55 protein-coding genes (2 of these 55 running past the window's edge) are annotated in these 57,671 nt (G+C 46.6%); 31 read left to right on the forward strand and 24 right to left on the reverse strand.

Translation table 11 applies throughout. The annotated features are described in order from the left end of the window. Positions 1 to 72 carry the 5' end (the start) of a hypothetical protein gene (locus tag ACYVD4_RS05345; RefSeq protein WP_460943185.1) on the reverse strand. 720 nt of this gene lie to the left of the window's left edge, so only the first 72 of its 792 coding nucleotides appear in the window; its start codon is at positions 70 to 72; the stop codon falls past the left edge of the window. Positions 73 to 236: 164 nt separating this feature from the next. On the opposite strand from ACYVD4_RS05345, the gene ACYVD4_RS05350 reads away from it, so the two are divergent. After that, a complete protein-coding gene (locus ACYVD4_RS05350; RefSeq protein ID WP_460943187.1) occupies positions 237 to 1,010 on the forward strand; it encodes a methyltransferase domain-containing protein in 774 nt (257 codons plus the stop codon). 2 nt (positions 1,011 to 1,012) lie between these two features. Here ACYVD4_RS05350 and ACYVD4_RS05355 read toward each other — a convergent pair whose 3' ends face one another. The 12 genes from ACYVD4_RS05355 to ACYVD4_RS05410 all read right to left on the reverse strand — a co-directional run bounded on the left by ACYVD4_RS05355 (position 1,013) and on the right by ACYVD4_RS05410 (position 10,880). Further along, entirely contained in the window at positions 1,013 to 1,933 is a 921-nt protein-coding gene (locus ACYVD4_RS05355; RefSeq protein ID WP_460943189.1) for a helix-turn-helix domain-containing protein, read from the reverse strand. A 60-nt stretch (positions 1,934 to 1,993) separates the two neighbouring features. After that, a complete protein-coding gene (locus tag ACYVD4_RS05360; protein WP_460943191.1) occupies positions 1,994 to 3,034 on the reverse strand; it encodes an NAD(P)-dependent alcohol dehydrogenase in 1,041 nt (346 codons plus the stop codon). Between the two features lie 134 nt (positions 3,035 to 3,168). Further along, positions 3,169 to 4,077: a helix-turn-helix domain-containing protein gene (locus ACYVD4_RS05365; RefSeq protein WP_460943193.1), complete on the reverse strand. Its 909-nt coding sequence runs from the start codon at positions 4,075 to 4,077 to the stop codon at positions 3,169 to 3,171. Positions 4,078 to 4,085: 8 nt separating this feature from the next. Then, a complete protein-coding gene (locus ACYVD4_RS05370; RefSeq protein ID WP_460943195.1) occupies positions 4,086 to 4,436 on the reverse strand; it encodes a hypothetical protein in 351 nt (116 codons plus the stop codon). A 12-nt stretch (positions 4,437 to 4,448) separates the two neighbouring features. Further along, on the reverse strand, positions 4,449 to 4,892 hold the full coding sequence (locus ACYVD4_RS05375; protein WP_460943197.1) for a DUF2147 domain-containing protein: 444 nt from the start codon (positions 4,890 to 4,892) through the stop codon (positions 4,449 to 4,451). Beyond that, entirely contained in the window at positions 4,889 to 5,671 is a 783-nt protein-coding gene (locus ACYVD4_RS05380) for an SDR family oxidoreductase (protein ID WP_460943199.1), read from the reverse strand. The genes ACYVD4_RS05375 and ACYVD4_RS05380 overlap by 4 nt, the downstream gene beginning before the upstream one ends. A gap of 114 nt (positions 5,672 to 5,785) precedes the next feature. After that, entirely contained in the window at positions 5,786 to 6,142 is a 357-nt protein-coding gene (locus tag ACYVD4_RS05385; protein WP_460943201.1) for a DUF2200 domain-containing protein, read from the reverse strand. 22 nt (positions 6,143 to 6,164) lie between these two features. After that, complete coding sequence (locus ACYVD4_RS05390) at positions 6,165 to 6,674, reverse strand: hypothetical protein (RefSeq protein ID WP_460943203.1); 510 nt, start codon at positions 6,672 to 6,674, stop codon at positions 6,165 to 6,167. Between the two features lie 50 nt (positions 6,675 to 6,724). Then, a complete protein-coding gene (locus tag ACYVD4_RS05395; RefSeq protein ID WP_460943205.1) occupies positions 6,725 to 7,636 on the reverse strand; it encodes a metallophosphoesterase in 912 nt (303 codons plus the stop codon). Between the two features lie 111 nt (positions 7,637 to 7,747). Continuing rightward, entirely contained in the window at positions 7,748 to 8,245 is a 498-nt protein-coding gene (locus ACYVD4_RS05400) for a hypothetical protein (protein ID WP_460943207.1), read from the reverse strand. A 24-nt stretch (positions 8,246 to 8,269) separates the two neighbouring features. After that, positions 8,270 to 8,446, reverse strand: coding sequence for a hypothetical protein (locus ACYVD4_RS05405; RefSeq protein WP_460943209.1), 177 nt, complete (start codon positions 8,444 to 8,446; stop codon positions 8,270 to 8,272). Between the two features lie 259 nt (positions 8,447 to 8,705). Continuing rightward, the gene (locus ACYVD4_RS05410) at positions 8,706 to 10,880 is read right to left on the reverse strand and encodes an alpha-L-rhamnosidase-related protein (protein WP_460943211.1); all 2,175 of its coding nucleotides are present in this window, start codon (positions 10,878 to 10,880) and stop codon (positions 8,706 to 8,708) included. 353 nt (positions 10,881 to 11,233) lie between these two features. On the opposite strand from ACYVD4_RS05410, the gene ACYVD4_RS05415 reads away from it, so the two are divergent. The 14 genes from ACYVD4_RS05415 to ACYVD4_RS05480 all read left to right on the forward strand — a co-directional run bounded on the left by ACYVD4_RS05415 (position 11,234) and on the right by ACYVD4_RS05480 (position 27,571). Further along, positions 11,234 to 12,646 carry an L-fucose/L-arabinose isomerase family protein gene (locus ACYVD4_RS05415; protein WP_460943213.1) on the forward strand — a complete coding sequence of 471 codons (1,413 nt, stop codon included), beginning with the start codon at positions 11,234 to 11,236 and terminating at the stop codon, positions 12,644 to 12,646. Between the two features lie 70 nt (positions 12,647 to 12,716). After that, a complete protein-coding gene (locus ACYVD4_RS05420; protein WP_460944736.1) occupies positions 12,717 to 13,553 on the forward strand; it encodes a transketolase in 837 nt (278 codons plus the stop codon). Positions 13,554 to 13,584: 31 nt separating this feature from the next. Then, the gene (locus ACYVD4_RS05425; RefSeq protein ID WP_460943215.1) at positions 13,585 to 14,568 is read left to right on the forward strand and encodes a transketolase family protein; all 984 of its coding nucleotides are present in this window, start codon (positions 13,585 to 13,587) and stop codon (positions 14,566 to 14,568) included. A 109-nt stretch (positions 14,569 to 14,677) separates the two neighbouring features. After that, positions 14,678 to 16,090, forward strand: a complete 1,413-nt coding sequence (locus ACYVD4_RS05430; protein WP_460943217.1) for a nucleoside hydrolase-like domain-containing protein — start codon at positions 14,678 to 14,680, stop codon at positions 16,088 to 16,090. 90 nt (positions 16,091 to 16,180) lie between these two features. Continuing rightward, positions 16,181 to 17,134 carry a substrate-binding domain-containing protein gene (locus ACYVD4_RS05435; RefSeq protein ID WP_460943219.1) on the forward strand — a complete coding sequence of 318 codons (954 nt, stop codon included), beginning with the start codon at positions 16,181 to 16,183 and terminating at the stop codon, positions 17,132 to 17,134. A gap of 3 nt (positions 17,135 to 17,137) precedes the next feature. Next, positions 17,138 to 17,770, forward strand: coding sequence for a DUF2291 domain-containing protein (locus ACYVD4_RS05440; RefSeq protein WP_460943221.1), 633 nt, complete (start codon positions 17,138 to 17,140; stop codon positions 17,768 to 17,770). A gap of 90 nt (positions 17,771 to 17,860) precedes the next feature. After that, positions 17,861 to 19,396 (forward strand): sugar ABC transporter ATP-binding protein, encoded by a 1,536-nt coding sequence (locus ACYVD4_RS05445; RefSeq protein ID WP_460943223.1) that lies wholly within the window; start codon positions 17,861 to 17,863, stop codon positions 19,394 to 19,396. Positions 19,397 to 19,445: 49 nt separating this feature from the next. Beyond that, positions 19,446 to 20,426: an ABC transporter permease gene (locus tag ACYVD4_RS05450; RefSeq protein WP_460943225.1), complete on the forward strand. Its 981-nt coding sequence runs from the start codon at positions 19,446 to 19,448 to the stop codon at positions 20,424 to 20,426. A 22-nt stretch (positions 20,427 to 20,448) separates the two neighbouring features. Beyond that, positions 20,449 to 21,924, forward strand: coding sequence for a DUF1593 domain-containing protein (locus tag ACYVD4_RS05455; RefSeq protein ID WP_460943227.1), 1,476 nt, complete (start codon positions 20,449 to 20,451; stop codon positions 21,922 to 21,924). A gap of 56 nt (positions 21,925 to 21,980) precedes the next feature. Then, positions 21,981 to 22,670 (forward strand): 3-keto-disaccharide hydrolase, encoded by a 690-nt coding sequence (locus ACYVD4_RS05460; protein WP_460943229.1) that lies wholly within the window; start codon positions 21,981 to 21,983, stop codon positions 22,668 to 22,670. Positions 22,671 to 22,733: 63 nt separating this feature from the next. After that, positions 22,734 to 24,233 carry an FGGY family carbohydrate kinase gene (locus ACYVD4_RS05465; protein WP_460943231.1) on the forward strand — a complete coding sequence of 500 codons (1,500 nt, stop codon included), beginning with the start codon at positions 22,734 to 22,736 and terminating at the stop codon, positions 24,231 to 24,233. Positions 24,234 to 24,341: 108 nt separating this feature from the next. After that, positions 24,342 to 25,595, forward strand: a complete 1,254-nt coding sequence (gene fucP / locus ACYVD4_RS05470; protein ID WP_460943233.1) for an L-fucose:H+ symporter permease — start codon at positions 24,342 to 24,344, stop codon at positions 25,593 to 25,595. Between the two features lie 49 nt (positions 25,596 to 25,644). Continuing rightward, on the forward strand, positions 25,645 to 26,436 hold the full coding sequence (locus ACYVD4_RS05475; RefSeq protein ID WP_460943235.1) for an L-fucose dehydrogenase: 792 nt from the start codon (positions 25,645 to 25,647) through the stop codon (positions 26,434 to 26,436). A 118-nt stretch (positions 26,437 to 26,554) separates the two neighbouring features. Further along, a complete protein-coding gene (locus ACYVD4_RS05480) occupies positions 26,555 to 27,571 on the forward strand; it encodes a zinc-binding alcohol dehydrogenase family protein (protein WP_460943237.1) in 1,017 nt (338 codons plus the stop codon). A gap of 75 nt (positions 27,572 to 27,646) precedes the next feature. Here the strand turns inward: ACYVD4_RS05480 and ACYVD4_RS05485 are convergent, their stop codons facing one another. Next, positions 27,647 to 29,734 (reverse strand): TonB-dependent receptor, encoded by a 2,088-nt coding sequence (locus ACYVD4_RS05485; RefSeq protein WP_460943239.1) that lies wholly within the window; start codon positions 29,732 to 29,734, stop codon positions 27,647 to 27,649. A 61-nt stretch (positions 29,735 to 29,795) separates the two neighbouring features. Beyond that, positions 29,796 to 30,899, reverse strand: a complete 1,104-nt coding sequence (locus ACYVD4_RS05490) for an SMP-30/gluconolactonase/LRE family protein (RefSeq protein WP_460943241.1) — start codon at positions 30,897 to 30,899, stop codon at positions 29,796 to 29,798. A 274-nt stretch (positions 30,900 to 31,173) separates the two neighbouring features. Between ACYVD4_RS05490 and ACYVD4_RS05495 the strand changes: the two genes are divergently transcribed. Continuing rightward, a complete protein-coding gene (locus tag ACYVD4_RS05495; protein ID WP_460944738.1) occupies positions 31,174 to 32,634 on the forward strand; it encodes a DEAD/DEAH box helicase in 1,461 nt (486 codons plus the stop codon). 86 nt (positions 32,635 to 32,720) lie between these two features. Beyond that, positions 32,721 to 33,827 (forward strand): Gfo/Idh/MocA family protein, encoded by a 1,107-nt coding sequence (locus ACYVD4_RS05500; RefSeq protein WP_460943243.1) that lies wholly within the window; start codon positions 32,721 to 32,723, stop codon positions 33,825 to 33,827. A 51-nt stretch (positions 33,828 to 33,878) separates the two neighbouring features. Here the strand turns inward: ACYVD4_RS05500 and ACYVD4_RS05505 are convergent, their stop codons facing one another. Then, positions 33,879 to 35,081 (reverse strand): hypothetical protein, encoded by a 1,203-nt coding sequence (locus tag ACYVD4_RS05505; protein ID WP_460943245.1) that lies wholly within the window; start codon positions 35,079 to 35,081, stop codon positions 33,879 to 33,881. A 219-nt stretch (positions 35,082 to 35,300) separates the two neighbouring features. On the opposite strand from ACYVD4_RS05505, the gene ACYVD4_RS05510 reads away from it, so the two are divergent. The 5 genes from ACYVD4_RS05510 to ACYVD4_RS05530 all read left to right on the forward strand — a co-directional run bounded on the left by ACYVD4_RS05510 (position 35,301) and on the right by ACYVD4_RS05530 (position 40,865). After that, positions 35,301 to 36,182: a sugar phosphate isomerase/epimerase family protein gene (locus ACYVD4_RS05510; protein ID WP_460943247.1), complete on the forward strand. Its 882-nt coding sequence runs from the start codon at positions 35,301 to 35,303 to the stop codon at positions 36,180 to 36,182. Positions 36,183 to 36,438: 256 nt separating this feature from the next. Next, positions 36,439 to 36,564, forward strand: coding sequence for a hypothetical protein (locus ACYVD4_RS05515; protein WP_460943249.1), 126 nt, complete (start codon positions 36,439 to 36,441; stop codon positions 36,562 to 36,564). 159 nt (positions 36,565 to 36,723) lie between these two features. Further along, positions 36,724 to 39,126, forward strand: coding sequence for a gliding motility-associated C-terminal domain-containing protein (locus ACYVD4_RS05520; protein ID WP_460943251.1), 2,403 nt, complete (start codon positions 36,724 to 36,726; stop codon positions 39,124 to 39,126). Positions 39,127 to 39,254: 128 nt separating this feature from the next. Beyond that, positions 39,255 to 39,497, forward strand: a complete 243-nt coding sequence (locus ACYVD4_RS05525) for a hypothetical protein (protein ID WP_460943253.1) — start codon at positions 39,255 to 39,257, stop codon at positions 39,495 to 39,497. 135 nt (positions 39,498 to 39,632) lie between these two features. Then, positions 39,633 to 40,865, forward strand: coding sequence for a L,D-transpeptidase family protein (locus tag ACYVD4_RS05530; RefSeq protein ID WP_460943255.1), 1,233 nt, complete (start codon positions 39,633 to 39,635; stop codon positions 40,863 to 40,865). On the opposite strand, the gene ACYVD4_RS05535 is transcribed toward ACYVD4_RS05530, so the two are convergent. After that, positions 40,835 to 41,554, reverse strand: coding sequence for a murein L,D-transpeptidase catalytic domain family protein (locus tag ACYVD4_RS05535; protein ID WP_460943257.1), 720 nt, complete (start codon positions 41,552 to 41,554; stop codon positions 40,835 to 40,837). The two genes, ACYVD4_RS05530 and ACYVD4_RS05535, sit on opposite strands and share 31 nt — an antisense overlap. 109 nt (positions 41,555 to 41,663) lie before the next feature. Between ACYVD4_RS05535 and ACYVD4_RS05540 the strand changes: the two genes are divergently transcribed. The 4 genes from ACYVD4_RS05540 (at position 41,664) to ACYVD4_RS05555 (ending at position 44,539) form a co-directional block, all read left to right on the forward strand. Further along, positions 41,664 to 42,404, forward strand: a complete 741-nt coding sequence (locus ACYVD4_RS05540; protein ID WP_460943259.1) for an EcsC family protein — start codon at positions 41,664 to 41,666, stop codon at positions 42,402 to 42,404. Between the two features lie 115 nt (positions 42,405 to 42,519). Next, complete coding sequence (locus tag ACYVD4_RS05545) at positions 42,520 to 43,533, forward strand: 3-hydroxyacyl-CoA dehydrogenase family protein (RefSeq protein ID WP_460944740.1); 1,014 nt, start codon at positions 42,520 to 42,522, stop codon at positions 43,531 to 43,533. Positions 43,534 to 43,632: 99 nt separating this feature from the next. Continuing rightward, positions 43,633 to 43,857, forward strand: a complete 225-nt coding sequence (locus ACYVD4_RS05550) for a Kazal-type serine protease inhibitor domain-containing protein (RefSeq protein WP_460943261.1) — start codon at positions 43,633 to 43,635, stop codon at positions 43,855 to 43,857. Positions 43,858 to 43,948: 91 nt separating this feature from the next. Continuing rightward, positions 43,949 to 44,539, forward strand: a complete 591-nt coding sequence (locus ACYVD4_RS05555) for a Crp/Fnr family transcriptional regulator (protein ID WP_460943262.1) — start codon at positions 43,949 to 43,951, stop codon at positions 44,537 to 44,539. Here the strand turns inward: ACYVD4_RS05555 and ACYVD4_RS05560 are convergent. The 3 genes from ACYVD4_RS05560 to ACYVD4_RS05570 all read right to left on the reverse strand — a co-directional run bounded on the left by ACYVD4_RS05560 (position 44,532) and on the right by ACYVD4_RS05570 (position 47,715). Beyond that, positions 44,532 to 45,224 carry a DUF4386 domain-containing protein gene (locus ACYVD4_RS05560; RefSeq protein WP_460943264.1) on the reverse strand — a complete coding sequence of 231 codons (693 nt, stop codon included), beginning with the start codon at positions 45,222 to 45,224 and terminating at the stop codon, positions 44,532 to 44,534. The genes ACYVD4_RS05555 and ACYVD4_RS05560 overlap by 8 nt on opposite strands. 121 nt (positions 45,225 to 45,345) lie before the next feature. Then, entirely contained in the window at positions 45,346 to 46,998 is a 1,653-nt protein-coding gene (locus ACYVD4_RS05565; protein ID WP_460943266.1) for a sulfatase family protein, read from the reverse strand. Between the two features lie 45 nt (positions 46,999 to 47,043). Continuing rightward, a complete protein-coding gene (locus tag ACYVD4_RS05570; RefSeq protein WP_460943268.1) occupies positions 47,044 to 47,715 on the reverse strand; it encodes a PorT family protein in 672 nt (223 codons plus the stop codon). A 169-nt stretch (positions 47,716 to 47,884) separates the two neighbouring features. Between ACYVD4_RS05570 and ACYVD4_RS05575 the strand changes: the two genes are divergently transcribed. The 4 genes from ACYVD4_RS05575 (at position 47,885) to ACYVD4_RS05590 (ending at position 51,243) form a co-directional block, all read left to right on the forward strand. Further along, a complete protein-coding gene (locus ACYVD4_RS05575) occupies positions 47,885 to 48,799 on the forward strand; it encodes an EamA/RhaT family transporter (RefSeq protein WP_460944742.1) in 915 nt (304 codons plus the stop codon). A 28-nt stretch (positions 48,800 to 48,827) separates the two neighbouring features. Next, positions 48,828 to 49,577, forward strand: a complete 750-nt coding sequence (locus ACYVD4_RS05580; protein ID WP_460943270.1) for a class I SAM-dependent methyltransferase — start codon at positions 48,828 to 48,830, stop codon at positions 49,575 to 49,577. 189 nt (positions 49,578 to 49,766) lie between these two features. Further along, a complete protein-coding gene (locus tag ACYVD4_RS05585) occupies positions 49,767 to 50,360 on the forward strand; it encodes a TetR/AcrR family transcriptional regulator (RefSeq protein ID WP_460943272.1) in 594 nt (197 codons plus the stop codon). A 22-nt stretch (positions 50,361 to 50,382) separates the two neighbouring features. Next, positions 50,383 to 51,243, forward strand: a complete 861-nt coding sequence (locus ACYVD4_RS05590) for an SDR family oxidoreductase (RefSeq protein ID WP_460943274.1) — start codon at positions 50,383 to 50,385, stop codon at positions 51,241 to 51,243. 53 nt (positions 51,244 to 51,296) lie between these two features. On the opposite strand, the gene ACYVD4_RS05595 is transcribed toward ACYVD4_RS05590, so the two are convergent. From ACYVD4_RS05595 to ACYVD4_RS05610, 4 genes are all read right to left on the reverse strand, one after another. Further along, positions 51,297 to 53,738, reverse strand: a complete 2,442-nt coding sequence (locus ACYVD4_RS05595) for an outer membrane beta-barrel protein (protein WP_460943276.1) — start codon at positions 53,736 to 53,738, stop codon at positions 51,297 to 51,299. A 193-nt stretch (positions 53,739 to 53,931) separates the two neighbouring features. Next, positions 53,932 to 54,801, reverse strand: a complete 870-nt coding sequence (locus tag ACYVD4_RS05600; protein ID WP_460943278.1) for a YitT family protein — start codon at positions 54,799 to 54,801, stop codon at positions 53,932 to 53,934. A 105-nt stretch (positions 54,802 to 54,906) separates the two neighbouring features. After that, on the reverse strand, positions 54,907 to 55,815 hold the full coding sequence (cysK, locus tag ACYVD4_RS05605; protein WP_460943280.1) for a cysteine synthase A: 909 nt from the start codon (positions 55,813 to 55,815) through the stop codon (positions 54,907 to 54,909). Positions 55,816 to 55,899: 84 nt separating this feature from the next. Continuing rightward, positions 55,900 to 56,745: a serine O-acetyltransferase gene (locus ACYVD4_RS05610; RefSeq protein ID WP_460943283.1), complete on the reverse strand. Its 846-nt coding sequence runs from the start codon at positions 56,743 to 56,745 to the stop codon at positions 55,900 to 55,902. 245 nt (positions 56,746 to 56,990) lie between these two features. Between ACYVD4_RS05610 and ACYVD4_RS05615 the strand changes: the two genes are divergently transcribed. Further along, positions 56,991 to 57,671, forward strand: partial view of a PQQ-dependent sugar dehydrogenase gene (locus ACYVD4_RS05615; RefSeq protein ID WP_460943285.1) — the 5' portion only. The gene runs 534 nt beyond the window's last position; 681 of the gene's 1,215 nt are visible here — the first part of the coding sequence; the start codon lies at positions 56,991 to 56,993; the stop codon falls past the right edge of the window.

Genomic DNA, 57,671 nt, shown 5'->3' on the forward strand with positions numbered 1-57,671 from the left:
TTGTGCGAAGGCGTTGTGGGCGGATAAGACGAGCAGAAAGACAAGAAAGCTGATGTTGATGGATTTAATCATAAAAATGCGGATTAGACACCCTGCCAGATGTTGCTTCTAGACTTTTCTTTTTAAGTCAGTTGGTTAATGCGGCAAAAATGCTGTTTTATAACTTTGCTCCAAGCGTTTGGCTATGAATATTGATAGGTTTACGTTAACCATAAAATCCAACCTAATAGAAAATTATGCCCTGGAATCCTGATGTGTACAATCAATTTAAAGGCGTTCGTTTTCAGCCTTTTTTTGATCTGATGGGACTTATAGCCGACAACGGATGGACGACTGCCGTTGATTTAGGATGTGGAACGGGGGAGCAAACCCGCATTTTATCAGAACGATTTTCAAAAGCAACTTTTGTTGGGATGGACTCATCGCCCGAAATGCTGGCTCATAGCAAAGCATTTGAAAGCGAAAATCTGCGTTTTGAAAACAGGAGCGTTGAAGCATTTATTGCTGATACGTTGCCCCAACAGTGGGATTTGATTTTTAGTAATGCGGCCCTACAATGGTCGAATGATCACGAAACGTTGTTTCCGAAATTGATAGCCAAGCTGAGCGACAAAGGACAGTTTGCCGTGCAGATGCCGGTGCAGCATGAGAACCTGCTCAATAAGCTTTTGTATGAACTGGTGCAGGAAAAGCCGTTTGTCGATCAGTTGCAGGGCTGGAAACGAACGTCGCCCCTGTTAAGCATCGACCAGTACGCGCAACTCATGTTTGAGCATGGTTTACAGGATATTCAGATCATGCAGAAAGTGTATCCGATCATTGCCAACGATGCCGACAACTTAGTCGATTTTATCTCCGGCTCTGCGTTAGTTCCGTATCTCGAAAGGCTGTCGCCCGGTGAGCAACAACCCTTTATGGCCGAATTTAAAGAACGCGTTCAGCAGTCGTTTACGAAATTCCCGGCCATGTATGCGTTTAAACGACTGTTGCTGTATGGAAAGCGAACGTAGCGTCAGTTAAACGACTGCCTGAATTCGAGCGGTGATACGTTCGTTTTGTTTTTAAACAGCTTGTTAAACGACTGCGGATACTCGAAACCTAACTGATACGCAATTTCGCTGACGGTCAGTTGCGTGGTGGTAAGCAACTCCTTCGACTTTTCGATGAGCTTGTTATGAATGTGCTGCTGCGTGGTTTGGCCAGTCAGCGAACGTAACATATCGCTCAGATAATCGGGCGTAACATTCAGTTGTTGCGCTACGTATTGCACTGTGGGTAAGCCTGAAAACAAGATTTTTTCATTGGTAAAATAATCCGAAAGCAACTCATCCACTTTCGACAGCAGGTCGTGGTTGTGGGTCTTTCGGGTGATAAACTGCCGGTTATAAAATCGGTTGGCGTAGTTGAGCAGAAGCTCTATGTACGATACGATTATATCCTGACTGAAATGGTCGATGTTTACCTTCAATTCGTGATCGATCTGTAGCATCAGCGACGTAATGGTGATTTGCTCACTGTCGGACAGGTGCAGCGATTCGGCAAGGTTGTAGGAAAAATAACCATAACCAGTAATCGTTTTGCCCAGCGTAAAATTCCGGATCAGATCGGGTTTAAACACGAGCAAATAACCTGTCGTGGTTGCGTTGGGCAATTGCTCTAGCTTGAAAACCTGCCCCGGTTTGGTAAACGTCATAACGCCTTCGTTGAAATCATAATCGCGTTGTCCGTATATCATTTTGCAGGTGTGCGACTGTTTCAGCGCAACGCAATAGAAATCGTGTGAAAAATGCTTCCAGACGTCAGAATGGCTATAATTCAGCAAACTAACGTCCAGCACACTCACCAGCGGATGTAAAGGCTTGGACAACCTGAACAACTGATGCCATTCGGAAATAGATTGAATGATATGGGGTGATGCTACGTTGTTTTTCATTTAAATAGTTGTTGACGTAATACATCGGAAGAACGTTCCTCCGATGTATCGCTACGAAATTTACAAGGTTGCCATATCGATCACAAACCGATAGCGTACATCGCCTTTTTCCAGCCGCTCAAAAGCGGTGTTAATGTCTTTCATGTCAATCAGTTCGATGTCGGAAACAATATTGTGTTCGGCGCAGAAATCCAGCATGTCCTGGGTTTCCTGCAAACCGCCAACACCCGAACCCGTGATGGATTTATTGCCTGCAACAACCGAAAATGACGATATTTCCCACGGTTTGGGTGGTAAGCCCAGGTTAATATACGTACCGTTCGTTTTCAGGATGGCCAGATACGGATTAATGTCGTGATCGGCTGATACACTGTCCAGCACGAAGTCGAACGAATGAAAAATGGATTTCATTTGCTGTTCATCTTTTGATACAACAAAATGATGAGCGCCTAGTTCTTTGGCCGCTTCTTCTTTGTTCGGCGACGTACTGATCACCGTTACCTCTGCCCCCACCGCTACGCCAAATTTCACCGCCATATGGCCCAAACCGCCCAGACCAACTACGGCCAGTTTGTGCCCTTTGCCCACTTTCCATTTACGTAGTGGCGACCACGTAGTGATTCCGGCGCAGAGCAACGGCGCAACGGCAGCAAGGTCTAGTTTGTCGGAAATGTGGTGCGTAAAGTCTTCATTCACAACAATTGAACTCGAATAACCGCCGTACGTTGGCTGGCCCTGCGTGTCTAAATTATTATAGGTCTGAACCGGACTGACCGAGCAAAACTGCTCATGTCCACTTTGGCAGTCTTCGCAGTGCCGGCACGAATCAACAATGGTGCCCACACCCGCCGTATCGCCGATCTTGAATTTCGTTACGTGATCGCCCACTGCCATAATTTTACCCACAATTTCGTGGCCCGGAACCAGCGGAAAAATGCTGATGCCCCAATGGTCGTGAACGTTGTGTATATCGGTATGGCATACGCCACAGTACAAAATCTGTACCTGTACGTCGTGTGGGCCAACGTCTCGTCGATCAAAATTCCAGGGTTCTAATTGAGCGTTCTGCGCAAGGGCTGCGTATGCTTTTGCCTGTATCATAACTTCATTTGTTTTCCAGAACAAATGTCGCCTGAAGACGTAGCGGCTACCGTATCCAAATCCCCGCAAGTTGTATCCAAAAAATCTGCTACGTCCCTATGCTCGTCCGTGATGCATCGCAGATGAACGTAGCATCAATTAAACGATTGCCGGAATTCGAGGGGCGATTGGCGGGTTTTGCTTTTGAAAAACTTGCTGAAACTTTGCGAATGCTCAAAACCCAGATCGTAGGCGATTTCGCTGACCGACGAATCCGTCGTGGAGAGTTTTTCTTTGGCTTTTGCGATGAGCTTTTCGTGAATGTGTTGCTGGGTGGTCAGGCCAGTGTGTTGCTTCAATAAGCTGCTCAAATATTTGGTCGATATGTTGAGCGTATCAGCAACGTATTGAACCGACGGCAAGCCTTTAGAAATCAGATCTTCCTGATCGAAATAATCGGTCAGTACGTCCTCCAGCCGGGTCAGGATTTTGCTGTTGGTTATTTTTCGCGTGATGAACTGACGTTCGTAAAACCGTTGAGCATACGTAAACATCAGCTCCAACTGGGCAATAATCACGTCCTGGCTGAACTTATCAATATTGGCCTGATACTCCTGACGGATGTTGTCAACAATGCCATTGATGACCGTTTCTTCTCTATCGGAAAGAAACAAAGCCTCGTTGGTGGCATAATCGAAGTAATCGAATTGCTTGATTTTTTTGGCGAGTGGCGTTCCCCATAAAAAATCGGGGTGTATAAACAGCATCCAGCCTTCCAGATTGACAGGTACGCCATTTTCTTCCCCGCGCAATATTTGTCCGGGCGACATAAATGCCATCAGTCCTTCGTCGAAATCGTATTTCTGCTGGCCATAGATCAGTTTATCGCAACCTCTTTTCAGAGACACAACATAGAAATCAAAGATCACGGCATCGACGTCTGTGTTATTTTTCAGGCTGCTTACATCAATAATACTGATCAGTGGATGCTGCGGCTTCGGTAGTTGCGCCAGTCGATGCCCATCTGTAATAGACTTTATTCTGAATGGTTTTGGAATAGCCATAGCTACAGTTAATTTTTGAACGGATACTTCAACCAGATCATGATCAGTGGCATGGCCAGAAACGGAATTTCAATCAGCGCCATTCTGTAGTCGCCCGCACGTAACGACAACGCCATGATCAGCACAATAGTGATGGCATTCAGTAGATTTCCGATGAAGAACGTCTGTGGAAACAGCAACATCAATCCGATTACGATAGAAAATACCCCAAAAAATGGCATTACCGATTTCGTGACGCCTAGATTCGCCATCATTTTTGCCTGTTCGGGCGTGCTGGACTGAAACGCATCCCAACCATGTTTAACACTCAAAAAAGCGGAAACCGCAATAAGGATGATACTAATGATGCTCTTTGTCATGTGATTAATCGGTTATTGTACACGCTTTAGTTTCATGGTCTGACCCAACAGAGAAATCCCAACGTAGCCACGGAACTCCAGTTCATTACTGCCTACTAATTTAGCTTTCAGCCGATACGTTCGGCCATCGTCCGGGTTGTATAATTGCCCGTCGGTATATTCGCCATCGTCATAGACAAGATTGGTTATATTGACGATATTTTGCCGGGATCGGTTACGTAAATTTTTGTCTGGATTCTTAAAATCTTTTTTCGGCGTTTTCCCGTCGGCCTCATACATGGTCGACGCCCACAAAAGTTTCCCGGAATACGTATCGTTTGTTTTATAGATTTCGAATCGAAGACCAACGTCTGAGCCGACACTTTGCCAGATTCCAGTGAGTTTATCGGCAGGCTGTTGCGCAAAACTGACCAGAGAAATACAGAGCAGAAAAGCGGCAAAAAATAGGGTTTTCATACGTTATTTTTTTGGGCTTTAAATTTCTTGAATTCACCATGGCCAAATTTTAACATCAAACCGGGCGCCACTCTGGTGGCGATTTTTATCAGGTTGATCGCAAACGGTTTTAGCTCCTTCTTATCGTTTTTAAGCCCATTGACGGCAACACGTACCATCTGCTCTACACTCATCATCATACTTGGATTGGGAGCAACAGTCCAGTCGTTTTGCAGGTTGGTATTCACCCCCGGCGGAATCATTTCAAACACCTTCACATTCGTATCTTCCAGTTGCAAACGTAACGCCTGCGTATAGGCACGAACGCCCGCTTTGGTGGCGCTGTAGATGGGGGCCACCGAGTAAGACATAAAGGCAATCCCAGATGATACATTCACAATGGCCGCAGATTTCTGTTTCACCAGATGCGGCAAAAATTGATGCACCATTTGAACAGTACCCGTAAGGTTGGTAGCTATTTCCTGATTGATATTGTCCAGACTCAGCGACGCATCCTGCACATCGATCAGGCGCATCAGTCCGGCGTTGTTAATGATGATATTTAAGCGGGGAAACTGCTGAATAACAGTCTTGTAAAGCTGTTCGATGTCGGCAGGATTGCTGACATCACTCTGGAACGTGTGTACGTTCGGGAATTGCTTTTTCGTTTCGTTCAGGGCATCGAGTTTACGCCCGGTAACGAGAACGGTTGCGCCTTGTTCGGTGAGTTGTTTTACCAGTTCCAAACCAATTCCGCTGGTTCCGCCGGTAATGAGAATGGTGCTATTTTTCAGGTCCATGATTTCTGTTTTTTGATGATGCAAAGTTCTGCACCATTCAAAAAACAGATGTAGCCGAAAGTCGCAATGTTGAAGCCAAAAAGCAGAGAGTGGTACGTACCGCTCTCTGCTTTTCTATTTTCTCAAAATCTTTTCCATTGCTTTGCCCTTGGCCAGTTCATCGATCAACTTGTCCAGGTAGCGAATCTTTCGCATCAAGTCGTCTTCGATTTCTTCAATGCGATACCCACAGATGACGCCCGTAATTTTTGATACGTTCGGATTGAGTTGGGGAGCTTCGGCAAAAAAAGCTTCGAACGTCGTTTTATTGTCGATGTGTTGTTGTAAAGATTGCTCGTCGAAGCCGGTGAGCCAGAAAATGATCGTATCAACTTCTTCTTTAGTACGCCCTTTTTTCTCGGCCTTTTGAACGTAGTGCGGATACACACCAGCAAACGACATTTTATAAATTCTTGTATTGGTCGGGTTCATTGTGATTTTGAATGGATTAGTGCTACGCTCCCGGAACGCCTGCCGCCATCATCATAGACATATAGTAATTGGCGCAGTGTACTGAGGTTATCAAAAGAATTTCTTTGTTAGCAAGAGACTCGAAAGCCCCCGACGTTGTCAGCTGATATTCATAATTCATTTTGCTCCATTTTATCTGTGGTTTCGCAACCAACAATTCAATCCCATCCTGATCAATCAGTAAAAATGATTCGTTAAAAATACCTTTATGTCTGAAAATATATCCTTTCTCGAAGCCGCCGGAAAACGTTTGAATAACAATGTCGCCATTCCAATTCATAGAGAATTTTAGAAGCACGTTATCGCCGTCCTTAAATTCAATCGTTGTTCCCCAAAAACCTTTCGGCTTTATCTGATACGTTGAGCCATTGGCAAGTTCAAGTGTTGAACTGAATTTAAACCAGCTTTCATAAACAAGCTTACCAATGAGCTGATCATCTTTTGTTATGTTAAAAGTTAACGGTTTTGTTGATTTTGCCTGATATTCGGTCATGAATTTTCGAAGTTTTAGGGTTGGACTCTATACTGTTTAAACTATATGATCTACACATAAGTCAGGTTTTTATTATCCAAACTGTCTTCTCCGTTGAGTCGATACCCAACAAGTTTGCCTCCTTTTGCTACGCTGTAATCCAGACAACAAACATTTTCCTTGTAAATTGATGGCTCTCCTTTAAGCCAATAATGTCCAAAGAATACTTTTTTGGTATTTTCACGATAAAAATCAAGAGACTTTAGTTCAGATAATTCAATTGGTTGTTCAGGTAAATTGTCAATTGGCTCAACACTTATAGACTTGTATGTCATAGTAGATGGATCTTTCCACCATTTTATCCTTATTTCTGTTCTTTTTGTGCCGTCTTTGTCCGTAAAGAAAAGCCCTTCGGGTATTTTTATTTCTTTTCCTTTAAGGGTTTGCTCAATGGCTTCATTTAGTTTTGTTCCTTTCTTAACGGATTGATAAATAAGCTCATCGGTCAATCGGTCGTTGACTAATGTTTTTCTTAAGTATTCGATGTTGTTATTGTCCCAACAAGCGTGAACCGCTTTGAATTCGTCTGTTTCGTAGTAAAGTGGTAGCGTCTTAAACCATTCCAAATAATCTTCGTACTCCCTCTGTCTGTTTTGAAATTGTTTCAGGGTTTCATAATGCTGAATGATGTTTTTTATAAGATGCTTTCGAAGGTGCCCTCCTTCGGTTTCCTGGAAATGAAAACACAGTGCATTGTATTCGTGATTTCCCATTAAAGCAATGGCATTTCCACTGTCTACCATTGCTTTAACTAGTTCAAGAGTTTCTCTGATTTGTGGACCCCTGTCAATATAATCACCCACAAACAAAACTTTTCTTTCGGGATGTGAATACGCTCCGTTATGCTTAGCATACCCCAATTTCAAAAGCAATTGATTGAGTTTGTCTGCGTGTCCGTGAATGTCACCAATAAGGTCTATCATATTATGCAGATCGTCTTTTTTAAGGGTTTTCGGATTCCTGAAGTGCAACACTTCGAATTCGCCTGATACAAAATCTATGTCATGGGATTGGTTCTCTGTATATTTATTATACTAGTCTTCCCACTCAGCTTTGTCAGCATACATTCTTGAATATTTAAAATCGTCAAAGTCTGAATAAAATGTCGTGTTAGGAAAACCTTCCTTTTCTTTCTTACCTGTCCAGGTTAAATGAACTAAAGCAAACTGTTTATCCAAGTCATGCTTCCTGATTTCAAATAAAACATCGTCATTTCTCTGGTCGTGGCAAAATGCAGAAAATTCGCTGTCAAACAGAGTATCTCTTTCTGATTTTCTCAGGAAGTTGAACGGTGTTTTTTCTCCGACTCCCAACTCCTTTTTAAGCTCGTCTTCAAACACAATTTTTTTGCCAATTTGCAATTCCTTCCAAGGCTCTTCTGTAAAAGGTCTTGGTGGATTTGTCAAAAAAAAGTCTTGTATTATTTTACTGTCAACGCCAAAAATATCGATTCTCTTTGGCTCGTCTGAAAATTCTTTTATGTCGTCAATGGTGTAGCCACCAACTGGGAAGAGAAAAACACCGTTTTCCAATTGAACGTTTAGCCGTAATGAATACTATTTTTGGTAATCGGGTTTATTTGTCTGCCAAAATTCCCAAACGCCCTTTTGGATTTTATCAAAGTATAATTCTGTCGGAATAAATTCTCCAAATATTCCACCCATTGACTCATCTCCGACTTGTAATTCTGCTGTTCCGATAGATTGCCTATGTGAGAATACTTTCGCTTTCACGTTGTCTGTATTTAGACCTGACCATGCTCGTAAATATATGAATATTTAGACAGCAAGTCTATCTCTGAATAATAGCTGGTAATCAACTGGTAATACGCAGAAAGTTAATGGGTAATTTGTTGATAATGAGTAGGTTGTTTTGGTTTTGACTTCTTCTCCTAAACTGAACACTAAAAAGCACGAAGTGCACATTTTGTCTTGTCAATAACTGCTTACAATACAAAATGTGCACTTCGAAACCAATCGCGAAGCGAACAACTTACCCTTTATAGCTCACTACGTAGTTCTTACCTTTCTCTACTGTCAATTCATACGTATCATTTCCTATTACGCGGACTTCGCCTTGCTTGCAGACGGGTTTGGATTTGCTTTTAAAACGTAGCGTTCCGGTTCCGGCAGCTCCAGTTAGTTTGATTTCTTTGGTGCTGCAATACACACTGATGTCGCCGGTGGGCGTAGGAACTTTGCCGTCCATCCATTGCAGACCACCGAGTTGTGGTTCAATCAAATACGTAGCATAGGCCGGGCTGGTGGGTTTTACGCCCAGATAATATTTCCCCAGCAGATAGATCGGGCTGGCTCCCCAGGCATGGCATAGGCTTTTGCCATAGTTTCGGCCATACATGGCGTAGTGTTCTGAGCCTTTCTTCGTCGGATTATATTCTTCCCAAAACGACGTAGCGCCGAGGTTCAACATACCGCCCCAGTAATCCTTCATTTCTTTCGTTACATAGGCTTGTTCACCGAGGGCGCACAAGGCTTCAAGTTCGTAGAAACGCATGTACGGTGTCGTGATTTTCGGTACGTCCGGATTTAACAATACATATTGTTTAACGGATTGTTTCTGGCTGTCATTCAGATAGTTGAAGAAAATGGCGAACATATTAGCATAGCGCGTTACGTTCTCGGTCGGTTTGCCATCCACGCGGCTGTGCACGAGTGCGTGTTTGCTGTCGCTCCAGTACGTAGTAAACAGTTTTGCTTTTACGTCGGCGGCCAGTTGATTGTATTTCTGCGCGTTCTGAGAGTCGTTCACCAGATTGGCGCAGAGGGCCATCGTTTCCAGACTACGGGCAAATAACAATTGCTCAAAACTGACTTCGCCTTTCTTACTCAAGCCTTCGGCCCAGTCGATAAACACCCAATCGCCAGCCATCCCTTCCAATAGTCCGTTTTTGTTACGTCGGCCAAGGCAATAGTCCATCAGGCTTTGCATACGCGGGTAAAACTGCTGGATAAAGGCTTTGTCGCCCGTGTATTGGTAATAGTCGTAAATGCTTATGAACCAGTAAAGTGTGTAATCCATGATGGTGTTGATGTGGCTCGTGACGGGTTCTTTACCGCGTAGCGCCAGCATCGTGCGCGTAACCGATGGCGAGTCGAACATCAGGTAGTAATTCATTAGATAACTCTGTGCCGCATCGCCCGACCAAATCCAGCGGTCGCGTTTGATCCCGTCGATGAAAAACTCGCGGGTGTTGAGGTGTAAGGTATAAGCCGCTACGTCGTAAATCTTGTTGATCTGCTCGTCGTTACACCGAAAACTTCCCCGGTCGGCAACGGGTAAGTATTCATATAGCATCGACACCGAATCAACTGATACGTTACCATCAAACAGCACATTGACGTAGCGAAACGCTTTGGTTAGTTCCATTATGGAGTCGCGTTTCTGCGTCTGAGCGATTTGTAGAAAATCTGTAGTTTCGGTATATGCCGTGTCACGTGCTTCTTCAGGCGATTCACCGTAGTAAATATCGACTTTGCCCTTGCCAGATAAGCCGTGGAGTTTCACAAATCCGAACGTTTCTTTCCCGAAATCCAGAAAGATAGAACCCTGCTTTTTCTCCGTCTTAACGGCCGATACTGCTTTGGTATTTAGCTGGAATTTCGACGGTGGATTTTGAGGATCATTGAAATTCCAGGAGCCAGCTTTCAACCACGTAGTGCCCGATTGGTCCGACGCTTTTCCGGTTTCGTCAATCCATTCCTTATCCTCGAACGTAACAAGCCACGTAGCATCTGATACTACATTCTTACCCCGGACGTAAATAGCCGGAACCCGATCCTGACAGAACACTTTCAGGCTCAGTTTATGCTTGCCAGCTGGTATCGTAATTTGTTTCGGATAGCCCGGAAACGCTTTGCCGTCAATCTTTACGTTGTATTTTCCTTCCACAAACAGCTCCACGTCTTCAGCCTTTGCCAGATCGAAATCTTTGTGAAAATCGATCAGATTGTAATGACTGTCGAGTTTCCAGAACGGCGGTAGGAACGTAGTCCGTTCGGTACGTCGATTCTGCATGTTGTTGCCGAGCCAGATCTCGAAATCGCCCGGATACCAGATCCAGGTAGCCTGATTCTGAGCGAGTAAAGGCGTTACGTAAAGGGTAAGAAAAATAGACCAGATGAGAGAAAGACGGGTGTTACGTTTCATGTACGAAAGCAAGTCAACAGCTCGTGGCTGTTTAATTAAATAGCAAAAGAAAATCGAAAGCAAAAATAAGAATGCTTTAGAAAGTAAACGGAAATAATAAGGTTATTTTGAAAATAAATACCCGATAGGTACAAAAAAATGAGTATAAATAGTCTTTTTTTGCCTATAAGAGGTATATGTACAGATTCTTACGAAAACTGATACGTCGTTAAAACTGAAAATTTACACGAAATAAGACAAATTTAACTTTCTATTTTTTTGTTTTATTTTCTATTTGTTATTTTTGTTCTCTATTGATTCGATCACTACGTTTAGCCAGCGTAACGAATTCAGCGTCTCTACTACGTATAACTATGAAATCAAGTACCCCGGTTACCTTAGGTGTTATCATTGGCAATCGTGACTTTTTTCCCGATAAACTTGTTGGCGAATGCCGCGCCGATTTGCTGGATGTGTTTCAGAAATTGGGTGTGAAACCCATCATGCTCGACGAATCGATTACGAAATTAGGTGGCGTCGAAACGTTTCAGGAAGCACAAAAATGTGCCGAACTTTTCCGGAAACACGCCGACGAAATAATGGGTGTGCTGGTCGTACTCCCCAACTTTGGTGATGAAAAAGGTGTGGCTGAAACGCTAAAACTGGCTCGTCTTGATGTACCGGTGCTCATTCAGGCTTATCCCGACGATTTGAATCGGATGGACGTAGCACGTCGGCGGGATTCCTGGTGTGGCAAAATTTCAGTTTGCAACAACCTGTATCAGTTTGGTATTAAATACTCCCTGACAACCAAACACGTAGTACATCCATCGGACCCTGGTTTTGAAACCGATCTGAACAATTTCATGGCTGTTTGCCGGGTTGTGAAAGGGCTGCGTAACGTCAGGATTGGGGCTGTTGGGGCACGTCCCGGCGGATTCAATACGGTTCGGTACAGCGAAAAAATCCTGCAACGTAACGGGATTTCGGTTGTTACGGTCGATTTGTCACAAATTCTGGGTAACGCCAATAAATTAACCATTGCCGACCAGTCGGTAAAAGATCGACTCGATGCCATAAAAGCCTATACGCCAACGGGTCGCACGCCCGACGATAAACTCGTTCAGATTGCCAAACTCGACGTAGTACTCAATGAGTTTATGCTTGAAAATGCGCTCGATGCCACGGCTATCCAATGCTGGACATCGCTTCAGCAAAATTACGGCTGTAACGTCTGCACAAGCATGAGCATCATGAGCGAAAACATGCTGCCCAGCGCCTGCGAAGTGGACGTAACGGGTACGCTAAGCATGTACGCGATGCAACTGGCTTCGGGGTCACCAAGTGCGCTGGTTGACTGGAATAATAACTATGCCGACGATGAAAACAAGTGCGTGTTGTTCCATTGCGGTAACTGGGCTAAGTCGTTTTTGCCTGATATTGAGATTAGTACGGCTCCGATTTTAGGTACTACAGTAGGCGAAGAAAACACCTACGGGGCACTAGCCGGACGTACTCCCGCCAATCCTTTGACCTACGGACGTATCAGCACCGACGACCCGAAAGGTATTATGAAAGCCTACATCGGCGAGGGCGTATTGACCGACGATCCGCTCAATACGTTTGGTAACCGGGCTGTAGCACAAATTGCTAATTTACAGGGACTTATGCAGTACGTTTGCCGGAATGGGTTCGAACACCACGTAGTAATGAACGCGTCCAAAACGGCGGGTATCCTGAAAGAAGCGATGGGAAATTACATGGGCTGGGAAGTCTATATGCATTAATTCTTTTGACTCTTTTTGACAGGTATTCCTCTAATCCTGTCAAAAAAATGGTCAAGAAACATGTCAAAAAATAAAAACAATGACGCTAAAGGAGTTAGCCCGTAAGTCGGTAACGTATCGGAAGAATATTCTGAAATACATTGTTGGGGCAAACGCGGGCCATACGGGCGGAAGTTTGTCGTGTATCGACATTCTGAATGTGCTCTATAATCACGTATTGAACGTTAGTCCTGAAACCGCCAAATCGCCCGACCGCGACCGCTATATTCAGAGCAAAGGGCACACTGTTGAGGCACTCTACGTAGTGCTGGCTGATAAAGGATTCTTCCCCGAATCGGATCTGGAAACGTTGTGCAAATACAAATCTCACTACATCGGGCACCCGACAAAAAAGATTGCCGGTGTAGAGCAGAATACCGGTTCGCTGGGGCATGGATTATCGCTCAGCGTTGGTACGGCGATTTCAGCGAAACTGGACGAGAAGCCATTTCGGGTCTTCACGTTGCTGGGCGATGGCGAACTGCCCGAAGGCTCGAACTGGGAAGCCGCGCTGTTAGCCGCTCAGTATAAGCTCGATAACCTTTGCGCGATTGTCGATAAGAATGGACTTCAGATTACAGCACCAACGGCCGACGTATGTAGTACTGACCCACTCGACAAGAAGTTTGAAGCCTTCGGATGGGCCGTACGGCAGGTTGATGGAAATGACTTAAGTGCCCTGCTCGACACCTTCGCTGCCCTACCGTTTGAGCCGGGAAAACCAAGCCTGATCATTGCGAATACGGTAAAAGGCAAAGGAATTAGCTTCATGGAAAATCAATTGAAATGGCACCACGGCGTACCAAATAAGGAACAATACGCACAGGCTGTTGAGGAATTGGAAGAAGCTGAGATAGCCATCTTATAGGAAGTAATAGCTGGTCGGTTTCGAGACGTTAATGACAGAAAAATTTATGGGAGAAGTTGTTACAATAGTTGATAAAAAAGCCCAGGCTAATCTGGACGTATTTTCCAGTACGTTGCAGGAGCTGGCCAGCACAGATCGGCAAATTCTGGTCGTTACCAGCGATTCGCGTGGTTCGGGAAAACTTGTTCCGTTTGGGCAGAAATATCCTGCACAACACATTGAAGTTGGTATTGCCGAGCAGAATCTGGTTGGTGTAGCGGCTGGTTTGGCATCGACGGGAAAGAAAGTTTTTGCCGTATCGCCCGCCTGTTTTCTAACGGCCCGTTCGTTCGAGCAAATCAAAACCGACGTAGCGTATTCCGATAATCCGGTGAAACTCATTGGTATCAGTGCGGGAGTAAGTTATGGCGCGTTAGGGTCAACCCACCACAGCCTACACGATTTTGCCGCGCTACGTGCCGTTCATAATTTGATTGTGGTAGCTCCTGCCGATAATTTCGAAACAGAACAGGCGATCCGATTAGCCGCCGAAACGGAACATCCACTTTACCTCCGATTTGGTAAAAAGCCGATGCCTTTGCTGTCGGAAGAGAATCAGGAATTCTCGTTCGGGAAAGGACGTATCATTTGCGAGGGTGATGATCTGGTGCTGATCGGAACGGGCGAAACCGCTTACCCGGCTTTACAGGCAGCCCGCCATCTCGAAAATGTGCACGGCATCCGGGCAACTGTTGTGAGTATGCATACCATCAAGCCACTTGATTATGCGTTGCTGGCGAACGTAGCGGCCAAAGGATGCCCGATTCTGACCGTTGAAGAACACAGTGTTTTTGGTGGACTGGGTGAAGCCTGTGCATCGTTCCTGATGCAGAATGGTTTCCGCAATTCATTCAAAATCATGGGTATCCCCGACGAATATACCGTGACTGGTTCGCAGGTTGAAATTTTTAACCACTACGGCCTGTCTGAAAAGGGTATCACCCAGGAAGCGCTAACGTTGATAAATCATCGGTAGAGACGTAGCATGCTGCGTCTCTTGTCCGGATGGTATTTGCTTACGCGTAGGAGACGCAGCATGCTACGTCTCTACCGATGCCCCAATTAATAATTCTCCTAAACCTTATATGAAAGCCGTTTATTCCTTACTCACTCTAGTTCTGCTAATGGGTTCGCCCCCAATTAGCTACGCCCAGCTCAGCTCGCAAAAACTGCGGGTACTGGTGCTGACCGATATTGAAAATGAGCCCGATGATGCACAGTCGATGGTACGTTTCCTGACGTATTCGAACCAATGGGATGTAGAAGGGTTGATTGCCACTACGTCCATTCACCAGAAAGAACGGGTTGCTCCGGAACGTATCAAACAGATTGTAACGGCTTACGGCAAGGTACGTAACAACCTGTTGCTTCACGAAAAAGGCTACCCCGAAACGGCTTACCTGAACAGCATCATCAAGTCGGGCTATTCGAATTACGGGATGGGAGCGGTTGGGTCAGGGAAAGATTCAGAAGGATCGGAATGGATTATTTCGGTTGTAGATAAAAAGGACGATCGTCCGGTCTGGATTCCGGTCTGGGGTGGGGCTAACTGTCTGGCACAAGCACTATGGAAAGTTCGACAGACTCGGACACCTGAAGAGGTTGATGCGTTTGTCGCCAAACTTCGAGTTTATACTGTTTCTGATCAGGATGATTCGGGCCCCTGGCTGCGTAAGACCTTTCCGAATCTGTTTTTTATCGCTAGTCCCGGTATGCATGCGGGGGGAGCGTATCACCACGCGACCTGGAGTGGTATCAGTGGTGATAAATTTCACGGACGATTTCAGGGGGCTGATTTCAGTATTGTCGACAATCCCTGGTTGGACGAGCACATCCGCAAGAATCATGGGCCATTGGGTGCTGAGCATCCGTTCACGAAGTTTCTGATGGAAGGCGATACGCCAACATTCCTGTTCCTGATTAATAATGGTTTAAGTGATCCCGAGCATCCAAATTATGGCAGTTGGGGAGGCCGTTATGAGTTTTATACACCTCGCATGCGCAAGTGGTTCTACGAGCCCGAAACACGCCCGTTCTGGTCGGATGCGGAAGATGAAGTAGTAGGCATTGATAGCGGCTGGTACACCAGCAATAAGGCGACGATCTGGCGATGGAGAAAAGCGTACCAGAATGATTTTGCGGCCCGAATCGATTGGACAATCAAGCCATATAAGGAGGCCAATCACCCACCCGTTGTCAAACTGGGTCATGCGAATCAGTTGAAGGTAAAAAGTGGGGAGAAAGTCCCGTTCAGCGCCGAAGGTTCCAGCGATCCAGATGACAATGCGCTAACCTACGACTGGATTTATTACCGAGAACCCGGTACGTTCGACAACAGTCGCGGATTAGACATACAGGATAAACAGAAAAAAAATGCCTTTGTCATGGCGCCAACCGTAACGAAGCCTGAAACGTTTCATGTTATCCTAGCCGTAACCGATAACGGTGTTCCGGCGCTCACTCGTTATCAGCGTGTTATTGTGACGGTGATGCCGTGACCGATAGAACACAGATCGTTATGATTTATTAAGATCATTTTTCATCATAAAAATCATAACGATCTGCGGTCCATCCTTCCTGAACTTACTATGAAAAGACTCTTTTTCTGGCTACCAATTCTTCTCCTCCTGGCGGGGAGTTGCACCAACAAAGCCGATACAAACGCGCCAAAAAAAGTAGCGGTGATCGTCTCGACGCTCAACAATCCGTGGTTTGTGGTATTGGCCGAAACAGCAGCTGCACAGGCTAAAGCGTTGGGGTACGAAACAAAAATCTTCGACTCGCAGAATAATACGGCTCTTGAAAGTGACCATTTCGAGAACGCCATTGTGTCGGGTTTCAACGCCATTTTGCTGAATCCGACGGATTCAGATGGTTCGATTGTGAATGCCACAAAAGCCATCGATGAGGGTATTCCGGTGTTTTGTATGGACCGCGAAGTCAATGCGCCAAAGGCTGCTACGTGTCAGATTCTGTCCGACAACTATTCGGGCTGTGTATCCATCGGCAAATACTTTGTGCAGACGCTACGTAGCAAAGTCAAAGATGAGCCTGTCAAATACGTCGAAATTCTGGGTTTGGTGGGCGATAACAATACGTGGAATCGCTCGAAAGGATTTCATAGCGTAGTTGATCAATACTCAAATTTTAAAATGGTGGCGCAGCAAAGTGCTGACTTCGACCGGAATAAGGCGATGGAAGTGCTCGAATCCATTCTTCAGGCGCATCCCGACATCAACGCGGTTTTCTGCGGGAACGATGCCATGGCGATGGGGGCGTATCAGGCGCTGGTAGCAGCAGGAAAAGCGAAGGAGGTTGGCGTTTTTGGGTTTGACGGGGCTGACGATGTGATGAATTCCATTCGCGACGGTAAGATCAAAGCGACGGGTTTGCAGTCGCCCCAAACGATGGCGAAAACGGCGGCCCAATTCGCTGATGAGTACTTCAAAGGCAAGCGTGACTTCGCTAAAAAGATACCTGTAGCCGTTGAACTGGTCGATCAGACGAACATCAAGGATTATCCAGCCGCCAAAAAATCCTGAGCCATGCCAAAAAATAGCCTCAAATACACCGTATTGCTTGTCTTGCTGGCTGTGGTGGCGTATAACTCCGTCTACTTTAAAAAACTGGATGATGTCAAAGCATCGGCAGGGGCAAAAGGTGGTAGTACGTTCGATGCCGCTACGTATACCCAAAAATTCTGGACGGAGAAATTACTTCCCGCTAGGTCGAATGCTACTGATTTAGAAACGCTTACTACGTTGCTTAAAACCGATAAAGCCAAAGGATTCGATACGTATTCGCACGCGTTGGGCATTGGCAACATTCGCTACTTTCTGGTGAAAGGCGAAGGAAAAATAACGAACGTGGGCAGTGATGAGGTTGGCGTTACGTTGCCCTCTGGCGAGACGGTGAAACTGGCAACCGAATATATTTTTGGCAATGCCGTTCGCGACGCTTCGGGTTTGATTCAGATTACCGAGTTCGATAACACGATGGACCTCAACAACGTATCGGCGGAGTTGAATAAGATCATTCGAAATAAGGTTGTTCCACCGTTTAAAGCCGTTACAAAACCCGGTACTACGGTCAAGTTTGTTGGTGCTATCGAACTCAATAAAGAGCATTTACATCTTGAAAATCTGGAAGTTATCCCGATTTCTGTAGAAGCCCGTTAGTGTGGTGTCGGTTTCTCAAAACCGACACGCTCGCGTCAGCAATTGAGTCGGGTTTTAGAAACCGACGCCACGATACGATCGAACCCAAACATGTTAGTAGCAGAAAATATTACCAAACGATTTGCGGGCGTAACGGCGCTGGATGGCGTTTGTCTGGAATTTCTGGCAGGCAACGTAACAGCGGTGATTGGGGAAAATGGTGCCGGAAAATCGACGCTGATGAAAATCCTGTCGGGCGTTTACCCTGATTACGAAGGGCAAATTCGTTTCAACGGCGAACCCGTTCGTTTTCAGTCTATCCGCGACGCGCAGACGTGTGGCATTGCTATCATTCATCAGGAACTGAATCTGATTCCGTATCTGAGCATTACGGAAAATATATTTTTAGGCCGTGAAATCACGACCCGCTGGGGCACCCTCGACCGGAAAGCCATGCGTGCTAAAACCCGCGAACTGCTTAACCGACTCAAGCTGTCTATCGAACCTGATACGTTAGTCGTGGAGCTAAAAGTTGGTCAGCAGCAGGTTGTTGAGATAGCCAAGGCGTTGTTGGTTGAGTCGGAGGTGATTATTATGGATGAACCGACATCGGCCATTACCGAAAGTGAAGTGGCCGTTCTGTTCGAGATCATCAACGACCTACGTAGCGAGAACAAAGCGATTGTTTATATCTCGCACAAACTTGACGAACTGTTTAACATCGCCGACCGCTACGTTGTGTTACGTGATGGAAAATCCATTGAATCGGGTAAAATGGTGGGCATCGACCACGATACGTTGATTCGGAAAATGGTGGGCCGCGAGGTTACCAGCATCCGTCGGAAAACCGATTTTCGCACAACTGAAACCTTGCTGGTTGTTGACGATCTGTGTCTTAAACATCCGGTTCGCGTTCAGGAAAATCAACTGAAAAATATCTCGTTTACCGTTGGTCGGGGTGAAATCGTTGGCATTTTCGGACTGATGGGAGCCGGACGTACCGAACTGCTCGAAGCCCTGTTTGGCCTGCATCCGAAACGTAGCAGCGGTTCGGTTTATCTGGATGAACAGCTGATTCCGTTGACAGCACCCATCAACGCTATTACGTCAGGACTGGCGCTGGTGCCCGAAGATCGCAAGAAAGACGGACTGGTGCTGGGATTGGACGTACAGACGAATATCAGTCTGTCGAATCTGAAAACCGTTGAGCAGGGTGGCTTTTTGAGTCGTACGAAAGAAACCGCGCTGGCAAAAAAATACATTACCGACTTGCGAATCAAAACGTCGTCGGAGAAACAGGCGGCAAAAAACCTGAGTGGCGGTAATCAGCAGAAAATCGTATTGTCGAAATGGCTGGCTACCAACCCCAAGCTGCTTATGCTCGACGAACCGACGCGGGGTATCGATGTAAACGCCAAAAACGAAATCTATAAACTGATTCTGCAACTGGCCGACGAAGGTAAAGGAATTATCGTTGTTTCGTCGGAACTGCCTGAAATCCTGGCTATCTCTGATCGGATTCTGGTGCTGAGCGAAGGGGTTTTAACGGCCGAAATCCCGATTCAGGAGGCAACTGAAGATATTATTCTAAAAGCCGCTATCGCCGATGTAAAGAGTGAAAGGGCGAAAGAGCGAAAGAGTGGCTGACGCATCATTTTCGCTCTTTCACTTATTCACTCATTCGCTCTTTATCCTTATGCAACTAACCACAACCACATATCGCCCTTTTCTGACAAAATTTCAATCACTGATTGCCTTGTTCATTTTGTGTCTGGGTATCAGCCTGATGTCTGATAAATTCCTGACCGTTGCTAATTTCTGGAACGTACTGCGGCAGATTTCGGTCAACGTTTGTATTTCTACCGGTATGACGCTTGTGGTGTTGACGGCTGGTATCGACTTATCGGTAGGTTCGGTGCTGGCGTTGTCGGGGGCCATTACAGCGGGTTTGCTACGTAACGGTATCGAATTTCCCTCGGCCAATCTGTTCATCGGTTTTACGTTGCTTGGTGCTACGTTGGCGGGTGTGCTGACAGGCTCTGGACTAGGCTGGTTCAATGGCTGGGCCATTACACGCTTCAATCTCCCGCCATTCGTTGCTACGTTGGCCATGCTCACTATTGCACGCGGCCTTACCATGCTCTGGACCGAAGGCTTTCCGATAACAGGACTGGGAGAATCATTTACTTTTTTGGGGACGGGCTGGTTTTTAGGGATTCCCGTACCGGTCTGGGTATCGGGAATCATTGTGGCCGTGGCCGTGCTGGTAACGAATAAAACCCGATTGGGCCGATACATTTACGCCATTGGTGGCAGCGAAAGTGCGGCCCGACTGTCGGGGGTAAACATCAACAAAATCAAAATTGCGGTTTATACCATTGCTGGTGCTTTGTCGGCTGTCGGTGGATTAATCGTTACGTCGCGGCTGGATTCGGCACAGCCCAATGCCGGTATCAGCTACGAACTTGATTCCATTGCGGCTGTGGTGATTGGCGGTACGTCGCTGTCGGGTGGGAGAGGGAGCATTCTCGGTACGGTACAGGGAGCCATCATTATCGGCGTACTGAACAACGGTTTGGTATTGCTCAACGTATCGCCGTTCTGGCAACAAGTTGTCAAAGGCTTCGTGATTTTGCTGGCCGTGATTATTGATAAGTCAAATTCGAAAAACGAATAGGATACTTTAAAAAGCGTCTAACGTGCTACGTATAAATCGATTCCGGATAATTACTGGCCTAATTGTAACGGTTTTGTTTTCCGATATAAAAGGCTTGGCACAAGTAAAACCTGTTCAGGTTGAGCGCAAAACTCGCGTGGTCGTTCTGACCGATATTGAAGCCGATCCGGATGATTCACAGTCACTCGTGCGGTTGCTTTTATATGCGAATCAACTGGACATTGAAGGACTGATTGCTACTACGTCTATTCACCAGAAAAATCGGATTGCACCGGAAACAATTCATTCGATAATTGACGCGTACGGGAAAATTCAACCGAATCTGCTAAAACATGAACCCGGTTTTCCCAGCGTGCAGCAACTGAAAACACGTATCAAAAAAGGGCTGGCTGTTTATGGGATGGCTGGAGTGGGCGAGGGGCACGATTCGGAAGGGTCGGAGTGGCTCATTGGCTTACTGGACAAACCTGACGACCGGCCAATCTGGGTTTCGGTCTGGGGTGGACCGAATACGTTGGCGCAGGCTCTCTGGAAAATTAAAAAGTCACGTACTGCCGAACAGGCTGAAAAGCTCTACAAAAAACTGCGGGTTTACACTATTTCGGATCAGGACGATTCGGGTCCGTGGATTCGAAAAATGTTTCCGAACGTATTTTTTATCTGTAGTCCGGGTTATGGCTACGAACACGCTACGTGGCGGGGAATCAATACCACTGAAACGGGCACTCATCCGGAATTCGTGAGCAACGACTGGCTGGCAAAACATATTCAACAGGGGCATGGACCGCTGGGGGCGGCTTATCCCGACGTAGCGTATGGTATGGAAGGTGATACGCCCGCTTTTCTAGGGTTGATACCCAACGGTTTAAATACGCCCGAACGCCCGGATTTTGGCGGATGGGGTGGACGCTACGTATTCGAAAAGCCAACTTTCCCGACTACGCCAAGACGATTTGGCCCGGCGGGTGCACCAAACGATGAATCCGAAACGCGCTCTATCTGGACAAATGCGGTCGATTCGTTGTATAGCAGTGCATTACCACGAAAATCGTATATGGAGCCAGCCGAAAAAGCGGCTCCTAAAAGCATTATGACAACCATCTGGCGGTGGCGGCAGGATTTTCAGAACGATTTTGCTGCCCGAATGGACTGGTGTACAAAACCGTATCAGGAAGCGAATCATCCACCCGTACCGGCGTTGGCTCACTCGGATAAATTGACGGTGAAATCAGGCGAACAGTTTCACTTGAATGCAGCTGGCACCATCGACCCCGATGGCGATTCGATGAGTTATCTCTGGTTTCAGTACCCCGAAGCAGGAACGTATCCCGGACTTGTCAGTTTTCGGCCTTACGCGTCGAACCTGTATGATTTGCCGGTAACGGCACCAACTGTAGATACACCACAAACGATTCATTTTATCCTACGCGTAACGGATAAAGGAATGCCCGCCCTGACTCGTTACAAACGTGTGATTGTAGAGGTCGTTCCGAAATGAGTAAGCAGTGCAGGTTCGTTCGTTTTTAATAAGTACCTGTAAAATCTATTATTTCTATGCGTTCACTACGTTTTTGCTTTTTCGGATTTATCAGTATTTGTCTGTTCACTACGTTGTCTGTTCTGGGGCAAACAGCACCAAAATCTAGTACGTCGGCCAATTGGCGAAAGCTGTTCAACGGTACTGATCTGACTGGCTGGAAACACGTTGGAAAAGGAAGTATGTCGGTCGAAAAGGGGCAAATTCGGGGGCATGGCGGCATGGGACTTTTGTATTATACGAAAGAGAAATTCGGCAATTGTACCATTCGGGTTGTGTACAGAATGGAAAAAACCAATAGCAATTCGGGCGTGTACATTCGAATTCCCGTTGAACCACGCGAAGAGTGGATGCCCGTGCATTACGGCTATGAGGTGCAAATCGACAACAACCCAGAAGCTTCTGATGAAGACGATTACCACGTAACAGGCGTATTGTATTCGCTCTCGAAGCCGCTGGCAAAACCCGGCAAACCCGGTCCTCAATGGAATACGATGGATATTACGCTGGATGGACCACGTACAATTGTGTTAGTCAATGGCGTGAAAGTGACTGACTACAAGGAGGGTGATGCCGTTCCCAAACGCAAATTTGACTTCGAACCGTATCGTGGTACCCGACCGAATTCGGGTTATATAGGTCTGCAAAATCATGGCGAACACGATATCGTATTCTTTAAAGAAGTATCGGTAAAGCCACTACGTTAACCACCATTTTTTGAATCTTCCCGAAAATAAAAGATTTGTCGGGACGCTGATTTTTATCGTTTCATGAACCATTCATATATCCTCGCCATCGACCAAGGCACTAGTAGCACCAAAACAATTCTGTTCGATCAGAACGGTAAAGTAGCTGCACGAGCTTCGGAGCCGCTGAATACCAGTTATTTCGGCGATGGTTACGTTGAACAGAACCCTGACGAAATTCTTCAGAACGTATTGATTTCGGTCGAAAAATGCCTTGCTACGTTTATGGCGTCTGGAGGAGACGTGACTGCGATTACGGGCTGTGGTATTTCGAACCAGCGCGAAACGTTTGTGATATGGGATGAGGCCGGAACTCCGTTGCACAATGCAATAGTATGGCAATGTAAACGCTCAATTTCGGTTTGCGAACGGCTCAAAGCAGCGGGTTTAGAGGAAACGGTTCGGGCGAAAACCGGCCTGTTTATCGACCCTTATTTTTCGGGTACCAAGCTCATCTGGTTATACGAAAACAACGTAGCAGTGCGGCAGGCTATCGATGCCGGAAAAGCTTATTTCGGTACGGTCGATACGTGGTTATTGTATAAATTAACGAACGGCGAGAAATACCTGACCGATTTCACCAACGCTTCCCGAACGTTATTTTTCAATCTTACTACGTTACAATGGGATCAGGAATTGCTCGCTACGTTCGGATTGGCAACGCTGAACCTGCCCGAGCCAAAACCGTCGTCGTACCTATTCGGTGAATCGAATTTCAATGGGTTGATTAGCCGAAACTTACCCATAACCAGCCTTATTGGCGACTCACACGCGGCCGCTTTTGGGGAAGGTTGCTTTTTCCCCGGTACGGCTAAGGCAACGCTGGGAACGGGTTGTTCGATTATCATGAACATCGGAGAAAAACCGGCTACGTCGCAGCATGGTATGGTAACGACCATTGGCTGGAGTACCGAAGAACAGTCGGGCAGACATTCGGTAGACTATGCGTTGGAAGGCGTTATCGTTACGTGTGGCGGTACGATTGAATGGCTGAAAAATAGCCTGAATCTGTTTGCCGATAGTCGCGAAACCGAAGCACTGGCTACGTCGGTGGCCGACAATGGCGGTGTGTATATGGTGCCCGCTTTCAGTGGCTTGGGCGCTCCCCACTGGCAAATGGCTCGTAAAGCATCAATTACAGGGCTAACCTTCGGAACCACCAAAGCGCATCTGGTTCGGGCAGCTCTTGAGTCGATTCCGTATCAGATAAAGGATGTAATTACGGCGATGGAACAGGATACGGGTGTTCCGCTGGCTGAATTGATGGTGCATGGAGGCATCAGTGCCAACAAATTTGTCGTGCAATTTCTGGCCGATGTGCTTCAGAAGCCCGTAGCAAATCGGGATATGCCCGACGTATCGGCATTAGGTGCCGCTTATCTGGCAGGTTTAAAAACAGGAACGTATCGGGATTTAGCTCATTTGCAGGAACTCAATAAAGGAAAGATAGGCGTAATGCCAGCAACCGATACGTCGGGTGTCGAAGTAGCTTATGAGGGCTGGCAGTTAGCTGTCGGTAACTAGAAGTTTGCTAAGATAGCACGTTATCAAGGTAAATTTATAGTATACCAGCGTTGGTAAATATCCGTTCTTTGCCATAACTATGCATTCCTAAATTAACTGCCTTAGCCAGTGTCTAAACCGACTAACCGTTTTGCCGTAGCCCTGATTACGGTACTGTTTTTTTTATGGGGCTTTGCCCTGAACCTGAATCCAATTCTGATTCCTCACCTAAAAAAAGCCTGCCAACTTACTGATTTACAATCTGCACTGATCGATTCGGCATCGTACATCGCTTACTTTCTGGTTGCGCTACCCGCCGGATTGTTCATGAAGAAATATGGATATAAGGTCGGTATTACGTTAGGATTACTGCTGTTTGCAGGTGGTACGTTCCTGTTTTATCCGGCGGCTGAACTTCGGCATTTTACGTTTTTTCTAGTTGCATTATTCATTATTGCCAGTGGATTGACCTTACTCGAAACGGCTGCTAATCCGTATATCACCGTACTGGGAGATCCTGATTCGGCTACGCAACGCCTAAATTTTGCCCAGTCGTTCAATGGATTAGCCGCTTTTCTTGCCCCATTGCTTGGTGGGCGTTTCATCCTCTCTGGTCGGAATCTCTCAGCGGCTGAGCAACAGGCAATGGCTCCCGAACAGTTCGAAGCCTATCTAAAAGAAGAAGCATCGGCCGTTCAGATGCCGTTTCTGATTATTGGAGCCGTGGTGTTGCTGGTGGCTATTCTGATTAGCCGCACAACTCTGCCAACGATTAACGAAGAGGAAGATTCACCCTCTACCAATACAGGCTCTATTCTGACTGAGAAAAACCTGATTCTGGGCGTTGTTGCACAGTTTTTCTACGTAGGTGCTCAGGTGTGTATCAGCAGTTTCTTCATTCGTTTCAGCGGACAGGCGGCTGGTTTGGGCGAAAAATCGGCGGCCGACTGGCTGTCAATTGCCTTGCTCGGGTTCATGATTGGACGCTTCTTTGGTACGTTCCTGATGCGCTACGTTACGCCCCCACGTCTGCTGGCTATTTACAGCGTGCTAAACATTGGCTTATTGGTAGCCGCCATTCTGGCGAAAGGTATGATTTCGGTTTATGCTCTGATTGGCGTTGAATTCTTTATGTCGATCATGTTCCCAACCATTTTCGCGCTAAGTATTCGCGGCCTGGGTGCCAAAACCAAACTGGGTTCGTCGCTGGTCATTATGGCCATTATGGGAGGAGCTTTTTTTCCCGTGTTGATGGGACTTATATCGGATATGAGCACCATGCAAACGGCTTATCTGGTACCGGCATGCTGCTTCCTGCCAGTCCTGTTTTTTGCGGTCAGAAATTTTTCGGTCAAAAAAGTGAAACTGGCGGCTTCACATTAATAACGTATTGATTTTAGGACTTGTCTGGTACACAAAACAGAGATTACACATGGATTTAAAACTGCAAAACAAGGTCATTCTCGTAACGGGAGGAGCTAAAGGCATTGGCGAAGGCATTGTGAAAGTGCTGGCCGCAGAAGGCGCCATTCCGGTTATTATCGGACGTAACGAAGCGGATAATCAGAAAGTTGTGGCCGAACTGGAAGCCGCCGGGCAACAGGCTTTTCAGGTGGTGGCTGAACTGACGCAACCCGACGAATCGAAGAAGGCCGTAGAGGCTGCTCTGGCTAAATTCGGACGTATTGATGGCGTTGTGAACAATGCCGGAGTAAACGACGGTGTTGGCCTTGAAACAGGTAATTATGAGGCATTTATGGCGTCGTTGCACAAAAATCTGGTGCATTATTACCTGATCGTACAAAATGCTTTACCAGCTTTGAAAGAATCGAAAGGAGCTATTGTGAATATCAGCTCAAAAACCGCCGAAACAGGACAAGGTGGCACATCGGCTTACGCAGCAGCCAATGGTGGACGTAACGCGCTTACCCGCGAATGGGCCGTTGAATTGTTGAAATATGGCATTCGGGTCAATGCCATTATCGTTGCCGAATGCTGGACTCCGCTTTACGAAAAATGGATTCAGACGCTGCCAAATCCAGAGGAAAAACTCGCAACAATTGTCGATAAAATTCCACTCGAAAACCGGATGACCACGGCTGAAGAAATTGCCAACACAACGGCCTTTTTACTCTCGTCATGTTCGAGTCATACCACCGGCCAACTGCTCTACGTCGATGGCGGTTACGTTCATCTGGACCGGGCTTTGGCAAATGCGTCTTAACGTAACGCGGGTGGTGGCTCCGACAGGCTCCGGCTGTCGGTTTCGCATTAGCGAATAACCAGATAGTTATTACGTAGTCGACAGCCAGAGCCTGTCGGAGCCAACTGATTAAAAACTTATGCAAACTCTAGTCTGTACAACACCGGGGCAATTAACGTATCAAACGGGAACGAAACCCGAATGGACGCCCGGTAATACGCTCCTGCGAATCCGTCGAATAGGCATTTGCGGAACCGATTTACACGCCTTCGAGGGTACCCAGCCTTTTTTCAATTACCCCCGAATTTTAGGACATGAACTGGCTGGCGAAATCATAGAAACAGACGCTACGTCTGGTTTCGTAGTGGGTGAAGCCGTTACGTTCCTGCCTTATGTTAATTGTGGAAATTGTGTTGCCTGCCGAGCTGGTAAAACGAATTGCTGTTCCAGCCTTAATGTGTATGGCGTGCATTCTGATGGCGGCATGGTCGAATACCTTTCGGTGCCGACAAGATTACTCATTCACGGAAATGGCTTGAGCTATGATGAACTGGCTCTGGTTGAGCCGTTGTCAATTGGGGCGCATGGCGTTCGACGGGCGGCTGTTCAACCGGGCGAATGGGTGCTGGTAATTGGCGCTGGCCCAATCGGTTTAGGTGTTATGGAGTTCGCCCGGATTGCGGGTGGAAACGTTATTGCGCTGGATATTAACGAAAGTCGACTCGCTTTTTGTAAAAATCGACTAAAAGTTGCGCACACCGTTGTGGCTACTGATCCTGACGTAACGGAACAGTTGATGGCAATTACCAATGGCGATATGCCTACGGTGGTCATCGATGCAACCGGAAGCCAGCGGGCGATTAATAATGCGTTTCAGTACATGGCGCATAGTGCCCGTTACGTATTGGTTGGATTGCAGAGAGGTGAGGTTTCGTTCAGTCACCCGGAGTTTCACAAGCGGGAAGCTGCGGTGATGAGTAGCCGAAATGCGACCCGACAGGATTTTGAACACGTCATTACGTCCATGAAAAATGGTCAGGTCGATCCTACTACGTATATCACCCACCGCGTTACGTTCGGTCAGGTTCAAGATGAATTTGCTGGCTGGCTCAATCCTGCCAATGGCGTTATTAAAGCAATGGTGGAGCTTAATTAAGGTTCTTTGAAAATTATTTAACCGCAAAGATCGCGAAGTGATTTCGCGATCTTTGCGGTTAAATAACTGTCTGAACTACCACTTAACGTTCAATCGAACGCCACCGATGATGTTTCTTGTGGGAGACGCGTTGAAGAAACGGTTGCCCAGCGCATTAAGATCGTAACCCAGCGAATACGTCTGATTCAGGAGGTTATCGCCACTAACGTATACATCCAAAGTCCAGTGTTCGCCAAGATTCCGCCGAAAACCGACCGTAGCCTGTAATAATCGAGTAGGAAGGGACGAAACGGTATTAGCATCATTGAGTGCAAACGGATTGAGAAACTGATACGTCAGATGAGCGTACAGCCCGAGTTTAAAATCTGCGTCGATACCTGTAACGTTAGTCACTGGAGCTACGCCCGGAATCCGGTTATTGGATAGATCGGCGGCTCCCTGCTGGTAATCTTTGAATCGGTAATTAGTGAGCGTCAGATTATTCCAGAAACGAAGATCGACGTTAGTTGCGCGCACATCATAAAGAATCTGTGCTTCCAATCCTTGCTGGGCAGTACGTCCCGCGTTTACGAAATACTCTGCTCCGGCTGCGTCAGATCGGCGAACAATGGTTTCGCGGAGCTGGAATTGGTAAAGTGCTACGTCGATATGCAGTTTATTGTTGAGAGCCGAACCACGCAGACCAATTTCATAGCTAGTTCCTCGTTCGGAATTAAGCGTTGTGTTAAAACCACCTGCCGACGGACGCACTTCCTGACTTGATGGAGCCGAATATCCGGTGCTGATGCTGACAAAAGCCGACATATTCTGACCAAACGTACGTAGCAGCGCCAGACGGGGGAGCCATACGGGGGTGAAATCGCGGGTGAGTAACGTAGCGGCAGGATCTCCAGTACGTATCGGGAAGCGGGTGAATCCATACCGAACGTCGTTACGACTCAGACCAGCCGTAAGACGGAATCGGGCAGGAAGTTCGGTTTCTGCCTGTAAAAACAGCGTCGACTGCCGGGCGGTAAGTTCTTCGTCAGTTTGAATCGTATCGGCTACACCACGTCGATTACCAAAATTGCGGTCAACAATAAACGTACGTAGTAACTCGGCTCCGACAGTTACTGTGGTTGGTAACGGGCTGTTTGGGAAGCGGAATTGCGTAATGGTACGTCCCCCCAGACCTTGATCGGTACGTCGTTCGTAATTCGTAATAAATGGGTTGGCGAAATCGGTGTTGGAACCATAAATGACCGTTGTATTCTGAATGCGGTCATTCCAGCGGTACTCGTGCGAAACGCCCAGATAACCAATGCGTTGGTAGATACCAGCCTGTTGTTCTACACTACCGGGTAGGGTAACTGTTGCCGGACGGGCCGCTCGCTGATTCGCTTTAAACTGAGCTTCATTCAGTCCGCCGGGCGTTTGATAATGTAAATCCGAATAGAATCCCAGAATCGAAACCGTCTGTTTAGGGTTCACATTAAAAGAGGCTGCCAAACTCAGATTATCGCGAACCATTGCGCTTTGATCGCGGTAGCCATTGCTTTGTAAGTGGTTGTAATTTAGGGAAATAGCGGAATTGTTTTTCCCCGTTTGCAACGAAACCCCATTTCCGTACAAGCCATAACTTCCACCCAATGCCGACAGTTCGACACTGCTTTTACCCGAAGGAACGGTTAAACCACTAAACAAAACAGTACCGCCTGTTCCGGCTCCGTACAGACTCCCCGACGGCCCTTTTATTACCTCAACCCGGCCTAGTGCGCGCACATCCAGTGCATTGAGTGGCGTATTGCCACCTGCATCGGTAAGTGGCATCTCGTTCCAGTACGTTTTAATGTTTCGCACCCCAAACGGCGATCGAATAGCACTTCCCCGAATGGCAAGCCGATAACTTCCCGGTGACCGTTCATCGGCACGAACACCCGGCAACGTATTAAGTGCCGGAACGAGCGTTGGCGTACCAAATCGCTGATTCAAATCCCGGCGTGTGAGTAGACCAACTGAGGCCGGTGTCTCTAATAATCGTCGGTTAGTGGCATATCCCCGAACCACCACTTCGTTGAGATGTAGCGTGTCTTCGAGCGATGATTGCGGGACATTTTGAGCGAGCAAAGCCACTGGGCTAAGCAATTGAAGAAAGAAACCTGCGAGTGAGTAGTAGTTTTTCATAAGGCTACCAAAAGTAGCATAAAAGGTAAACAGAAAAGTAAGCTTTGATGGGAAACTATCGCTATTTATCCGGCAACTTCACCCGATATAAGCCAAACGGATAATCGACTTTATCCTGACCATCGTTGTACCGTTTTGTACGTTGAATTTGAGCCGCTGTTACGTATAAAAAACCATCCTCTCCGATACCGAAACTATCGGGCCAGAGTAAACGGTTGTCCTGCACAAGCATTTTTAGCTGACGATCTGGGGTGAAATAGCGAATGGCTTTGCCGGGAGAGTCGGTGAGATAAACGTTTCCTTTAGCATCGGCAATCATTCCGTGCGAGACGCCTGTTTCGCCCATATCCTCTACACGTTCTGATAATTCGGTGGGCGATAAGGCCGGATTTACTAAATCGTCAACCGCAATCCGAAACAGTTTGGTTTGCGTAATTGGTCGAAAATAAAAATACTTGAAATCGTGGGTTAACGCAATGCCGTTAACATTACTCCGAAACGGATTACCCTGCTTATCTCGAACGTCCTTTTCGTCGATACGTAGCACAAAATTCGGATCGGCCTGTGTCGATTTATCGTTCTCCAGGACAGTTCGACTTTTGCCTGAGATCAAATCCAGTACAACAATAGCCGCACGGCCAGGATCAGATAGATACGCTTTTTGTCGGCGCGTGTCGATCTGCACATCGTTGAGGCCAAGTCGTTCGCGGGGTAAATCATCGAATCGGTAAATTTTCTCAACCTGATTCGTTTGAAGGTTGATTCTTAGGAGTTTAATTCCAGAAGGTAAAGCTTTCTGACCAGCCGGATTAGCAGGGTCAAGTACCCAGAGTGCATTGGATTGATCGACGAAAAGTGCCTGAACATTCATGAAACGATTTTCTGGATTCAGCGAATCCCAATGATTCCATTCAGCGTTCGGATAGGGGTAACGTTTTCCGTTACGTATCTCCGCCAAACCATAATCATAATTCTCCGGATTCTTGGGGAACGTAACGAAAATACGTGCCGGGCCATCAGGTTTCGGCTGAGCAACCGCCAACCCAATACACTGGTGTTTACCAAATTCAGCAACAGTTTCCAGATTGCCAACTGGAGTTGATTGAGCATTAGTTAACAACCTGCTGATTATCAATAAGGAAATTGTAAATAAGTTTTTCATCATTCACGTAGCAGACTTCTTCGGGTATAACTGGCAAGTTGTGGGAAGGTTATTGATGGCCCAGAATATACCATAAAATAAGTCTACTACGTGAATGATGGGATAATCAGAAAAATTCCCCCTTTTTGGTATATTTGTTACAAATCAATCGGATCGTCGAAGCGACGGTTTGCTGACCGGGAAGTTGGGGTCAGCGGTTTTTCACCATTTACGAAGCTGAACCTTGACATTTCAGGAATTTAATCTGCACGACGACCTGCTGGCCGGTGTAGATGCCATGAACTACCTTAAAGCCACTCCCATTCAGGAGATGGCTATACCCAAAATTCTCGAAGGGCACGACCTCATCGCCAGTGCTCAGACCGGTACCGGCAAAACGGCCGCTTACCTGATTCCACTTCTCGATCGCATTTCACACGGCAATCACGATCACACCAGCACGCTTATTCTGGTGCCAACGCGTGAACTGGCTAAGCAAATAGATGAGCAGGTAGAAGGCTTCGGTTATTTTGTTGAAGCCAATAGTATTGCAATATACGGGGGCGGAAAAGGCGACGACTGGGATAAACAACGCCGGGCGCTTGAAACCGGAGCTGATATCATTATTGCAACCCCCGGTCGGTTGATTGCACACATGCAATTGGGCTACGTCGATTTTGGAAAACTTGATTACCTCGTTCTCGACGAAGCCGACAAAATGCTGGACATGGGCTTTTCGGACGACATTCTGAATATTGTTGCCAAAATCCCCAAAAAGAGGCAGACGCTGTTGTTTTCGGCCACGATGCCGAATAAAATCCGGGAGTTTTCGAAGCGAATTCTGAACGAACCTGAAGAAATTCGGCTGGCAGTTTCGAAACCCGCTGCGGGCATCGATCAGCAGTTTTATCTGGCATACGATAATCAGAAACTTCCGCTACTGGCTCACCTGATCACGAACAGCCCGAAGCCAGTGCAGAGCATGGTGTTGTTTACGTCGAAAAAGGCGGAAGTTAACAGCATCGTTCGGGCGTTGAACAAGCTTAATTACGAAGCAAGAGGCATAAGCTCCGACCTCGAACAAGATGATAGGGAAGTCGTGCTACGTGATTTCAAAAATAAAGCCTTTCCGATTCTGGTCGCTACCGACGTACTGTCGCGAGGTATCGATATCGACAACCTGACGCACGTAGTGAACTATGACATTCCGCGTGATGCAGAAGATTATGTACACCGGATCGGACGTACTGCTCGTGCGGCCACCACTGGAACAGCCATTACGTTCATTAGCGATCAGGATCAGAATCGGATTACACGTATCGAGAAACTTATTGAGCGTGAGGTCGATAAACAATCCATTACGGAGGAGCTTGGTTTAGGCAAATCCCCGATTTTTGATCCGAAACGGTTCAGTGGGTTTCGGAGAGAGGGACAACGTAGTGAAGGTCGTCCGAGCGATAATTCGCGGAATCGAAACCGGAAACGAGGACGTAGCGGGAAACCCCGTCAGGAAGGAGTTTCAACAGGTGAGCAACCAGACGGACGTAACGAACGGCGACGCAATTCGGTTTCTTCGGATAATCAACCTCGTGCTGAAGGCTCAGTACCTCCAGCGGCAGTACATGAGCCGGGTGTTGTTCCAGTAAATTTAGAAGGACAAACTAAAGCAAAACCGCGCAAAAAGCGTCGGCGTGGACCTCGCAAAGAAGGAGGTTCTTCGGAGCAAAATTCATCTACATCGATACCCGCCAGCGAATAGAGACAATATAGTACCTGATCGACAGCCTAACGTTTGCAACGGGCTGTCTTTTTTTGTGTCTTTTCGTTTGAAAACCAGTTTGCTATATGCGTAATCTTATTTCTCGTCGAACTTCCCTGCAAACACTGGCTTTAACCGCTGGCGGTTTGTTGACCCAGCCCCAAAATCTATTTGCGGCTGAGGAGCCTGCTCCCAAGAAATTAGGTATTGCATTGGTGGGGCTGGGTAATTATGCTACTAATCAACTGGCTCCGGCCTTACTCGAAACGGAACACTGCTATCTGGCTGGTATCGTAACGGGTTCGCCCGATAAGGCGAAAACGTGGGCCGACAAATACGCAATTCCGGCAAAGAATATCTATACTTATCAGACGTTCGACCAGATTCGGAACAATCCGGATATCGACATCATATACGTAGTACTCCCCAATTTTCTACATGCTGAATACACCATTCGGGCGGCTCAGGCGGGCAAACATGTCATTTGCGAGAAACCGATGGCAATGAACACAACCGAAGCCCGGCAGATGATTGTGGCTTGCGAAAAAGCAAACGTTCAGTTGTCGATTGGGTATCGACTCTATTTTGAACCTCATCATCTGGAAATGCGTCGATTGGCGGCTGAGAAAACGTTCGGTCAGGTAAAAGTGATTGAGTCAGGACTGGGCTTCACGGTTCCCGGCCCAAATTCGTGGCGGCTGGACAAGAAAATTGGTGGGGGGGGAGCCATTATGGATTTGGGTATTTACGCCATTCAGGGTGCCCGCCGAACGTTGGGATTAGACCCGATCAACGTAACAGCACAGGCCTATACATTCGATAAAGAGCACTTCAAAGATATTCACGAAACGGTATTCTGGCAGTTCGAATTTCCGGGCGGTACGGTGGCTCATTGCAGCACTACGTATTCGTCTTATGTGGATCGGCTCTATGCTACGTGTGAACGTGGCTGGTTCAAACTTGAACCGTCGTACAACGCTACCGGCGCACAGGGAATCACTAGTAAAGGGCCTATGGACGTACCATCGCCCCATTTTCAGCAGATTGCCCAGATGGATGCCTTTGTTCAGTCAATCCGCTCAAAAACGAAGCCGGAAGCATCGGGAGAAGAAGGCTGGAAAGACATGAAGCTTATCGAATCCATTCTACAAGCCGCCGAAACCGGCCGCAAAATTCAGATTAACTATACGTAATTGATAATGAATAGTGAAGAATGAAAAATAGTTTGTAAAACATTATCCATTTCATTCTTTGGCGTATCGATATCGGAGTCGGCTGGCTACGTCTCGGGCCAGATCGTCGCGCATACTATCAAGTAACTGCCAGCGGTTGGGCGGAAATGCGTTTGCACTTTTCAGCGAATGTCCATTGAGCGCCCGATCGTCGCCACTAAACGATTCCCATTCGGTAACCCAGCTACGGGTCTCACCAATAGGGTCTTCCCATAATACTTTCCCCGTTTGCGTATCGATCGATCGTATGCGCATATCCATACTCGCATAAATCTCCCGACGATACGTAGTAAGTGTGCCTTTCACTTTCTCCATGATATCTACTTTGGTAGAATCATTGATTTTTTTCTCCCCGACTTTATATTCCTGACTGCTATAGACGGTTGTGCAGGATGAGGATTGATTCTCGCGAAAGGGCATGTAGCCACTGACAACCATCTGAATGGCTTCATGAATCGGATAGCCATCGCCAGCTACAAATTCACTTGGTTGTGGGTCGGGTGGATACAGACGGACGAAGGTTGATGGAGCCGTATTCTGGCCAATCTGCCGAAAAATGAGTTGCTGTAGTTCCAGATTGTCGTGCTGACTCAGCTCTGGCGTCGGGCTCAATGGTTCGACTACCACCCGCAAAATAGCAAAGGGAAGTGCGTCTTCGGCTTTTCCGCGTGCCTGTTTGTAATCACTAACCCATTCATTAGCCTTACGGTAGTTTATATACGCATCTTTAGCTGCCAATCGATTGTCTTCCCGAAATACAAACGCCTGTTCTGCAAATTCATAGCGGTCGGCGGCTGCCAACTGCCGAATTTCGTGTTGTTGTTCTGCATAAGAAATCGGATAAGCTGATAGCCATTCGGTGCAACCTGCGCAGTTACCCGAACGTGCGTTGTCAGTTAGCGTTTGTAGTTGACTATATTCTTTATAAACCGTTTCCCAACGAAAGGTTGGTGTTTGATTAGGAGCCGCTGAATTGGCAGAAGAAAGTTGCCGGATAATACTCTGATGTTGGTCGTATGCACTTTTAAACGCATCTTTCAGTACCAACGTAGCCAGCTCATGCCCTCGTTTTGAGATGCCACGGGGCTGGTTTAATCGTTGAGAAGCTTTCTTTACGGCCAGATCAAATTTGCCGCGATGGAGGGCTGTTTTGCCACTGCTGCACGCAGTCAGCAGAAGGGCTGTCAAAACGGAAAGCAGTAGAGAGCGTAGCATGGCTAAAGTTCAGGTTTTGCGTATTTGACAACAATCGTTGTCTTTGGTTTATCATTGATGCAAAATCGTAAATATCCGTTGCATTACGTATCAAAGAAAATAGTATCAGAAGCCTTACTTATTCGATAAGTAACAATAAGAAAGGATAAACTTTATCTGGTTAAAAACCGGATTTTATTAACGTACCGCTACGTCTTTAACTCATTAAACCCACTGGTTATGTCTGCTATTGATAGAAAAACATTTCTGAAAGAACTTTCTTTGCTGGCTGGGGCCTCGCTGGTTTCGGGGGGAGTCTGGGCAACGGAACAGGTACAAAAGCAGTCAGCGGTTAAACTTGGCTTTGTTACGTATCTGTGGGGAAAAGACTGGGACTTGCCTACACTCATTAAAAATTGTGCTGATACCAACATTCTAGGTGTTGAACTACGGGTAGAACATGCACACAACGTAATGCCCGACTTAACACCTTCGCAACGTTCGGAAGTGAAAAAGCGATTTGCTGATAGCCCCGTTAAACTGGTTGGTTTAGGCACAAATCAGCAGTACGATTACCTGGAACCCGACAAGCTAAAAGCATCAATTGAACGGACTAAAGAGTTTATTCGTCTGAGTGCCGACGTGGGCGGAACGGGCGTGAAAGTGAAACCTAATGCGCTACATAAAGAAGTGCCCGCCGAAAAAACATTAACTCAGATTGGCGAGTCGCTGAATATACTGGCTCGTTACGCGGCTGAATTTGGGCAGCAGCTTCGGCTCGAAGTACATGGGCAGGAAACTCAGGAATTGCCGAATACCAAAAAGATTATGGATGTAGCCAATCATCCCAATGCCACTATCTGCTGGAATTGTAATCCGCAGGATTTGAACGGAAACGGGTTTCAGTCGAATTTCGATTTGGTAAAAGACCGTTTCGGAGCCACTCTCCATGTGCGTGAACTCGACCGAACCGATTATCCGTATCAGGATTTACTGAATAACCTGGTGAAAATGAACTACAACGGCTGGGTCTTGCTCGAATGTCATACGAACCCGGCCGACAAGATAAAATCGATGAAAGAACAACGAGACGTATTCGACCGGATGATTGCGAAAGCGTAGCCAATCGACCATTTCGCACGGTAATCTCTATAAATGGAATTTTGTACTTTTACTTGTTATTAGACTCCAATCATTTTATATGAACGTAGCAGGTAATACTTTACTGGCCGCAACCGAAACCTGTCTGTAGGCGTAGTAGCTAGAGGACTAAAATCAATTTGATATATAACGTAGAAAAGATACCAAAGATAGGTTTGGCCAAAGGAGAAGCTTAAACATACGTAGCGTTGCCTGTATAAATCGTTATCTTTACCGCATGAATGAGCGCTTCAAATACTGGCTCAAACGCGTTGGCTGGCTGGGCTTCCTTTTCTTTCTGATCAAAGGGCTGCTGTGGATTCTGATTCCCTATCTGATTGCCAGAGGTTTCTTCTCTAAATAAGGTCAACCTGACACTGAGTCTGGTAGACTAACCATCGAATTGTTGACCGTATACTAATTCATACCTACTAACTAAACCGTTGGTTGGTGTAATCTGCTTATATTCAATATAAGATTCCGTAACGTCTTCTAAGAAAGTCTGGTAATATGAATCGGTATTATGCAAGCTGTTGGTATTGGAAAGTCCCAACAACGCATAACTTATCTGACTCTGGTAATCTGCCTGTGGGTATCAACTAAGCTTTGGGCAGTTCATATTATTGGGGGCGATTTGAGTATGCGGGCTGTGGGAGCGACGCCAGGATTGTTTCGGATCCAGCTCAATCAGTATTGGGATGCAACCCAGAGCGGGACCGGCAATCAGGACCCGTCTGTTACCTTATTGGTTTTTCGAAAGCAAAATCCCCGCCTGATCGAACGTATTGAAATCAGACTTCAGGAACAGGTTCCACTTACGTTCGATAACATAGCGTGTGCTACACTTCGAAAGTTGAGCGTCACAGAAGGCCGTTATTATGCTACGTATCAGTTTGATCCTACCCAATATACCGACCCCGGTGGTTACTATATGGTGTGGGAGCGTTGCTGCCGAAATGATGGGTTAACGAATATCAATACGTCGGGGGCGGCCGGAGTTGCTATGGTTTTTTATCTGGAGTTTCCGCCCATGATTAAAAACGGAACGAATTTCATAAACTCGGCTCCCGATTTTCGACTTCCTAACGGCGATTACATCTGCATCAATAAGCCATTTACGTTCAATGTTAGTGCTACAGATGCCGACGGAGACGAACTCCGCTACTCGCTGGTTACACCACTAAATGGATACACAACCAAAACAGCACCAAGTACCACGAGCACAGCACCACGAAACAGTTACCCGACGGTGAGCTGGGCTACGGGCTATGGTTTATCGAATATTATACCAGGCAATCCGGCATTGTCCATCAGTCCAACAACGGGTTTGTTAACGGTTCGGGCCACGCAGGAAGGGCTGTATTTGTTTACTGTACAATGTGAAGAGTTTCGGAATGGGGAACGTATTGGTGTTATCCGGCGAGATTTTCAATTACCTGTAGTCGATTGTTCTCGCAATACTCCTCCGGCTCCTGTCGTATTGGCAAATGGCCGTAACACCACCGACCTCGCCTGGTGCGGAAGTCAGCCACTTATATTATCGGTCGAGAAAAACCCAACCTGGGCCTATCAGTGGCAGAAAGACGGCAGCAACCTGACTGGCGCTACGTCTGATTCGTTACAGATACGGGAGTCGGGGGTATATACCGTTGTAAAAAGCCGGGCCAATTCCTGTGCTAACGATACATCGTCGCTAGGTGTAAAAATAACTATCGTAACCGCTCCGCCCGTAAAACTGTCACTCACGGTAGCGAAACCATATTGTGTGGGTGATACTTTAAGGATACAGGCCGAAGGACAACCAGATTATACCTATCGCTGGCGACGTAACGGCGTAGATATTACAGGCGAACAGCAGTCTTTGCTTCGGGTAATTCAATCAGGAAAGTATGAGGTGCTGGCCAAACCCGCACGAGCCGTATGTGAAGGGCAGGATACCTTGAGTGTTGTCATTAATCCGCGTCCAGCCGCAAAAATTAATGTTCCGACCCAAACGTTTTGCCCCAATGATTCAGTACAGATTTCGGCAATCGCTGAAACTGGAAACAACTATCTCTGGCAACGTAACAACGTAGCACAGGCTAATCGAACCGATAAATACTGGGTAAGTCAGGCCGGAGTTTATCGACTTACGGTAACCGCTCCAAGTGGATGTACGGCTAGTTCTGAATCGTTGACATTGACTCAGTATGAACAGCCGATTGCACAACTGGATTCGATACCAGCGTTTTGTTTCGGCTATACCGAAGTCGTTACGTTACGTGGTCAACCCGATGGGGGGGCTTATACGGGGGCAGGTGTTTTTGATAATCGCTTCGACCCCAGTCAGGCCGGAGTTGGGCAACATACCATTACCTATACGTACACATCTGACAAAGGATGTCGGGCAGTGCAAAGTCGTCAGGCAGTAGTGGCACCCGGCCTAAGTCTGACAGGAAAGGAAACGTATCGGCTAATAAAAGGACGTAGTGTTCAGTTAACAACGCAGACCAATGAACCCGTTAGCCGTTACGTCTGGAATCCATCGGCATCGCTCAGTCAGTCCGACGTAGCATCGCCAATGGCCAGCCCGCTCGAAACCACACCTTATGTCGTAACTGCAGTTACGTCGGCAGGTTGTTCGGCAACGCTTGCGGTTCGGGTCGAAATCATTGAACCTCTGTATATTCCGAATGCTTTTTCACCAAACAATGACGGTGTAAATGATGAATGGGTTATTCCGAATGCAGGGTCATTTCCGGGTTGTGAAGTGTTTGTCTACAACCGTTGGGGCGAACTGGTTTTCTTCTCGCAGGGTTACACCAAATCGTGGGATGGTACGTATCATAATGAACTCGTGCCAGCGGGTGTGTATACGTATCAGATACGTACCGGTGCAGAACCGTCGGCTACTACGTATCGCGGACAATTAACCATACTACGTTAAACGTGATCGGCTTGCGCATGTTAATTTCTGCGAAAATAAGCCTGAAATAATCGGTTTGAGTACGGTTTTAAGCAAACATTACGTTAGCTGACGGGTTAATCAAGGACAAAAAAAGTGGAAGGAGAGCTATGGAAAATCAAGACAAAGAAGACATCATCAGAGCTAAACAAGCCATTTCGCCAGCCGGTCTGGCCGACCAGTCAGTAGAAGGTACCAGCGGCCCTGGTAGTGAGATCGACCCGGAAGAATTAGCTCCTGACGAACTGGAAGAAGAATATATGGATGGTGATAAACTGGCCGCTAATGTTCGTATGAAACACCCGAACCGAAATCCAAACAAACCAGACATCGACAAACCGGCTTATAGTTAAGCCAACGAACAGGGTGACTCACAACGAGTTGCCCTTTTTTATGCACTTCAGGAAAAAGTTATGCGTAGTGAAGCAGTAACCAATTACCAGTCTGATACGTTATAGAGGATAGAAAATACACATTCACAACAACTAATGAAGAATCTTGATAAACGTAAAATAGGAATTGCTGCCGCTATTATTGCCGGTATTGTAATTCTGGTTTTTTTAGGGAAATGGCTGGTGAAAAAGCAGGAAGCCGCTAAAGAAACTGCCCGGCTGGAACAGAAACGCAAACAAGCTGAAAAGGAACGACAGCAAACACAATTGTTATTTCATCAGATCTGCCTTTACGCCGATTCTGTTGGTATTGATACGAGCCGCTATGCTGTTACGTTGAAGACCGACGTGTTAAAACTGGAGGCTAATATGAAGCAGTTGCTGATGGAAGTGCGCTATGGAAAAAAACCATCGAGGTTGGCCTTTAGCGGGTTGAAAGAGTCAGTGGATTCAGCCTGGTCAACAAATACGAAAGCGCTACGTTCCGGCCAATCGCTGGCAGCACTTGCTACGTTCCGCCCGTATAATCAATTAGTTGGTCACTACAATCGCCTTCGGAAAAAAGCAGCTACACATCCGTCAATTGCTGATTCGCTACGTCTGATACGGCAAACACTCAATTTTTACCGCTACGTAAATCGGTTCGACCCTGATCGTTTTGTATTGGTGAACATCCCGGCGGGCGAACTGAACGTATTCGACAAGACCGGACAGCGGTTGTTGCCCATGCAGGTTATTGCCGGAAAACCTGACCGGCAAACGCCTTGTATGACTACTTATATTCAGGGAATTGTGGCGTATCCGTATTGGAACGTACCACAAAAAATTGCCCTCGAAGAAATCGTGCCACACATCAAAAAGGATATGGGCTACGTCTATAACCAGAATTTTCAGATTCTGAACGACAAAGGACGAGAAGTGAATCCGGAAGATGTGGATTGGGACAATGTTTCAGAAACGAATTTCCCTTACCGGGTTCGGCAGGCTTCGGGTTGTGAAAACTCACTTGGACTGCTAAAGTTTGAACTGGCAAATCCGCTCGCTATCTATCTACATGATACCAACAGCCGCGACTTGTTTAAACTGACAACCGACCGTTGGCGAAGTCATGGGTGTGTACGAGTACAAAAACCCGTTGAGTTAGCCAATCTTGTGCTGGGTGCCGAAACGTTTACCGACGATTTTATGAACAAATGTCTGGTTGATCAGAAGCCAAGTGCTCTCAAAATTCCGAAGCCTTTTCCGGTTTTTATTACCTACAATATTGCTGATGTAGATGCCAACGGAAAGCTCCGCTTTTATAAAGACATATATGGAGAAGCCAAATAAGAGGATTCTTTCAGGTACTGAGTATTGGGAGAATAAACAAACAGACACGACCCGCCTTTAACAGCCTGAATAATTCCTTTTGAATCGGCATAAGGAACGGCTGGGCAACCCTGACTACGACCAAGTCGGCCTGTTTTTTTGATGATATCCTCGCAAACGTAATCGGCACCATGCAATACAATGTTCCGGTTGTAGACGTTGTCGTTGAAGCCTTTTTCAAGTCCTTTCAATTGCAGTGAAAGTCCATGACGGCCCATATATGTATTGAGCGTCTGATAAAACCCTAAGCTGCTTTGAAACGACGACTGCGTATTGGAAAATTGTGTTGGGAGCAGATCGCCGGAATTACGGCCGTGCGATACGTAGGTATTGAAAAGTAGTTTTTTATTGAACAAATCGACCACATACAGCCGTTTCCGATTGGAGGGTTGGCTGAGGTCAACGATCGTCAACATTGCCTTAGTAGTATCCATTTTTTGCCAGCCACGCAGTGCGTATTCAAATACATCACGTTGTAAACCGCTCTGACTCAGGTTAAGCTGGTCGTAAACGGATAGATGGCCTAAGGATACTGTTTTTTTAGACGTTGCAGCAGGAGCTGCTTCAGTTACGGTACGGTTAGCTTTGGATCCGGTACTGGCGAAATAAATGACGACCAGAGCAACCAGAAGCAAAAGAATATTCTTCATGCTTATAAATGGGTACAAAAAGGTTTATAAGAATGGATACATACACTAAACATCCCTATAGACGTTTTAATTCGTTGAAGGTATCATTTTTTCGCTACATTACCTAATCATGAACCCTTACGAAAAAGCCGTTGAGGCCGAGTTGATCCGTTGGCAGCAGGCCATGCAAAAACCACCTTCGGGCTTCGATAAGCTCTCAACTTCCTGGCAGCGACGCATCAACCGGATCATACCTAAGCGCGTACACGATGTCATTACGGCTACCATCAAACAGATGACTCGGGCGGTACTATTCGGTGCGCAGTTTCTGAACCGAAAACCAGCCGAAGGGCTAAGTTTTACTCAGCGAGAAGCCGCCGTTGCCAAACGTATCGAATTTTATAAAAAGACCAGCGCGGCCGAAGGTGGTGTAACGGGGGCTGGAGGTTTCTGGCTCAGTATGGCCGATTTCCCAATCCTGCTGACGCTTAAAATGAAAATGCTGTTCGAGATTTCGAGTCTATACGGCTATTCAGTCGAGGATTATCGAGAGCGGGTTTATATTCTCTATATTTTTCAACTGGCGTTTTCGAGTCAGGAGCGTCGGCAAACGGTGTATCAGTACCTGGCCGACTGGCCCGAACATAGTCGTCAGCTTCCCGACGATATTAACCAGTTCGACTGGCTCACCTTCCAGCAGGAATACCGCGATTATATCGACCTCGCTAAGTTGGCTCAGCTTATTCCCGGCATTGGGGCCGCTGTAGGCATTGTTGTCAATTACAGACTCGTAAACCAACTGGGCCGAACAGCCATGAATGCCTATCGGATGCGACTGATTGCTGAAAAGAAGGCGCTGCTTCCAGAATAGCCAATTTCTAGAAACGTAATTTTCTATCGATAAGTAGAAACGAATGTTTCATCATTTAGTGAGTAACAGGCGTTGGAAACCGATCAAACAACCTGCGCCAGAAACGACCAATGTGATGAATACACAGGAAATTGTAGTGGGTATAGTAGGGCTTGGACTCATGGGATGTAGCATTGCCACCTGTCTGTTGATTGCAGGGCATCCGGTGGTGGCCGTTGCGCCGATATCCGATGATTTGCAGCATGCCCGGAAACGTATCGACGAGCACCTGACAAATTCACGGGCCAACGGGCTCATTCAACAGCCGCCAGATTTTTACACCCAGCATCTGACGATTACAGAAAATTATGCCGCACTACGTCCGTGTCAGTTGGTAATTGAGTGTACGATTGAGAATATCGGAATCAAAGATACAGTACTGAAAAAAATAGAAGCCATTGTGTCGGCCGATACGTTGATTACCAGCAATACGTCGGCTATACCGATCAGTAAACTGCAAACGCTGATAAAAAATCCGGCTCGCTTTCTGGGGCTTCATTGGGCCGAGCCCGCGCATACCACCCGTTTTCTGGAAATAATTTGTGGCGATCAGACGGATGTGCAGAAGGGTGAATACCTCTATGAACTTTCGGCCCGTTGGGGCAAAGAACCGATTCTGGTACGTAAAGACATTGCCGGTTTTATAACCAATCGGTTGATGTATGCCATGTACCGCGAAGCCATCAGTCTGGTGGAAGGCGGTTACGCTACGGTCGAAGATGTAGATCGGTCGTGCCGAAACAACGCGGGTTATTTTATGACACTGGTGGGTGTTTTTCGCTGGATGGATTTAACGGGAGTACCTGCCTATCATACGGTTATGAAAGACCTGCTGCCTACCCTCAATAATGATACAAAGGTGCCTAAGCTTATTGACCAGATTGTTCGGGAAGGCGGAAAAGGCGTGGCAAACGCGAAAGGATTTCATGCATATACACCCGAAGAAGCACAGCTTTGGGAGGAAACGTTTACCGAATTCAGCTACGAAATCCGGAAACTAGCCCTAAAATATCCGGCCGATATAGTTCAGCAAAAATTAAAGGAACGGCAACAATCCGACAGTACGCCCGAAACCGAACGTACTACGTAGTGTAAATAAGCTTATGACTAGTTACAGACGTAGCGCCACTACGTTCCAACTGTTGTTTCATTTTAAGAGTCATTAACATGTAAACAACAGTTTTTTCGTATGAAAATGGTCATATCCTCCCTGCTGCTGTTAGGGTTGTTAAGTTGTAAAAAAGATCAGGTAGAAGCTGATTGCATAGAAAGTCCTAATTCGAACGTAGCCTGTACGCAGCAATATGAGCCGGTTTGCGGTTGTAACGGTAAAACCTATGGCAATGCCTGTCTGGCTGGGGCAGTTGGTATTCGGATTGTTTCGTCAGGAGAATGCTCAACTGGAGCTAACTAACAGAGTGTTTCATTTATAGAAATTGCTGGCATACGCATAACTTTGGTAAGCGGTATGAACTATTGAAAAGCCATTTGCCAAAGTTATGCGTATGCCAGAAGCTTCAACTATTGACCTGTTCTCGTTTCTGTCTCAGTTTGATTCATTGTCAACGGCAGAGGCAGCCGCAATTGCCGAACAGCTCTCGATTCGCTCTTTTCCGAAGGGTACTGTCTTGGTGCGCGAGGGTGAAATTAGCCGCGATTGTTATTTTGTGTTGAAAGGTTGTCTGCGACAGTATCGGCTTATTGATGGTATAGAAAAGACAATTCAGTTTTATACTGAAGAACAATCCATTACGTTTTTTTCAAGCTATGTCAGCCAAAAAATGTCAGATTGTTACCTGGCATGCCTTGAAGACGTAACACTGATTGTCGGCAATTTAGGGCAGGAAATGGCTATGTATAAGCAGTATCCGAAACTGGAGCAGATTACGCGCTCTATGGTAGAGCAGGATTTTGGCAAGGTACAGGATGCATTTGCCGAATTTATCGCATCCTCGCCCGAAGCGCGTTATCTGAATTTACTCACCAATCGCCCCGATTTACTCAAGCGCGTACCTCAGTATCAATTAGCAAGTTATATTGGTGTAACCCCCGAATCACTGAGTCGAATCCGGAAACGAGTTGCAAAAGCTAAGTAGATGAATAGCTACGTCCTGCTCGGGCAATAAGCCAAATAGCTAGCCCTAATTCGCCTAATGCCATTGGTAGAGCGAGTAGCTGATCTACAAGTTGTTTGTACTGGCTATAATTCGGTAGCAGAAGCGCAGCACCATTGGTTACTACGTAGCAGATTGCCGCAACCAGCATCAGGCAGGCGAGCCATCTTGCCATGCGTCTGGTTCGAAACATAAGCCAGCTCAAGCCAGCAAGGTGGCAACCAAAAACGATCAGGCCAAGCGACCACATCGACAGAAACGTTTCGAAATGAGCTGCTACGTGTAGGGCCTGTTGTGGATTGCCGTCAGACTCTGCCCAAATTCCAACAACCGACGACAGAGCTAAGCCGAGTAACGTAGCATATATAAGTCGCAGCCAGGCTGTCAGTTGAGAAAGTGTCTGGTTAGTGGTGGCGAAAAAGTTGTAAAGTGCCCAGGCTACCAATACATCGAGAAACAGTATCAATACGAAACAAAAAACAAACAGACGTAGCAGAAGCGGTACTTGTTGTATCGACGCTAACGTAGCAGCCGGGTTTTCGGGATGATACAGTTTTTCGAATACGTAACCATAGGCAAATCCGGCCAACAGTGCCATAAGCAGCAGCGAGTATCCCGCTAGTAGCGCCATCTGGCGAAGAAAATTGTGAGATGAATAAGCAGCCATACCCTAACAAAAGTCTAATTATAGTGCAAGAATACACTCGACTTTTGCCAGATACATTGACGTTCGTCAAGAAATGAAAATACGTCTTATTCTATAAAAATGGCTACTCTATAAAATTTGACTATTCCCTCAAGCGAACGATCTGGCTAGGTTGATAACCAATACGTTGTGCAACAATACGTAGTGAATCGCCCGGTTGCAGGGCAAGCTTTTCGCCACTATAAACGCGCCAGGTATTCGATTGCGTAGAACCTGATTTCAATACGTATCCAATAGATGCACCGGACGTAGCGCAGCGAATACGTACTGTATTACCCAATTTAACTAGTTCGGGTGTTGCCGTTTTTGGAGGCTCGCTGCCACCATTCCACATTTGCTTAATCATCTCGGATTCAGGCAACTCACTCCTGTCGCCTACGTTTTTGAGCCAGTCATCCATTTGTCCACGTAATTCGGTCAGTTTAGCTGTATAAACAGGGCTCTCTACGAGGTTGGTAAATTCATTCGGATCAGCTTGAGTGTCGCAAAGTTCTTCGGTTGACTTTGTAGGCCGAAACCACATCATTTGCGTAGCATTCAGCTTGCCTTCGTTACGTAGCTGAAGCATTTCGGTCATCATTGAAATGCTTAACCGATACGTAACATCTTGATAGTAAGGTTTTTCGGGCATGAAATTTCGATAGTATTTGTATCGTCCATCGCCAACGGCCCGTACGCGGTCAACGGGTAAATCCATCCGGTCGCGACCGGCGAAGATGTATTTTCGGGCTGTTTTGGCTCTTTGCTTGCCCAGAAATGCCTGCCCCTGTAAATAGGTTGGTAACGGAATATTGGCCAACGATAAAATCGTAGGCGCTAAATCGACAAAGCTAATCAGTTGATCATCCGTACTGCCCTTGGGTTTGCTCCCATTTAGTTGAAATTTCTCTGGAATCCGAACAATCATGGGCACTCGTAGTCCCCGGTCGTAAAGTTCCCGTTTCACAAAGGGCAAGCCATCGCCGTGATCTGAGTAAAAGAAAATGATGGTGTTATCATACAAGCTGTCGTCTTTCAATTGTTGAATAATTGTACCTACGATAGAATCCATTCGCATTACGTTCGACAAGTGGCGAGCAATATCGTGACGAACGGTTTTTGTATCAGGATAATAGGCCGGAACCGCTACGTCTTCGGGACGTACCAGCAACGATTCCTGATTGCGCGACCAGATTTGCGATTCATGTGTTATCATCAGGTTGAAAATCGAGAAAAATGGTTTGTCTTTTGGTCGATTTCGCCAGTGAGCTTTTTTGCTACTCTCGTCCCAGACCGTAACGGGTGGTAGAAACTGATAATCCTGCTTGTCGTTGTTGGTGCAGTAATAACCCGCTTTACGGAGGTGTTCAGGGAAACAACGTACTGTTTCTGGAATAACTGCCGAGTAACCTTTCATTTTCAGTTGCTGGCTGGCTTCGGGCGTAAGCTGAACCGTTCGCATGTGCTGCGTGCCGATGGAGGTTTGATACATGCCCGTAATAATGGCCGAACGACTAGGAGCACATACGCCAGCTGTGCTGTAGACATGCGTGTAACGAATTCCTTCTGCAGCTAACTGGTCAAGGTTGGGTGTTTTTACATCTTTGTCGCCGTAGCACGATAACCGGGGCGACATATCTTCGCAGGTGATCCAGAGAATGTTGGGCTGAACAGGCTGTTGCTGAACGATAGTCCGTTTTATAAACGATAATGCCACAAAACTTGACAGAAAAACGAGTAAAACTGCTTTTTGCATGATGCAAGTGGATTTAGGAAGGGTAATAAATTCATTGCTTCACATTCAGAACTTATACGCAATTTGTGTCAACGCGGTGAATTCATAGGACGTATCGTGCGCGTCGGCTCCACCAAATCGCCCCAGTTTGTAAATAGCTTGGGGCTGAACCATCAGCGAAAGCTGATTGGAAAGCTGATATTGGACGCCGGCACCCAGCAGAATATTGAAAATGGGCCCTTTATCAGCACTTAGCCGGAGCCGTTGTGTAGGCAGGCCTTCGCGTTCGGCAATCACCCGCGACGCCATCGGGAAATCGAACATTGTACCAAACGAGAAATACGGCGATAACCGTTTCTGGGTGAGCCGATAATTTAGTAGAATGGGAATGCGAATTGTGCGATGATGAACGGTTGTACGCCCATAGCCAGCTATTGCCATTCTTGCCTGACGAGTTGTTAGCTGCTGATACCAGATTCCTGACGACACCGACCAGCCGGGTGAATAGGTATACGTAGCGGTCAGACCCGTTACAAAACCCGGAAGCAACCGTTTACCATTCATGAAAATCGGTTCTACAATCTGGCCGTCGCTGTCGGGGTAGAAATACCGGTAATTGTATTCGGCACTAACAAAAGTAGGTGCGCCAGTAGCCGAAATTTCCAGTTTTTGCTGAGCTACCGCAACCGTTGAAAGACAAAAAAGAAGACCATACCACAGGAGAAAAAAGTAACGCATAACGTGAGAAGAAATTTCGATCAAACGAGTGAGATGAATGGATCTGAGAACGTAGCGTTTGAATCATCTGATTTTAGCGCTACTGTGCCAACAGAACGTATCGAATCTGCTAAAGATACATGGACAAGCCGTTGGGGCTGTTAACTTCGCTCGAAAATTGCCTATTATCATGCTCTTTTTGGCCCTAAGTATTCTGCTCTCAGTTTTGTTGTTGCTTAATTTTCGATTGTTTCCCCGATACGAAGTCAATACGTTTCAGGCAATTGTATTCAACTATCCGGTTTGTTTTCTGGTTGGCTGGCTACTTCTGCCCACCGGGCAAACGTTCTCTATCGACCTTTCTCAAACCTGGACATGGCTTGCTTTTGGGTTGGGTGTCGGATTTATCGTTACGTTCCTATTGTCGGGCGCATCGACGCAACGAATGGGTATTACCGTTACGTCGCTGGCCAACAATCTGTCGTTGGTAATTCCGGTTTGCTTTAGTCTGTTTGTCTTTCGTACCGGCACCGCCACGTTCGATACGTTGAATTATATCGGCCTTATTCTGGCTGTTGTAGCGGTTGGCTTGAGCACCTATAAAAAAGAGCCTGAAAAATCAGATTCGTCGGGCGTAGCCACGAAGCAATCCCGGTTGAACGTATTGTTGCCGGTGAGTGTGTTTTTGCTGTACGGAATTACAAATACCCTGATTAATTACATGAATCTGGCGTATATAAAATCGGCTGATAACACGATTCTGGTGATGCTGACTATGGTTTTAGGTGCTATTGTGGCTGGATTGGTAATGCTGACGGTGCGGTTGATTCAGGGTAAAGAGACGATTCAGGCAAAAAATCTGATTGCTTCTGTTACGTTGGGCGTACCTAATTTTCTGAGTTTCTATACCTTACTGCTGGCATTAACCGAATTCGGGAGCAACGGTGCATTAGTGTATCCGCTTTATAACATCGGTGTTATTCTGCTGGCTGCTTTTATGGCTGCCTTATTCTTTAGAGAAAAACTAACCGCTCTTAATAAAATTGGCCTGTTGCTGGCAATTCTGGCAATTGGGCTGATCTCGTGGCGCGAATTTTTTGGATGAACAATAAGTCCTTAACTATACGATTTATATGTGGTATCATGATTTTTTTTACGGCTTGCCACAACAGGCCTGGAAAGCAGCTCAAACAGACGACCGTACACAGCTAGACCTCGAACTACTGGTTGAAACACTTGAGTTTGGTCCAGACGACCGATTGCTGGATGTATTCTGCGGCTATGGGCGTCATACCTTACCGCTGGCACGCATGGGTGCCCGGTTAACGGCGGTAGATATTTCGGACGAATACATTAAAGAACTGGAAACGGTAGCCAGCAAAGAAAAACTGCCGGTTAAAGCAGTAGCCGCCGATTTTCTGACCGTACCTCAGTCTGAACTTGGAACTGCTGATTCGTTTGATGCAGCTTACTGTCTGGGGAATAGTTTTAGCTTTTTCCCGCGTACCGATATGCTTATATTCTTACGCCGGATAGCTGATTTTCTAAAGCCGGGAGGTCGTTTTCTAGTGCATACGGAGATGGTTGCCGAGTCTATTTTACCCGACTACCAGGAACGTAGCTGGCAACCTGTTGGCGATGATATTCTGTATCTGGTAAAGCAGGAATATGATCCAGTCCATAGCCGAATCGACGCGCACCTAACCTATGTTCGTCAGGGCGAACTAGAACAACGTACTGCCCAGTACTACGTATATACTCTTGCCGAATTATGTCATCTGTTTTCAGAGGCAGGTTTAGCTATTATCGATTGTTACGGTACGTTAGAAGGTGATACGTACCAATTGGGCGATGAAGCCTTGTGGTTACTTGCCGAAAAGTAAGTGTCTGATTGAGTGATAATTGGCCTTTTTTTGTAAGTTAAGTAGATGTTACTGGTAAATTGTTTGCATTAAACTGCAATTATTTGGTTTTTTATAGAATTTCTCTTAGGAATTTTGGACTATATCGGTATTAATACGTAGTTTTCATTCGATTTAACACCGTTAACTGAAGACTGAGTACCTAATACTATGGAAATAATCGAACGTAAGCCGCGAAGCCGTGAGCAGACTCGCTCTGGCATCCTGAAAACGGCCAAGTCGATTGCCCGACGGGAAGGCTGGCAAGCCGTCTCGATTCGTAAAATCGCCGATGCTATCGAATATAGTGCACCAATAGTTTATGAATATTTCGACAGCAAAGATGTGCTGTTGGATGAAATTCGTAACGAAGGCTTTCGATACCTCTATCAGGAATACGACCGCATTCATAATTTATATCGAGACCCCGAAAAACGCCTGTACGAAATCTCGCTGGCGCAATGGGAATTCGCTCGTCAGCAACCCGAAATTTATCAGGTAATGTACAATCTCGATGGTGCCTATTGCACCCTGCCGGTTTGTCAGTCTGAGATGATGCGCGCTGTTAGCGATGTTGTTTGCCAGACCATTTTCTCGTTCATTCCTAAGTCGAAAGAAAGCATCAAGCGGTTGTATTACCAATGGTGGTCACTATCGCATGGAATGATTATGCTGGCCATGTTGCTGAAAGACGAGCAACCCATCGACCAGTCGGAGCAGGTATACCGCGAAACAATGCGTCGATTTGTACGTGATTTGAGGTAACGATACCAACTTTTCCTGATTCATGCGCATCGCCATAATTGGTGCAACGGGTATGCTCGGCCAGCCGGTCGTGTCTGAATTTATCCGGGCAGGATTTTCCGTGCGTCTGATTGCCAGAAATATAGGCCAGACAAAGGCTAAGTTTCCGAATTCTGACGTTGTTTCCGGAGATATGCGAAACGTCGGTACGCTAGTTAGAGCATTGCAAGGGATAGACGCGGTTTACCTAAACTTGTCGGTCAAACAAGCCGAATCTTCTTTCGATTTTCATACCGAATCAGAGGGATTAGTAAACCTTATTGAGGCTGCTCGTCAGGCAGGTGTGCAACGTATCATTTATCTGTCATCAATCATCATGCGTTATCAGGGCATGAATGATTTTCGATGGTGGGTATTTGCCATTAAACAACAAGCCGTTCGACTGATTAAAGAATCAGGAATTCCGTACAGCATTTTTTATCCGTCCTGTTTTATGGAGTCGCTCAATGGTACACAGCGGATAGGACGTTTTGTGTTGCTGGTTGGGAAATCAGAGGTAAAACCTTGGTACATTTCCGCTCGTGATTATGGCCAGCAAGTTGTTCGGGCATTGCAGATTGCGCAGGAAAATGGGAATCAGGGATACGTTGTTCAGGGCCCCGAAGCTATTACTCAGCACGAAGCTGCCAAACGGTTTGTGGTCGCTTATCCGCGCGAAAAATTGTACGTAGTAACTGCGCCCGCTGCCTTAATGAAACTTGGACGTGCCTTTACCGCTCAGGCAAACTATGGATGGCACATCACGGAAGCCTTGAACAATTACCCAGAGGTTTTCGAAGCTCAAAAAACTTGGTCCGATTTAGGGAAACCACAAACGACAATCGAGCAATTTGCCCAATCCTGAGCCATCACGAACTTGCTACGTATCGTAATGGCTCAGGATTGAGTAATATTTTGTTAAGATGCACTTCCAGCCCGTCGTTTTTCGTCTTCGGCACCGCCCGAACGTCGACGTGATGGCGCAATCGTATCACTTCCAAAACGATAGGTGAACGATGCTGTGGCGACTCGCGTGTCCTGCCGCTGATTAAATTGTTCCACATAATTGGCGTAGTTCGACGTAGCACGAACGGGATTTGTATAAAAAATATCCGTTACGTTCAAACGTAGCGTGCCCTTCTTGTTCCACATCATTTTCTGGAAACTCAGATTAAGCTGACCCAATGGCCGAATGTCGAGAAAACCATACAATTCTCGGGACTGATAACGACCTGACAAATCAGCCGTCCAGCCGCGACCAAGTGTGAATGTGCTGGTACTGTTGATGTTGAAAGTAGGAATGCCTCGATTAATTGACGTGCCAGCCAGATTCCCGATGAAACGATTGTAATAGGCCACTACGTTGTTGTCCATTGTCCACCACGTAGCGGGTTGTACCGGAACCGTCAGCGTAAGTCCAAAATAATCGGTGCGTGTCAGGTTCTGATACGTCGATACGGCTTGCCGATTGCCTTCTGGAGCGGGTTGTACTACGTCGACAATAGGCTGATCGGTGCGACTGTAGTTGATCGACGTAACGAATTTTTGCAAAAAAGTGTGTGTCAACTCAATGTTGTAACTCAACTGGGGAAAGAGCGATGGATTGCCCGTGAAATACGTAGTGGCATCGATGTAAGCCCGGAATGGATTGAGTTGGTTATACGTTGGGCGGTCAATCCGTCGGCTAAGCGACAGGCTCATCTCATGCTTCTTCGATAGAGGTTGCTTGAAAAAAATGCTTGGGAACAGTTGAAAATAATTCCGTTCGAAACCCGTATTGCCGATAATCTGATAGCCCGAAACTTTGGTTTGTTCGCCCCGCAAACCCGCCTGAACCGTTAACTTACCGAACGTTTTGTTGAGGTTGGCATAAAATGCGTTGATCGTTTCATCATATCGAAACTGATTGCTTTTACCCGTATCCACTACGCTAACGCCTTCGTCAATATTTACAAACTGCACATTGTTATCCGAATGTACCCGACTCATTTTGATACCGCCGTCTAGCCGTAGTTTATTCGCAAAGGTGTGCGTGTAATCGGCTTTTACCGAACGAATATCGAGTGCGCCGTTCAGATTTCCATCCAGCGTAGTGGGTGGACGTACCGGAAGTTCAAACGTAGTAGCCAGCGTTTGGAGCCGGTGCGTTTCGTAGTGAGCTATATCGCCGTCGATGGTTAATTCACTACGTCCGGTTGAATCAAAACTATGTTTGAAATTAACGTTGAGCGCGCGGTTCGGAATCGAAAGAGTTCGGCGGTTGGCCGACTGATAGCTTGATTGTAAGTCATTTTGCTCATCAAAGGTCTGTGTTACGTTGGTAAGTCGGGCTTCGGCATCCATAGCCAGCCCATTTACCACCACACCAAGCATTGTTCGCTTCGATAGATTATAGTCAACACCGGCCCGATACGTATTCGTAATGTAACGGGTTTTTCCCCCATTAGCCTGGTCACTGCTGCCCGCAAATTGATTATTCTGGTAGAAATTCCGGTGCAGCAATAACCGCGTAAATACGTTGCGGTCGCTGTAGTTGTAACTTCCGAACAGGTTGAATTTTTTGTGCCGGTGATTGAGCGAAAGACCTGTCGAAAACTTACCGTAGCGACCGTATCCGTAACTGGCGTTTACGCTGCCATTGGTGCCTTGTCGACCGTCTTTTTTCAGTTTTATGGCAATGATTCCCGCGCCCCCGGCCGCATCGTATTTTGCAGGTGGATTGGTGATGAGTTCGATTTTTTCGACGGAGTTGGCCGGTAAAGACCGAAGCATATCCCCTAGTTCACTGCCCGTCATGGGCACTCGCTTACCGTCGATAAGTACCAGTACACCCTGCTTGCCACGTAGTGCGAGATTGTCGTTCTGATCGACCGTAACACCGGGTGCACGACTCAGCACTTCCAGCGACGTAGCACCAGCACTTAGTGGGCTCCCATCCACATTCACCACAATCCGGTCAACTTCCCGTTCGAAAAGAGGCTTTCGCGCCTGAACGGTCACTTCTTTAAGTTGTGTTTGGACGCTTGGTCGGAGTTGAATAGGAGGGAGAGTCTGATTGGTAGACGTAACAGCAAAAGTGGCTGTCTGACTACGTTCGTAGCCGACCTGTGAAGCCGATACAAAATACTGCCCAACTGGAAGCTTTTCGAAACGGAACGTACCACTTTCATCACTAAACTCGGTTTTAACCACAACCGAATCCGTTGCACGGTGTAAGGCAATCGTTGCAAATTCGACTTTAGCCCCCGACTGGTCATGTACCGAGCCAGAAATGATAGGTGGTTCTTTTAAAGCAAAAGAAACCGAGCAACGTAGCAGAATAAAGCACAAAAGCAGGCCCGCGCGTAGAGAGGACGCCATGAGGAAGTTGTGTTTAGGTTGATGAAAAATCGATTTTCAACGAAAAGACAACCCATGAAATGCCCAGCGCGGCACTTCTCCACAAACGGCCTAAATTAAGTTTTAACGGAAACGAGAAGATATATGAAGTATGATATATGAGGTATGAAGTTTGATCAGACGTACTACCTCATATATCATACTTTATACATAATTAGTGCATCGGCAGGCTTTTTACTTTACCACCCGAAACGTCGTCGACGCTGTGCTGGATGATGAAAGCGTTCGGGTCTAATTCGAGTACAAATGAGCGTAATCTGCTGATTTCCAATCGGGTGATGACGGTGTAGAGTACGCTTTCAATTTCCTGGTGACTGCCATGTTTTCCATATCCACCCTGTCCCCGAAGAATGGTGATACCCCAACCACGCTCAATAATTTTTTCGCGAATAGGATCGGGATTTTTTGAGATAATTAGAATAGCGGTATATTCTTCAATACCGTGAATGATGAAATCAACAGTTTTTGAGGCTGCGAAATACGTAATCATCGAATATAAGGCGGGATTGATACCTAAAAAGAAAGCGGCTGCACCAAAAATTGAGACGTTCAGAATGAGAATTACGTCGCTGACTTTCAACGTGTGATAACTTCGGCTGATGAGCAAAGCCGCAATCTCCGTACCATCGAGAACAGCTCCTCCGCGAATAGTCAAGCCGATACCTGCACCAATAAAGAAACCGCCAAAAACTGATGTAAGCAGAAAATCAGGTGTTACGTCGGGAAAAGGCACAACAGCGAGACTGATCGAAAGTCCGGCGATGGCAAGTATACTTTTCAACGCAAACTGACGGCCAAACTGACGGTAACCCAAGCCAACAAACGGCAGGTTAATAATGAGCAGCCAGATCGGGAGGGGAACTTTAAAAAGATTCGCCAACAACATCGAAACTCCCGTGACCCCACCATCGATAAAGTGGCTCGACATCAAAAATCCCTTGATTCCCAGCCCAGCACTGAATACGCCAGCTACAATAAAAATAGTATCCTTTATGATTCGATAAATATCTATCTGTCGGTACATAATAACGTTGATTTTAGGTCGATACGTAGCGTCTCGACCGGTGCGAATGATTTTACGAATTGATAACTAAAATGGTGAGTTGAAATACAGGCAGATACAGATAGCCTAATATAACCCTTCTATCGATAAATAGCGTTCGCCGGTATCGTAACAGAAGGTAAGAATCCGGCTGCCGGGCTTTATGTCCGTTAATTTTTTGGCGACGGCGGCTAATGATGCACCCGATGAAATCCCCACAAACGTACCTTCTTCTCTGGCCGACCGACGCGCCATCTCAAAGGCTTCATCCTTGCTTACCTTAATAGTGCCATCCAATACGCCCGTATGTAAATTTTGGGGAATAAATCCGGCACCGATTCCCTGAATAGGGTGTGGCCCCGGTGCTCCACCGCTTATAACTGGCGAAAGTTCAGGTTCTACCGCGTAGACTTTCAGGTTCGGGAATTTCTCTTTCAACACTTCGCCAACTGCCGTAATGTGACCGCCCGTCCCCACACCCGTAATCAATACGTCGATTCCGTCGGGAAAATCGGCTAGAATTTCCTGCGCTGTCGTTCGTGCATGAACGTCGATATTGGCCGGATTTTCAAACTGTTGGGGCATCCATGCACCGGGCGTAAGAGCCACCAGCTCATGCGCCCGCTCAATGGCTCCTTTCATGCCTTTTTCGCGGGGAGTCAAATCAAATTCGGCACCGTAGGCCGCCATAATTTTGCGCCGTTCTACGCTCATAGACTCGGGCATTACCAACACGAGTTTATAACCTTTAACGGCGGCTACCATTGCCAGACCAATACCCGTATTTCCAGACGTTGGCTCAATAATCAGGCTGCCTGTTCTTAATAGGCCTTTGGCTTCGGCATCCTCAATCATCGCCAACGCAATCCGGTCTTTTATGCTGGCACCCGGATTGGCTCGCTCGAGTTTTGTCCAGACTTCATAACCCGGAAAAAGTCGGTTGATACGTACATGAGGTGTTTGGCCAATGGTTTCGAGGATGGTGTTTGCTTTCATAGATGGGAAGAGTGGAGATGTAGTAATTCTAGGCTGCGAAGTGATTACTTCCCAGAATTGAGGTACTACGTATTTGTGAGTTAATTAGATTACAAAATTGATCGGTTCAACAGACTCCAGCGATTTTAGCCGAACATCGGTCTGATGCTGATGAAAGACGAGCGAATGTGGTTCAACGCTGCTGGTTAACCATACGTTACCACCAATCACCGAATCATGGCCAACTACGGTATGACCACCCAGAATTGTAGCGTTGGCGTAAATCACTACGTTGTTTTGAATAGTTGGGTGCCGTTTTTTCTGCGCCATCGATTTTGCTACGTAAGTAGCCCCCAACGTAACACCCTGATAAATCTTGACGTTATTACCAATCACGGTGGTTTCACCAATAACTACGCCTGTGCCGTGGTCGATAAAAAATGAGCGACCAATTTTTGCGCCGGGGTGAATATCGATACCCGTCTGCCCATGTGCATACTCCGTGAGCATACGGGGCAGAAGTGGCACATCTTGTAACAACAATTCGTGCGCAATTCGATAAACGGCAATCGCGTAAAAACCAGGATAAACGGCTACTACTTCTTCCACACCAATCGAAGCCGGGTCGTTATCGGCAATCGAGTGGGCATCGAGCAGAAGGCTATCGTAAATAACAGGCAATCGTTCAAAAAAACGCTCCGTAATGATCGATGGCGACTCGGTTAAATTCTTTTCTAAGGGACACAGCAAATTCGTTAACTGCTCCTGAAGACTCTGATACGTTTCTTCAACATGCTGCGAAACCGATTTACAGTCCTGCGTAACCGGAAAGAGCAGCCGCATTAGCTGATCAATAAACCGTCCTGCGTCGGGCCGAGAAGGGAGTCTGTAGCGGTAGCGCGCCCGCTGCGTTTGCAGATGCTCGAGAAAATTACTCGTATCGGTGGTCATCGTTTGGATAAATTAAGGAGCCAGTCAAAAGGGTAGGGAGGTAGCAGCAGCGGTATTGTTCGCATTCAAAACGTCCTGATCTGGCGAAACACTACAGCTTACTTCTTGCTCGTTTAACGAATAAACACAAGCGCTCTATTGCCTAATCCTCTGAATTTGGAACAAAAAGTAAGCCGCAAAGTTCGCTTTATATAACCGGAACTTGATTTGTAAGCAAAATATATAACTAAAGGGACAAATTTGTTATGATAACAAAAACCATAGGCACGTTTGCCATTTCGCTAGTGGCCACGGTGGTTGTATCGTGGTTAGTTGCGATGGCCTGTAAACCAACCAACCCACCCGATGCTGTCGGTACGAATTCAACCGGGACAGGTTCGGCCAGAATTTCGGTGGTCAATGCGTATCCAAAACTAACTTTTGAATCGCCGGTAGAGTATACGTTTGCCAATGATGGGACAAATAGGGTATTTGTGGTTGAACAGGCCGGACGTATCCGGGTGTTCGATAACGACGCAAATGTCGCTTCGGCAGGTACGTATCTCGACATTCGCTCCCGTGTGTCGGCAAGTGGCGAAATGGGATTGTTAGGGCTGGCTTTTCACCCGAATTTTAGTCAGAATGGATTCGTGTATGTCAACTATACTAAAGCAAATCCCCGCGAAACCATAATAAGCCGTTTTAAGGCATCGTCGGCAACGGCAAATGAAGTCGATCAAAGCTCCGAAGTTATTCTGATGCGGTTCGATCAACCCTATACGAACCACAACGGAGGCAAGATTTTGTTTGGAGCCGATGGCTTTTTGTACGTAGCAACGGGTGATGGTGGTAGTGGGGGAGATCCGCTCAACAATAGCCAGAACCGGGCAAATCTGTTGGGTAAAGTGCTACGTATCGACGTAAACAGCACCACGAAAGGGCAATAC

This window comes from Spirosoma daeguense (assembly GCF_054776875.1).

What these genes read in the sequence shown, in the direction of transcription:
- ACYVD4_RS05350 (WP_460943187.1), top strand. Translation starts at nt 237, where the DNA reads ATGCCCTGGAATCCTGATGTGTACAATCAATTTAAAGGCGTTCGTTTT.
- ACYVD4_RS05355 (WP_460943189.1), bottom strand. Translation starts at nt 1,933, where the DNA reads ATGAAAAACAACGTAGCATCACCCCATATCATTCAATCTATTTCCGAA.
- ACYVD4_RS05360 (WP_460943191.1), bottom strand. Translation starts at nt 3,034, where the DNA reads ATGATACAGGCAAAAGCATACGCAGCCCTTGCGCAGAACGCTCAATTA.
- ACYVD4_RS05365 (WP_460943193.1), bottom strand. Translation starts at nt 4,077, where the DNA reads ATGGCTATTCCAAAACCATTCAGAATAAAGTCTATTACAGATGGGCAT.
- ACYVD4_RS05370 (WP_460943195.1), bottom strand. Translation starts at nt 4,436, where the DNA reads ATGACAAAGAGCATCATTAGTATCATCCTTATTGCGGTTTCCGCTTTT.
- ACYVD4_RS05375 (WP_460943197.1), bottom strand. Translation starts at nt 4,892, where the DNA reads ATGAAAACCCTATTTTTTGCCGCTTTTCTGCTCTGTATTTCTCTGGTC.
- ACYVD4_RS05380 (WP_460943199.1), bottom strand. Translation starts at nt 5,671, where the DNA reads ATGGACCTGAAAAATAGCACCATTCTCATTACCGGCGGAACCAGCGGA.
- ACYVD4_RS05385 (WP_460943201.1), bottom strand. Translation starts at nt 6,142, where the DNA reads ATGAACCCGACCAATACAAGAATTTATAAAATGTCGTTTGCTGGTGTG.
- ACYVD4_RS05390 (WP_460943203.1), bottom strand. Translation starts at nt 6,674, where the DNA reads ATGACCGAATATCAGGCAAAATCAACAAAACCGTTAACTTTTAACATA.
- ACYVD4_RS05395 (WP_460943205.1), bottom strand. Translation starts at nt 7,636, where the DNA reads ATGATAGACCTTATTGGTGACATTCACGGACACGCAGACAAACTCAAT.
- ACYVD4_RS05410 (WP_460943211.1), bottom strand. Translation starts at nt 10,880, where the DNA reads ATGAAACGTAACACCCGTCTTTCTCTCATCTGGTCTATTTTTCTTACC.
- ACYVD4_RS05415 (WP_460943213.1), top strand. Translation starts at nt 11,234, where the DNA reads ATGAAATCAAGTACCCCGGTTACCTTAGGTGTTATCATTGGCAATCGT.
- ACYVD4_RS05425 (WP_460943215.1), top strand. Translation starts at nt 13,585, where the DNA reads ATGACAGAAAAATTTATGGGAGAAGTTGTTACAATAGTTGATAAAAAA.
- ACYVD4_RS05430 (WP_460943217.1), top strand. Translation starts at nt 14,678, where the DNA reads ATGAAAGCCGTTTATTCCTTACTCACTCTAGTTCTGCTAATGGGTTCG.
- ACYVD4_RS05435 (WP_460943219.1), top strand. Translation starts at nt 16,181, where the DNA reads ATGAAAAGACTCTTTTTCTGGCTACCAATTCTTCTCCTCCTGGCGGGG.
- ACYVD4_RS05440 (WP_460943221.1), top strand. Translation starts at nt 17,138, where the DNA reads ATGCCAAAAAATAGCCTCAAATACACCGTATTGCTTGTCTTGCTGGCT.
- ACYVD4_RS05445 (WP_460943223.1), top strand. Translation starts at nt 17,861, where the DNA reads ATGTTAGTAGCAGAAAATATTACCAAACGATTTGCGGGCGTAACGGCG.
- ACYVD4_RS05450 (WP_460943225.1), top strand. Translation starts at nt 19,446, where the DNA reads ATGCAACTAACCACAACCACATATCGCCCTTTTCTGACAAAATTTCAA.
- ACYVD4_RS05460 (WP_460943229.1), top strand. Translation starts at nt 21,981, where the DNA reads ATGCGTTCACTACGTTTTTGCTTTTTCGGATTTATCAGTATTTGTCTG.
- ACYVD4_RS05465 (WP_460943231.1), top strand. Translation starts at nt 22,734, where the DNA reads ATGAACCATTCATATATCCTCGCCATCGACCAAGGCACTAGTAGCACC.
- ACYVD4_RS05475 (WP_460943235.1), top strand. Translation starts at nt 25,645, where the DNA reads ATGGATTTAAAACTGCAAAACAAGGTCATTCTCGTAACGGGAGGAGCT.
- ACYVD4_RS05480 (WP_460943237.1), top strand. Translation starts at nt 26,555, where the DNA reads ATGCAAACTCTAGTCTGTACAACACCGGGGCAATTAACGTATCAAACG.
- ACYVD4_RS05485 (WP_460943239.1), bottom strand. Translation starts at nt 29,734, where the DNA reads ATGAAAAACTACTACTCACTCGCAGGTTTCTTTCTTCAATTGCTTAGC.
- ACYVD4_RS05490 (WP_460943241.1), bottom strand. Translation starts at nt 30,899, where the DNA reads ATGATGAAAAACTTATTTACAATTTCCTTATTGATAATCAGCAGGTTG.
- ACYVD4_RS05495 (WP_460944738.1), top strand. Translation starts at nt 31,174, where the DNA reads ATGAACTACCTTAAAGCCACTCCCATTCAGGAGATGGCTATACCCAAA.
- ACYVD4_RS05500 (WP_460943243.1), top strand. Translation starts at nt 32,721, where the DNA reads ATGCGTAATCTTATTTCTCGTCGAACTTCCCTGCAAACACTGGCTTTA.
- ACYVD4_RS05505 (WP_460943245.1), bottom strand. Translation starts at nt 35,081, where the DNA reads ATGCTACGCTCTCTACTGCTTTCCGTTTTGACAGCCCTTCTGCTGACT.
- ACYVD4_RS05510 (WP_460943247.1), top strand. Translation starts at nt 35,301, where the DNA reads ATGTCTGCTATTGATAGAAAAACATTTCTGAAAGAACTTTCTTTGCTG.
- ACYVD4_RS05515 (WP_460943249.1), top strand. Translation starts at nt 36,439, where the DNA reads ATGAATGAGCGCTTCAAATACTGGCTCAAACGCGTTGGCTGGCTGGGC.
- ACYVD4_RS05520 (WP_460943251.1), top strand. Translation starts at nt 36,724, where the DNA reads ATGCAAGCTGTTGGTATTGGAAAGTCCCAACAACGCATAACTTATCTG.
- ACYVD4_RS05525 (WP_460943253.1), top strand. Translation starts at nt 39,255, where the DNA reads ATGGAAAATCAAGACAAAGAAGACATCATCAGAGCTAAACAAGCCATT.
- ACYVD4_RS05530 (WP_460943255.1), top strand. Translation starts at nt 39,633, where the DNA reads ATGAAGAATCTTGATAAACGTAAAATAGGAATTGCTGCCGCTATTATT.
- ACYVD4_RS05535 (WP_460943257.1), bottom strand. Translation starts at nt 41,554, where the DNA reads ATGAAGAATATTCTTTTGCTTCTGGTTGCTCTGGTCGTCATTTATTTC.
- ACYVD4_RS05540 (WP_460943259.1), top strand. Translation starts at nt 41,664, where the DNA reads ATGAACCCTTACGAAAAAGCCGTTGAGGCCGAGTTGATCCGTTGGCAG.
- ACYVD4_RS05545 (WP_460944740.1), top strand. Translation starts at nt 42,520, where the DNA reads ATGAATACACAGGAAATTGTAGTGGGTATAGTAGGGCTTGGACTCATG.
- ACYVD4_RS05550 (WP_460943261.1), top strand. Translation starts at nt 43,633, where the DNA reads ATGAAAATGGTCATATCCTCCCTGCTGCTGTTAGGGTTGTTAAGTTGT.
- ACYVD4_RS05555 (WP_460943262.1), top strand. Translation starts at nt 43,949, where the DNA reads ATGCCAGAAGCTTCAACTATTGACCTGTTCTCGTTTCTGTCTCAGTTT.
- ACYVD4_RS05560 (WP_460943264.1), bottom strand. Translation starts at nt 45,224, where the DNA reads ATGGCTGCTTATTCATCTCACAATTTTCTTCGCCAGATGGCGCTACTA.
- ACYVD4_RS05565 (WP_460943266.1), bottom strand. Translation starts at nt 46,998, where the DNA reads ATGCAAAAAGCAGTTTTACTCGTTTTTCTGTCAAGTTTTGTGGCATTA.
- ACYVD4_RS05570 (WP_460943268.1), bottom strand. Translation starts at nt 47,715, where the DNA reads ATGCGTTACTTTTTTCTCCTGTGGTATGGTCTTCTTTTTTGTCTTTCA.
- ACYVD4_RS05575 (WP_460944742.1), top strand. Translation starts at nt 47,885, where the DNA reads ATGCTCTTTTTGGCCCTAAGTATTCTGCTCTCAGTTTTGTTGTTGCTT.
- ACYVD4_RS05580 (WP_460943270.1), top strand. Translation starts at nt 48,828, where the DNA reads ATGTGGTATCATGATTTTTTTTACGGCTTGCCACAACAGGCCTGGAAA.
- ACYVD4_RS05585 (WP_460943272.1), top strand. Translation starts at nt 49,767, where the DNA reads ATGGAAATAATCGAACGTAAGCCGCGAAGCCGTGAGCAGACTCGCTCT.
- ACYVD4_RS05590 (WP_460943274.1), top strand. Translation starts at nt 50,383, where the DNA reads ATGCGCATCGCCATAATTGGTGCAACGGGTATGCTCGGCCAGCCGGTC.
- ACYVD4_RS05595 (WP_460943276.1), bottom strand. Translation starts at nt 53,738, where the DNA reads ATGGCGTCCTCTCTACGCGCGGGCCTGCTTTTGTGCTTTATTCTGCTA.
- ACYVD4_RS05600 (WP_460943278.1), bottom strand. Translation starts at nt 54,801, where the DNA reads ATGTACCGACAGATAGATATTTATCGAATCATAAAGGATACTATTTTT.
- cysK (WP_460943280.1), bottom strand. Translation starts at nt 55,815, where the DNA reads ATGAAAGCAAACACCATCCTCGAAACCATTGGCCAAACACCTCATGTA.
- ACYVD4_RS05610 (WP_460943283.1), bottom strand. Translation starts at nt 56,745, where the DNA reads ATGACCACCGATACGAGTAATTTTCTCGAGCATCTGCAAACGCAGCGG.